General features: G+C 39.8%; 54 protein-coding genes (1 of these 54 running past the window's edge). 19 read left to right on the top strand and 35 right to left on the bottom strand.

Features of this window, described 5'->3' with window-relative positions:
* The 6 genes from NWP17_RS06405 to NWP17_RS06385 all read left to right on the top strand — a co-directional run.
* A protein-coding gene (locus NWP17_RS06405; RefSeq protein WP_280654084.1) for a helicase-related protein crosses the window boundary here: on the top strand, positions 1 to 492 show its final stretch. The gene continues 2,862 nt to the left of window position 1, outside the view; the window shows 492 of its 3,354 coding nt (coding positions 2,863–3,354); its start codon lies off the left edge, out of view; the stop codon is at positions 490 to 492.
* Positions 473 to 5,170 carry an Eco57I restriction-modification methylase domain-containing protein gene (locus NWP17_RS06400; RefSeq protein WP_280654083.1) on the top strand — a complete coding sequence of 1,566 codons (4,698 nt, stop codon included), beginning with the start codon at positions 473 to 475 and terminating at the stop codon, positions 5,168 to 5,170. The genes NWP17_RS06405 and NWP17_RS06400 overlap by 20 nt, the downstream gene beginning before the upstream one ends.
* Positions 5,167 to 5,319: a PIN domain-containing protein gene (locus tag NWP17_RS17520; protein ID WP_342394000.1), complete on the top strand. Its 153-nt coding sequence runs from the start codon at positions 5,167 to 5,169 to the stop codon at positions 5,317 to 5,319. The genes NWP17_RS06400 and NWP17_RS17520 overlap by 4 nt, the downstream gene beginning before the upstream one ends.
* Positions 5,261 to 5,551 (top strand): PIN domain-containing protein, encoded by a 291-nt coding sequence (locus NWP17_RS06395; RefSeq protein ID WP_280654082.1) that lies wholly within the window; start codon positions 5,261 to 5,263, stop codon positions 5,549 to 5,551. Before NWP17_RS17520 ends, NWP17_RS06395 begins: the two co-directional genes overlap by 59 nt.
* Positions 5,548 to 5,781, top strand: coding sequence for a hypothetical protein (locus NWP17_RS06390; protein ID WP_280654081.1), 234 nt, complete (start codon positions 5,548 to 5,550; stop codon positions 5,779 to 5,781). Before NWP17_RS06395 ends, NWP17_RS06390 begins: the two co-directional genes overlap by 4 nt.
* 361 nt (positions 5,782 to 6,142) lie before the next feature.
* The gene (locus NWP17_RS06385; RefSeq protein WP_280654080.1) at positions 6,143 to 6,805 is read left to right on the top strand and encodes a nitroreductase family protein; all 663 of its coding nucleotides are present in this window, start codon (positions 6,143 to 6,145) and stop codon (positions 6,803 to 6,805) included.
* Here NWP17_RS06385 and NWP17_RS06380 read toward each other — a convergent pair.
* On the bottom strand, positions 6,793 to 7,755 hold the full coding sequence (locus NWP17_RS06380; protein WP_280654079.1) for an alpha/beta fold hydrolase: 963 nt from the start codon (positions 7,753 to 7,755) through the stop codon (positions 6,793 to 6,795). The two genes, NWP17_RS06385 and NWP17_RS06380, sit on opposite strands and share 13 nt — an antisense overlap.
* 86 nt (positions 7,756 to 7,841) lie before the next feature.
* Between NWP17_RS06380 and NWP17_RS06375 the strand changes: the two genes are divergently transcribed.
* From NWP17_RS06375 to NWP17_RS06365, 3 genes are all read left to right on the top strand, one after another.
* A complete protein-coding gene (locus NWP17_RS06375) occupies positions 7,842 to 8,735 on the top strand; it encodes a shikimate dehydrogenase (protein ID WP_280654078.1) in 894 nt (297 codons plus the stop codon).
* 41 nt (positions 8,736 to 8,776) lie between these two features.
* Positions 8,777 to 9,235, top strand: a complete 459-nt coding sequence (locus tag NWP17_RS06370) for a biotin carboxylase (protein WP_280654077.1) — start codon at positions 8,777 to 8,779, stop codon at positions 9,233 to 9,235.
* 129 nt (positions 9,236 to 9,364) lie between these two features.
* On the top strand, positions 9,365 to 9,853 hold the full coding sequence (locus NWP17_RS06365; RefSeq protein WP_280654076.1) for a DUF4149 domain-containing protein: 489 nt from the start codon (positions 9,365 to 9,367) through the stop codon (positions 9,851 to 9,853).
* Position 9,854: 1 nt separating this feature from the next.
* Here NWP17_RS06365 and NWP17_RS06360 read toward each other — a convergent pair whose 3' ends face one another.
* The 3 genes from NWP17_RS06360 to NWP17_RS06350 form a co-directional block, all read right to left on the bottom strand.
* Complete coding sequence (locus tag NWP17_RS06360) at positions 9,855 to 10,151, bottom strand: TMEM165/GDT1 family protein (protein ID WP_280654075.1); 297 nt, start codon at positions 10,149 to 10,151, stop codon at positions 9,855 to 9,857.
* A 56-nt stretch (positions 10,152 to 10,207) separates the two neighbouring features.
* Positions 10,208 to 10,639 carry a TMEM165/GDT1 family protein gene (locus NWP17_RS06355; RefSeq protein ID WP_280654099.1) on the bottom strand — a complete coding sequence of 144 codons (432 nt, stop codon included), beginning with the start codon at positions 10,637 to 10,639 and terminating at the stop codon, positions 10,208 to 10,210.
* Positions 10,640 to 10,725: 86 nt separating this feature from the next.
* Positions 10,726 to 11,085, bottom strand: a complete 360-nt coding sequence (locus NWP17_RS06350) for a YkgJ family cysteine cluster protein (RefSeq protein WP_280654074.1) — start codon at positions 11,083 to 11,085, stop codon at positions 10,726 to 10,728.
* A gap of 123 nt (positions 11,086 to 11,208) precedes the next feature.
* Here NWP17_RS06350 and psb30 point away from each other — a divergent pair, with 123 nt between their 5' ends.
* Positions 11,209 to 11,331 carry a photosystem II reaction center protein Ycf12/Psb30 gene (psb30, locus tag NWP17_RS06345; RefSeq protein WP_280654073.1) on the top strand — a complete coding sequence of 41 codons (123 nt, stop codon included), beginning with the start codon at positions 11,209 to 11,211 and terminating at the stop codon, positions 11,329 to 11,331.
* A 101-nt stretch (positions 11,332 to 11,432) separates the two neighbouring features.
* On the opposite strand, the gene NWP17_RS06340 is transcribed toward psb30, so the two are convergent.
* The 4 genes from NWP17_RS06340 to NWP17_RS06325 form a co-directional block, all read right to left on the bottom strand.
* Positions 11,433 to 13,301 carry a single-stranded-DNA-specific exonuclease RecJ gene (locus NWP17_RS06340; RefSeq protein WP_280654072.1) on the bottom strand — a complete coding sequence of 623 codons (1,869 nt, stop codon included), beginning with the start codon at positions 13,299 to 13,301 and terminating at the stop codon, positions 11,433 to 11,435.
* Between the two features lie 59 nt (positions 13,302 to 13,360).
* Positions 13,361 to 13,786, bottom strand: coding sequence for a hypothetical protein (locus tag NWP17_RS06335; RefSeq protein WP_280654071.1), 426 nt, complete (start codon positions 13,784 to 13,786; stop codon positions 13,361 to 13,363).
* A gap of 134 nt (positions 13,787 to 13,920) precedes the next feature.
* Positions 13,921 to 15,144, bottom strand: coding sequence for an exonuclease SbcCD subunit D (locus NWP17_RS06330; RefSeq protein WP_280654070.1), 1,224 nt, complete (start codon positions 15,142 to 15,144; stop codon positions 13,921 to 13,923).
* Positions 15,145 to 15,247: 103 nt separating this feature from the next.
* Positions 15,248 to 15,457, bottom strand: a complete 210-nt coding sequence (locus NWP17_RS06325) for a hypothetical protein (RefSeq protein ID WP_280654069.1) — start codon at positions 15,455 to 15,457, stop codon at positions 15,248 to 15,250.
* 298 nt (positions 15,458 to 15,755) lie between these two features.
* On the opposite strand from NWP17_RS06325, the gene NWP17_RS06320 reads away from it, so the two are divergent.
* Together NWP17_RS06320 and NWP17_RS06315 are read left to right on the top strand one after the other, a co-directional pair.
* Positions 15,756 to 16,043, top strand: a complete 288-nt coding sequence (locus tag NWP17_RS06320; RefSeq protein ID WP_280654068.1) for a glutaredoxin family protein — start codon at positions 15,756 to 15,758, stop codon at positions 16,041 to 16,043.
* Between the two features lie 52 nt (positions 16,044 to 16,095).
* Positions 16,096 to 17,586, top strand: coding sequence for a UDP-N-acetylmuramoyl-L-alanyl-D-glutamate--2,6-diaminopimelate ligase (locus NWP17_RS06315; RefSeq protein ID WP_280654067.1), 1,491 nt, complete (start codon positions 16,096 to 16,098; stop codon positions 17,584 to 17,586).
* Between the two features lie 207 nt (positions 17,587 to 17,793).
* Here NWP17_RS06315 and NWP17_RS06310 read toward each other — a convergent pair whose 3' ends face one another.
* The 14 genes from NWP17_RS06310 to NWP17_RS06245 all read right to left on the bottom strand — a co-directional run bounded on the left by NWP17_RS06310 (position 17,794) and on the right by NWP17_RS06245 (position 34,256).
* The gene (locus NWP17_RS06310; protein WP_280654066.1) at positions 17,794 to 19,263 is read right to left on the bottom strand and encodes a sensor histidine kinase; all 1,470 of its coding nucleotides are present in this window, start codon (positions 19,261 to 19,263) and stop codon (positions 17,794 to 17,796) included.
* A 204-nt stretch (positions 19,264 to 19,467) separates the two neighbouring features.
* Positions 19,468 to 21,000 carry a lipopolysaccharide biosynthesis protein gene (locus NWP17_RS06305; RefSeq protein WP_280654065.1) on the bottom strand — a complete coding sequence of 511 codons (1,533 nt, stop codon included), beginning with the start codon at positions 20,998 to 21,000 and terminating at the stop codon, positions 19,468 to 19,470.
* Between the two features lie 44 nt (positions 21,001 to 21,044).
* A complete protein-coding gene (locus tag NWP17_RS06300; protein WP_280654064.1) occupies positions 21,045 to 21,704 on the bottom strand; it encodes an acyltransferase in 660 nt (219 codons plus the stop codon).
* Positions 21,705 to 21,710: 6 nt separating this feature from the next.
* On the bottom strand, positions 21,711 to 22,379 hold the full coding sequence (locus tag NWP17_RS06295; RefSeq protein ID WP_280654063.1) for a class I SAM-dependent methyltransferase: 669 nt from the start codon (positions 22,377 to 22,379) through the stop codon (positions 21,711 to 21,713).
* A gap of 102 nt (positions 22,380 to 22,481) precedes the next feature.
* Positions 22,482 to 23,606 carry a glycosyltransferase family 4 protein gene (locus NWP17_RS06290; protein WP_280654062.1) on the bottom strand — a complete coding sequence of 375 codons (1,125 nt, stop codon included), beginning with the start codon at positions 23,604 to 23,606 and terminating at the stop codon, positions 22,482 to 22,484.
* A gap of 19 nt (positions 23,607 to 23,625) precedes the next feature.
* Positions 23,626 to 24,753, bottom strand: coding sequence for a polysaccharide pyruvyl transferase family protein (locus NWP17_RS06285; protein WP_280654061.1), 1,128 nt, complete (start codon positions 24,751 to 24,753; stop codon positions 23,626 to 23,628).
* Positions 24,750 to 25,922 (bottom strand): glycosyltransferase family 4 protein, encoded by a 1,173-nt coding sequence (locus tag NWP17_RS06280; protein WP_280654060.1) that lies wholly within the window; start codon positions 25,920 to 25,922, stop codon positions 24,750 to 24,752. The genes NWP17_RS06285 and NWP17_RS06280 overlap by 4 nt, the downstream gene beginning before the upstream one ends.
* Before the next feature lie 55 nt (positions 25,923 to 25,977).
* A complete protein-coding gene (locus NWP17_RS06275; protein ID WP_280654059.1) occupies positions 25,978 to 26,613 on the bottom strand; it encodes a class I SAM-dependent methyltransferase in 636 nt (211 codons plus the stop codon).
* A 22-nt stretch (positions 26,614 to 26,635) separates the two neighbouring features.
* Positions 26,636 to 27,907 carry a glycosyltransferase family 4 protein gene (locus tag NWP17_RS06270; RefSeq protein ID WP_280654058.1) on the bottom strand — a complete coding sequence of 424 codons (1,272 nt, stop codon included), beginning with the start codon at positions 27,905 to 27,907 and terminating at the stop codon, positions 26,636 to 26,638.
* A gap of 25 nt (positions 27,908 to 27,932) precedes the next feature.
* On the bottom strand, positions 27,933 to 29,066 hold the full coding sequence (locus NWP17_RS06265) for a glycosyltransferase family 4 protein (RefSeq protein WP_280654057.1): 1,134 nt from the start codon (positions 29,064 to 29,066) through the stop codon (positions 27,933 to 27,935).
* A complete protein-coding gene (locus tag NWP17_RS06260) occupies positions 29,066 to 30,430 on the bottom strand; it encodes a hypothetical protein (protein WP_280654056.1) in 1,365 nt (454 codons plus the stop codon). The genes NWP17_RS06265 and NWP17_RS06260 overlap by 1 nt, the downstream gene beginning before the upstream one ends.
* 19 nt (positions 30,431 to 30,449) lie before the next feature.
* Positions 30,450 to 30,599 carry a hypothetical protein gene (locus NWP17_RS06255; protein WP_280654055.1) on the bottom strand — a complete coding sequence of 50 codons (150 nt, stop codon included), beginning with the start codon at positions 30,597 to 30,599 and terminating at the stop codon, positions 30,450 to 30,452.
* A complete protein-coding gene (locus NWP17_RS06250) occupies positions 30,596 to 31,807 on the bottom strand; it encodes a glycosyltransferase (protein ID WP_280654054.1) in 1,212 nt (403 codons plus the stop codon). The genes NWP17_RS06255 and NWP17_RS06250 overlap by 4 nt, the downstream gene beginning before the upstream one ends.
* A gap of 865 nt (positions 31,808 to 32,672) precedes the next feature.
* Positions 32,673 to 34,256 carry a cyanoexosortase A system-associated protein gene (locus NWP17_RS06245; protein WP_280654053.1) on the bottom strand — a complete coding sequence of 528 codons (1,584 nt, stop codon included), beginning with the start codon at positions 34,254 to 34,256 and terminating at the stop codon, positions 32,673 to 32,675.
* 487 nt (positions 34,257 to 34,743) lie between these two features.
* Between NWP17_RS06245 and NWP17_RS06240 the strand changes: the two genes are divergently transcribed.
* Positions 34,744 to 36,924 carry a GumC family protein gene (locus NWP17_RS06240; RefSeq protein ID WP_280654052.1) on the top strand — a complete coding sequence of 727 codons (2,181 nt, stop codon included), beginning with the start codon at positions 34,744 to 34,746 and terminating at the stop codon, positions 36,922 to 36,924.
* Positions 36,925 to 37,003: 79 nt separating this feature from the next.
* On the opposite strand, the gene NWP17_RS06235 is transcribed toward NWP17_RS06240, so the two are convergent.
* The 3 genes from NWP17_RS06235 to NWP17_RS06225 form a co-directional block, all read right to left on the bottom strand.
* Positions 37,004 to 38,194, bottom strand: a complete 1,191-nt coding sequence (locus NWP17_RS06235; protein ID WP_280654051.1) for a glycosyltransferase family 4 protein — start codon at positions 38,192 to 38,194, stop codon at positions 37,004 to 37,006.
* 177 nt (positions 38,195 to 38,371) lie between these two features.
* Positions 38,372 to 39,511: a glycosyltransferase gene (locus NWP17_RS06230; protein WP_280654050.1), complete on the bottom strand. Its 1,140-nt coding sequence runs from the start codon at positions 39,509 to 39,511 to the stop codon at positions 38,372 to 38,374.
* A 182-nt stretch (positions 39,512 to 39,693) separates the two neighbouring features.
* Positions 39,694 to 40,830 (bottom strand): glycosyltransferase family 4 protein, encoded by a 1,137-nt coding sequence (locus tag NWP17_RS06225; RefSeq protein WP_280654049.1) that lies wholly within the window; start codon positions 40,828 to 40,830, stop codon positions 39,694 to 39,696.
* 143 nt (positions 40,831 to 40,973) lie between these two features.
* On the opposite strand from NWP17_RS06225, the gene NWP17_RS06220 reads away from it, so the two are divergent.
* Positions 40,974 to 41,906 carry a glycosyltransferase family 2 protein gene (locus NWP17_RS06220; RefSeq protein ID WP_280654048.1) on the top strand — a complete coding sequence of 311 codons (933 nt, stop codon included), beginning with the start codon at positions 40,974 to 40,976 and terminating at the stop codon, positions 41,904 to 41,906.
* Positions 41,907 to 42,160: 254 nt separating this feature from the next.
* Here the strand turns inward: NWP17_RS06220 and tkt are convergent, their stop codons facing one another.
* The 3 genes from tkt to acpP form a co-directional block, all read right to left on the bottom strand.
* Positions 42,161 to 44,173 carry a transketolase gene (tkt, locus tag NWP17_RS06215; RefSeq protein ID WP_280654047.1) on the bottom strand — a complete coding sequence of 671 codons (2,013 nt, stop codon included), beginning with the start codon at positions 44,171 to 44,173 and terminating at the stop codon, positions 42,161 to 42,163.
* Positions 44,174 to 44,490: 317 nt separating this feature from the next.
* Positions 44,491 to 45,741, bottom strand: a complete 1,251-nt coding sequence (gene fabF / locus NWP17_RS06210; protein ID WP_280654046.1) for a beta-ketoacyl-ACP synthase II — start codon at positions 45,739 to 45,741, stop codon at positions 44,491 to 44,493.
* Positions 45,742 to 45,900: 159 nt separating this feature from the next.
* Positions 45,901 to 46,152 (bottom strand): acyl carrier protein, encoded by a 252-nt coding sequence (gene acpP, locus NWP17_RS06205; RefSeq protein WP_280654045.1) that lies wholly within the window; start codon positions 46,150 to 46,152, stop codon positions 45,901 to 45,903.
* A gap of 13 nt (positions 46,153 to 46,165) precedes the next feature.
* Between acpP and NWP17_RS06200 the strand changes: the two genes are divergently transcribed.
* Both NWP17_RS06200 and NWP17_RS06195 read left to right on the top strand, forming a co-directional pair.
* Positions 46,166 to 46,348 (top strand): hypothetical protein, encoded by a 183-nt coding sequence (locus tag NWP17_RS06200; RefSeq protein WP_280654044.1) that lies wholly within the window; start codon positions 46,166 to 46,168, stop codon positions 46,346 to 46,348.
* 173 nt (positions 46,349 to 46,521) lie between these two features.
* Complete coding sequence (locus NWP17_RS06195; protein ID WP_280654043.1) at positions 46,522 to 47,427, top strand: CoB--CoM heterodisulfide reductase iron-sulfur subunit B family protein; 906 nt, start codon at positions 46,522 to 46,524, stop codon at positions 47,425 to 47,427.
* Positions 47,428 to 47,481: 54 nt separating this feature from the next.
* On the opposite strand, the gene lpxD is transcribed toward NWP17_RS06195, so the two are convergent.
* Complete coding sequence (gene lpxD / locus NWP17_RS06190; RefSeq protein WP_280654042.1) at positions 47,482 to 48,528, bottom strand: UDP-3-O-(3-hydroxymyristoyl)glucosamine N-acyltransferase; 1,047 nt, start codon at positions 48,526 to 48,528, stop codon at positions 47,482 to 47,484.
* Between the two features lie 93 nt (positions 48,529 to 48,621).
* On the opposite strand from lpxD, the gene NWP17_RS06185 reads away from it, so the two are divergent.
* On the top strand, positions 48,622 to 49,563 hold the full coding sequence (locus tag NWP17_RS06185; RefSeq protein WP_425332651.1) for an SGNH/GDSL hydrolase family protein: 942 nt from the start codon (positions 48,622 to 48,624) through the stop codon (positions 49,561 to 49,563).
* Positions 49,564 to 49,587: 24 nt separating this feature from the next.
* On the opposite strand, the gene NWP17_RS06180 is transcribed toward NWP17_RS06185, so the two are convergent.
* Complete coding sequence (locus NWP17_RS06180; RefSeq protein ID WP_280654040.1) at positions 49,588 to 50,610, bottom strand: tetratricopeptide repeat protein; 1,023 nt, start codon at positions 50,608 to 50,610, stop codon at positions 49,588 to 49,590.
* Positions 50,611 to 51,122: 512 nt separating this feature from the next.
* Here NWP17_RS06180 and NWP17_RS06175 point away from each other — a divergent pair.
* Entirely contained in the window at positions 51,123 to 51,689 is a 567-nt protein-coding gene (locus NWP17_RS06175) for a pentapeptide repeat-containing protein (RefSeq protein WP_280654039.1), read from the top strand.
* A gap of 108 nt (positions 51,690 to 51,797) precedes the next feature.
* Here NWP17_RS06175 and NWP17_RS06170 read toward each other — a convergent pair whose 3' ends face one another.
* The 4 genes from NWP17_RS06170 to cas6 all read right to left on the bottom strand — a co-directional run bounded on the left by NWP17_RS06170 (position 51,798) and on the right by cas6 (position 55,449).
* Positions 51,798 to 52,157: a hypothetical protein gene (locus NWP17_RS06170; protein ID WP_280654038.1), complete on the bottom strand. Its 360-nt coding sequence runs from the start codon at positions 52,155 to 52,157 to the stop codon at positions 51,798 to 51,800.
* A gap of 308 nt (positions 52,158 to 52,465) precedes the next feature.
* On the bottom strand, positions 52,466 to 53,113 hold the full coding sequence (gene folE / locus NWP17_RS06165) for a GTP cyclohydrolase I FolE (RefSeq protein WP_280654037.1): 648 nt from the start codon (positions 53,111 to 53,113) through the stop codon (positions 52,466 to 52,468).
* A 92-nt stretch (positions 53,114 to 53,205) separates the two neighbouring features.
* Positions 53,206 to 54,198 carry a CobW family GTP-binding protein gene (locus NWP17_RS06160; RefSeq protein ID WP_280654036.1) on the bottom strand — a complete coding sequence of 331 codons (993 nt, stop codon included), beginning with the start codon at positions 54,196 to 54,198 and terminating at the stop codon, positions 53,206 to 53,208.
* Between the two features lie 69 nt (positions 54,199 to 54,267).
* Positions 54,268 to 55,449: a CRISPR-associated endoribonuclease Cas6 gene (cas6, locus tag NWP17_RS06155; protein ID WP_280654035.1), complete on the bottom strand. Its 1,182-nt coding sequence runs from the start codon at positions 55,447 to 55,449 to the stop codon at positions 54,268 to 54,270.
* A gap of 456 nt (positions 55,450 to 55,905) precedes the next feature.
* Here cas6 and NWP17_RS06150 point away from each other — a divergent pair, with 456 nt between their 5' ends.
* Positions 55,906 to 56,370 carry a hypothetical protein gene (locus NWP17_RS06150; protein WP_280654034.1) on the top strand — a complete coding sequence of 155 codons (465 nt, stop codon included), beginning with the start codon at positions 55,906 to 55,908 and terminating at the stop codon, positions 56,368 to 56,370.
* 402 nt (positions 56,371 to 56,772) lie between these two features.
* Here NWP17_RS06150 and NWP17_RS06145 read toward each other — a convergent pair whose 3' ends face one another.
* Positions 56,773 to 57,564 carry a hypothetical protein gene (locus NWP17_RS06145; protein ID WP_280654033.1) on the bottom strand — a complete coding sequence of 264 codons (792 nt, stop codon included), beginning with the start codon at positions 57,562 to 57,564 and terminating at the stop codon, positions 56,773 to 56,775.
* Between the last annotated feature and the right edge of the window lie 107 nt (positions 57,565 to 57,671).

The raw sequence follows: 57,671 nt of genomic DNA, 5'->3' as shown, positions 1-57,671 counted from the left end.
AATAGCCCGTTAGGATTATATGGAATTGTCCCTAGGCCTACCCAGAAGGAGTATGAGGTTATCAAACCTGGGATTATTTTCTGTCTGCAACAGATGGGGAACATATCAGGAAATGAACAAGTTAACCCCTTACAACCTTATTTTTTGGTCTATGTCAGGGATGATGGCAATGTTCGCTATACGTTTACCCAACCTAAACAAATTTTAGAGATATACCGTCTCTTGTGTGCGGGGAAAACCCAGCCATATAAAGATTTGTGTCAGTTATTTAACCAGGGAACCAGTAATGGATCTAGTATGAGTAAAGAAACGGAACTACTGGATAAAGCAGTTCATTCTATCACCCATACATTTACTAACCGTGTGACTAAAAATCTTTTTAATTCAGGGAAAGGGGGTATTATTCCTCCCAAGCAGCAACAAGTGACGAAAACCACAGACTTTGAATTGATAACCTGGTTAATTATTCAAGATGATACAACAAACCCTTAAATGTGCTATTGAACAAGCATTAAAAGAATTTAGTCAGGTTTCCCCCTCTGATGGTATTAAGCATCTGCTGGAAACTTTGGGTTACTCAACTTCACGGGAAGTATTGTTAGATAACCAAACCCTTGATGAGGTGCTAGAAGTATTTGCATGGGAGCATTTTCGGGAAGATAAGGGGTTGTTAGAGGAGTGGGAGTCGGTTAATTGTTTAGTTCAGGTGACAGAAGAAGAAATTACCCAAAATGGACAGGGAAGATTATTTCAGCCTTCTTTTGACACAGGTTATTTAAAATCTTATATATTTCTGGGTTTAACGTTACAAAAACCTGCTTATTCTCGTAGTGATTTGGCAAAAATTACCCGTGAAATTAACCGTCAGTCTGATATTCCCGTGATGGTGTTATTTCGGTATGGGCATTATGTTACTTTATCAATAATTAATCGTCGTCCTAACAAGTTAGATAGGGATAAAGATGTTTTAGAAAAGATTACCTTAATTAAGGATATTAATATTAACTCTCCCCATCGGGCGCATATTGAAATCTTAGCAGATTTAGCTTTACCATGTCTCTCAGATGTCGAGAATTTTGACCAACTACATACAGCTTGGCAAAAAGTTCTCAATACCTCGGAACTGAATAATAAATTTTTTCAGGAAGTATCTAATTGGTATTTTTGGGCTACTCAAACCGTCACATTTCCTGATGGGGGAGAAGCGGATGTGTCTATCCGTAATGCTACTAGTGTGATTAGATTAATTACGCGGTTTATTTTTGTTTGGTTTTTAAAAGAAAAGGGGTTAGTTTCTGATGCTTTATTTGATGAAAACCAGCTAAGAAATTTACTGAAATCTGTATCACCAGAGGAAAGTAATTATTATAAAGCTGTGTTACAAAATCTGTTTTTTGCTACTCTAAATACAGAAATGAACACGGATGAAAAGCCTGACAACCGCAGGTTTAGGGGCAAAACTCAACAAAAGAGTGGGAGAGATGCACATTATGGGATAGCTAATGTTTATCGTTACCAAGATTATTTTACTAATGCTGATGATTTTTTAAGGTTATGTAGTAATATCCCTTTTTTAAACGGGGGATTATTTGAATGTTTAGATAGAGATAAAGATGGTGATTTTGAACATAATCAAAAAGCAAAAGAGAAAACAAAAATTAGAATTGATGGTTTTTCCGATAGAGAAGATAATGTTTTAAATGTTCCTAATGTTCTCTTTTTTGGAGAAATAAAAGATGTTGATTTAAACCAAACCTATGGAACTAGAAATAAAAAGTATAAGGTCCAGGGATTAATTAATATATTTAATCGTTATAAATTTACTATTGATGAAAATACTCCCATTGAGGAAGAAATAGCGTTAGACCCGGAATTGTTAGGTAAAGTATTTGAGAATTTATTGGCAGAATATAACCCAGAAACGGAAACCACAGCTAGGAAACAAACCGGGTCTTTTTATACTCCTAGAGAAATTGTTAATTATATGGTAGATGAGTCTTTAATTGCTTATCTACAGAATGCCCTCCCTGTAACACAAGCTTCTAGCTTGTCTCAATCCAACAATCAAGATGATTGTGTTACCGTAACACAAGCTTCTAGCTTGTCAGAGAAAAACACCGAAGATGGGAGTGTTGCGATATCTGGGAGATTTCTTCCCCATTGGCAACAAAATGGGGCAACATATTTTGTCACATTTCGTTTAGCAGACTCCCTTCCTCAAGTGAAACTGCAATTCTTAGAACAAGAAAAAGAAGACTGGCAAAAAAAACATCCTGAACCTTTATCAGAAACAGAACAAGCCGAATATCATCGTCTTTTTTCCCAAAGAGTTGATCAATGGTTAGATGCTGGTATGGGAGAATGTCATCTCAAAGACCCTCAACTGGCTAAAATTGTAGCTGATACCTTGGCTTATTTTGACGGCGATCGCTATCATTTAGGAGAATGGGTGATCATGCCAAATCATGTTCATGTTATTGTGACACCATTAGGCAACCATAAATTATCAGAAATTACCCATTCTTGGAAATCCTTTACTGCTAATCAAATTAATAAATATCTTAACCGTCGTGGTCAACTATGGCAAAAAGAATCTTATGATCAAATTGTGCGATCGCCTCAACATTTAGAAAGAGTCCAAACATATATAGCTAATCATCCCCCCAACGTAGCACAAGCTTCTAGCTTGTCTCAATCCAACAATCAAGATGATTGTGTTACCGTAGCACAAGCTTCTAGCTTGTCTCAATCCAACAATCAAGATGATTGTGTTACGCGGTTTACTCACTTACTATCTTATGGTGATGACTGTCATCAATTTAATGATGATGAAGTTAACCGTTTAATTAATGCCATTGATCACCTAAAAATTGTTGATATTGCTTGTGGGTCCGGGGCGTTTCCTATGGGAATTTTACAGAAATTGGTGTTTATTTTAGGGAAACTTGACCCTAATAATAGTAAATGGAAACAGCAACAGAAGGAAAAAGCTATAGCACCTGTGTTAAGGGATATTCAGGTGGCGAAACAAATTAGTTATGAAGATGCAAGGGAAGAAGCGATACAGAAGTTACAGGAAAGGTTAGCAGAAATAGAAGATGAGTTTGAGAATAATGAGATGGACTATCCCCGGAAGTTATTCTTGATTGAAAATTGTATTTTTGGGGTTGATATTCAACCGATAGCGGTACAAATTGCTAAGTTACGCTTTTTTATATCGTTAATTGTTGACCAAAGGGTGAATAATAATCAAGCTAATCGGGGGATTTTACCGTTACCTAATCTGGAGACTAAATTTGTTGCTGCTAATTCTTTAATTGGGTTAGAAACTCAGTTAAGTTTAAGAAGTCCAGAGGTGATAAGAAAGGAGGAAGAGTTAAAGCAAGTCCGGAAACAATATTTTCAAGCCAGGACACCGAAAACCAAGAAAAAATGTCGAGAGAAAGATAATATTTTACGGACAGAAATTAGTCAGTTATTGAAGTCAACGGGGTTAGAAACTGCAACTGCTGATACTTTGGCAAGATGGAATCCTTATGATTTGAATACCTGTGCTGATTTTTTTGATCCTAGTTGGATGTTTGGGGTTGATGCTTTTGATATTTGTATTGGTAATCCTCCTTATGTTAGACAAGAGAAAATTAAGGAACTAAAACCAATTTTAAAACAACAATATAGCTGTTTTACAGGAGTAGCTGATTTATATGTTTACTTTTTTGAACAAGGAATCAAACTATTAAACAAGAAAGGAATTTTAACCTATATTACCTCTAATAAATATTTTCGTTCAGGATATGGGGAAAAGTTACGGGAATTTTTAGTTAGGAAAACTCAATTAAAACAACTAATAGACTTTGGAGATGCACCTGTATTTACAGCTATAGCCTATCCTAGCATCATCATCACTGTAACACAGGCTTCTAGCGTGTCACCAAAACAAAATATTGAGAAAGTAACACACGCTTCTAGCGTGTCACCAAAACAAAATATTGAGAAAGTAACACAGGCTTCTAGCGTGTCACCAAAACAAAATATTGAGAAAGTAACACAGGCTTCTAGCGTGTCACCAAAACAAAATATTGAGAAAGTAACACAGGCTTCTAGCGTGTCACCAAAACAAAATATTGAGAAAGTAACACACGCTTCTAGCGTGTCACCAAAACAAAATATTGATACTAAAATAAAAGTATTAAACTGGCAAATAGGTAAACCCTTTGATAATTTTATCGAAGTCTTGAATACAGACAGTTTTTACATTGAACAAAAAGCCTTAAAATCTCAAGGATGGCAATTAGAAGATAATACTGTTTTACAGTTATTGGAAAAGTTAAGAAAAACAGGAACGCCATTAGGAGAATATGTTAATGGCCGGTTTTATCGTGGTGTTCTAACCGGTTTTAATGAAGCATTTATTGTTGATAGAGAAACTAGAGATAGATTAATTAATGAACATCCTTCATCAGAGGAAGTTTTGAAACCATTTTTACGGGGTAGGGATGTTAAAAGATGGGTGGTTAATAATCCTGATTTATGGCTTTTATTTATTCCTTGGCATTTTCCTTTACATGAAGATAGTACAATAGTTGGTGTTTCAGTTAAAGCAGAAGAAGAATTTAGGAAACAATATCCTGCTATTTTAAATCATTTAAGTCAATATAAAGAACAATTATTATCTAGGAATAAAGCAGAAACAGGAATTAGATATGAATGGTATGCTTTACAAAGATGTGCGGCTACTTACTATAAAGAGTTTGAAGAAACTAAAATTGTTTGGGGTAATTTAGCAACAGAACCACAATTTACTTTTGCAGAACCTAATTATTATATTAATGCACCTGCTAATTTAATTGTTTCTGACAGTTTGTATTTATTAGCAGTTTTAAATTCTCCTGTAACACAATATCTAGTTTCTCAAAGTGCAGCCACAAGACAAGGTGGATTTCTAGAATATAAACCAATGTATATTTCACCGTTATCTATCCCCAAGCCTACAGACACGCAGGATGCGTGTGTTACAAGAATTGTAGAAAAAATCCTGGAAATAAAACGGCAAAACCCGAAAGCAGACACGACAAAATTAGAAAGAGAAATAGATGAGATAGTGTATAAATTGTATGGGTTAACAGAGAAAGAAATTAGAATAATTGAAGAAAGTGTTAAGCAAAAATGAGAATCTATCAATTAGTTATTGATACTAACATAATGTTATCAGGATTACGCTCAAAAAAAGGCGCATCTTATAAACTCTTGACCTTACTCAATGATCAACGAATTAAAACGAGAACATCAAGAACTACAATTAACATTAGAAGATATTGATAATGTTATTAATGGAATTTGTGCCATGGGTAATCAACAGAAAATTTTTTATCTTTGGCGACCCCTTGCTAAAGACTCTAATGATGACTTTTTAATAGATTTAGCCATTGAAGCACAAGCAGACTTCATCATTAGCTATAATAGAAAAGACCTTAAACCTGTGGAAAAATTTGGAATTTTGATTTTAACCCCTAAAGAATTTTTACAACTTATAGGAGAAATAAAACTATGAACCTAAACACACAAATCCCTGATGCTTTATACCAACAACTAGAAACCTTAGCCAATAGAGAAAATATCTCAGTCGAGCAACTCATTACCATTGCTTTATCGGCTCAAATTTCCGCTTGGATGACTAAAGATTATATAGAAGATAAAGCAAAAAAAGGCAATTGGGATAAATTTAAACAAGTTTTAAATAAAGTCTCCGATAACGAACCTGAAGACTATGATAAGCTTTGATTTTAAACACTAAAAGCAGGAAATAGACGCAAAAGAATTAGAAAGGAAAATAGATGAGATAGTGTATAAATTGTATGGGTTAACAGAGAAAGAAATTAGAATAATTGAAGAAATATGCTAGCATCGTCACTGTAACACACGCTTCCAGTGTGTCACCAAAAGAAAATATTGTAACCGAATTAGTTGAAGAATGGGGAAGGCGATTAAAGTCGCTAACGGCTAACCCCCGTGTCTGAAGCTAGGGGCTTGCTCGCCGTTGATATTTCGGTCAAAGATGGGGTACGCCAAAAATTGCTGAGTAATACCCCATAATAAAAACTACGGCTGAAAAGTTAACTATTGTGATTATCAGGAGAATCTCATGAATCCGACCACTCAAATTCAACCTTTAGATGTGCCTCAAGCCATTATCCAACGTCGTTCTATCAAAACTTTTAAAACTGACCCCATTGGGCCGGAACTGCTGAAGCAACTAGTAGAATTAACGGTGGCTGCGCCTAGCAGTTACAATATCCAGGACTGGCAAATTATTCTTGTCCAGGATGAGGCGCAAAAGGCAGCATTAGCAGCAGCGGCTTGGAATCAAAAGCAAATTATTCAAGCACCAGTGACGTTTGTTTTTGCAGCTGACCCCAGGGTTGGAGAAAAAGATTTAACCGCAGTTTATGAACTGGCCATGGCAGCTGGAGCCTGGAATGAAGGAACAGTAAACTATTTTAAAGGCGCTATTCCCAAATTTCAAGCTGCACTGGGAGACAAACGCCGAGAATACGCTGTCAAAGATGCCATGATTGCTGCTACTCATTTAGTATTAGCCGCAGAAAGTTTAGGTTTATCTACCTGCTTTATGAATGGCTGGATTGAGGATCAGGTGAAAGAGGTAATTGGTGCAGATGACCCTGATTTAGCGATCGCTGTTTTAGTTCCTGTCGGTTATGCAGCAGAACCACGCTTAAACCCTGGTCGCTTGCCATTGTCTCATAACGTTTCTGTTGATAAGATGGGTAATTCCTATAAAGGGTAATTGAATTTTGGATTTTGGATTTTGGACAATACCCAATCACGTAAAAGAGAGTTCACCTGTTCTGGTGCTTCGTCATGAGGACAATGACCGGCGGTGATAAAATATTCTGTGAGTTGGGGATAGTATTGACGAAACTTTTGGGAACGTTCTCTGGTATTCATCCAAGGATCAGCCTCTCCCCATAACAGTAAGAGAGAACAACTTAATTGTTTTAACAGCACATCAACTTTTTCTCCTTGTGGAGTGCTAAAAACAGAAATAAATACATCTAAAGCGCCGGAATCATAGGCAGGACGAGCAATTTCGTCTATTAGTTGCTCTGTGATTGCACTTTTATTTAGATAAACCTTTTCTAGAGTTTGGCGAATTACCCAACGTTGTCGCACGTATTGAAATAAAAGAAACTGGCTTAAAGGTTGTTGCAAGATCCATTTAACAGCATCACCCAGTAGTTTTTGTAAACCAGAGAGTTGTTTGGGGGGTTGAATTTGTGCTTGTAAAGCTTCTGGTTCAGAGGAGGTGGGGTTTTGGCTAAAGGGTCCAGCACTATTGAGTAGCACTAAACCACTTGCAATGTCAGGACATTGTGCGGCTACACATAAACAAGCATAGCCACCGAGGGAGTTACCTGCTAATATTGTTTTTTGTCCAATTACTTCACTGATAAAATCAGCCAGCTGGTCACGCCACAAATCACCACCATATTCCAAGTTGGGTTTTGCTGAACGACCAAATCCTAAAAGGTCGATGGCAAATACTTCAAAATCCTGGCATAGTCCTGTGATGTTCTTACGCCAGTGGTCTGTGGATGCGCCAAAACCATGCACTAACAACAGGGGGGGGCGTGGTGGTTGTTTTTCTCCCGCATGAACGTAATAGATGTTGTGACCCCTCCACTGCCAATAAAGTCCAGGAATTGGAGTTGTGGAGGAATTTGTGGTTACTTGCATGATATAAAGGGTTGTTAAGTGAGTTCTAATAATTGTAATTTTATCCCCCACTAGTCTTAAACTGTTTTGCAATTGACTAATGACTAATGAATAATTTATCTATCACGGGTAAAACCCAACTTTTGGGCGTAATTGGGCATCCAGTGGAACATTCTTTATCGCCTGTGATGCACAATGCGGCTATGGCCGCATTAGGATTAGATTATGTTTATCTGCCTTTCCCCATCAAACCAGAAAATTTAGAAGTAGCCATGGCTGGTTTGGCTGCTATCAATGTTGTGGGTTTTAATGTGACAATTCCCCACAAACAAGCAATTATGCCCTTTTTGTCAGAAATTACCCCCATCGCCCAAGCCATAGGGGCAGTGAATACTGTTAGTTACCAACATGAGCAGTGGGTGGGTACAAATACAGATATAGAAGGTTTTATTGCTCCCTTACAGACAACATATCGGCAAGATTGGAATCAAAAGATGGCCGTAATTTTAGGCAATGGAGGCGCTGCTAGGGCGGTGGTGGCTGGTTGTCAGCAGTTGGGAGTGGCTCAAATTCATGTGGTGGGGCGCAGTTGGCAAAAGTTACAAGAATTTCGCAATAGTTGGGCTAATTTACCCGAGTGGGAAAAATTGCAAATTAATATATGGGATGATTTAGGAGAACTCATCCCCCAAGCTAATTTGTTAGTGAATACAACTCCTGTGGGTATGTATCCCCTAATGAATGAATCACCTGTGAGTATGGGAGATATGCAGAAATTATCTCCAGGTGCGATCGCTTACGATCTGATATATATTCCTCACACTAGCCAATTTCTCCAGCAAGCTAAAAAACAAGGAGCAATTGCCATTAATGGTTTAGAAATGTTACTTCAACAAGGAGTAGCGGCTTTAAAAATTTGGTTACAACGGGAAACTTTACCTGTAGATGTAATGCGCCAAGCATTGCGAAATCACCTGAAAGCCGATTGCAAGGCTGTTTGAATGTCATCTGGAGTCATAACTTGATCGCAACTGAGGGTTTTATGGGAAACTATTCGAGAGGCATCGCTAACTATACAAAAACAATCACTGTAATTGTTGTATCTTGCCTAATTACAGTTTTGTCATGGTTGTACACTCCACAAGCCATAGCACTGACGCAAATTAAACTATTTGACCTCTCCTATGGAGATTGTCCACCAGAACTGGCAGAAGGATCTGTGATTAGTGGTGGTAGCGCCCGGGCTAATTGCTTTATTGTCACAGGTAAGGCACAAAATAGCACTTACAAAACGGTCTATGATGCGGATATCTTTGGACGCATTTATGATGTCAACAATAACCCAGTGCTGCAAAACCGTACTCGGCTCGGTTCAATTCCGAAAGTTCCTCCGGGTGTGAGTGATTTTAACTTGAGAATTTCTGTCCCGGCAAATCAGCCAGGACCTTTAAAGCTGAAGCAGTTTAAAGCGTCTGGGTTTAGCGCTCAAGTGCGGAGGTAAACTACCTACCTGGAGTGAAGTGTGTTTTTGAAGTTATGAGTATATTTGTAAAAAAGAATTTATATGTGCTGTAAAAACTATTCTTTCAGTTAAACTCGAAACATAGAACACAAGCCATTATTCTTTTCTATGAATACTACTTCTACAGTTGAATTCAAGCGCCCAGCTTGGCAAACAGCTACTATGCTCACTTTGTGGTTTTGGTTGAGTGGGAGCCTAGTTTTAGATTGGGTAATTATGCCTAGTCTTTACTTTTCTGGCATGATGAGTCAGACGGATTTTACTACAGCAGGCTATGCGATGTTTTGGAACTTTAACCGCGTTGAATTATTATCTGCTGCTGTGGTATTAACTGGTGTATTGGCTGGGAGTAAAACTAAATCTCGCTGGGGTGGTAGCAGTATTGTTGTTTCGGTGATTTTGCTGGTTATCACTCTAGTGAATACCTATTTTCTCACTCCACAAATGTGTGCTGTGGGAATTCATTTGAACTTGTTTGAAACAGTGTTGGCAACTCCAACCCAGATGAATTTACTGCATGGTGGTTATTTTGTCCTAGAAGCAATCAAACTATTGCTAGGAGGAACACTTTTAAGCTGGTGCTGGCGACAAGTGTAGTTTATGGTTCAGAATCGGGTGATGCGTCATTGTTAAATAACAGCAAACGAGCTGCTAAAATAGCAAAACCTACAGCTGCTATGGTTTTTAATAACCGTGTAGGTAACAATTCCGCCACAGCCCCACCTGCTAATGCTCCCGCAAAGCTGGTGAGCAATAGTGCGCCAGCAGTACCAAAAAATACTGCCCGTCGAGACTGAGAACGCCCTGAAAGTGCGATCGCTGCTAATTGGCTTTTATCACCTAATTCTGAGAGAAAAACTGTAATAAAGCTGATTCCTAAAAGATTCCAGTCCATAAGTCCATATATTTTGTAAGTAGAGAGTAGGTGGGGTGAAGTGGGGATTTGAGCAATTAAGAATTACTAATTACATCCCAAAACAGCATCAGAGAAATAAGTAATAACATCATCCCTGCTGATTTTTCTATGGTTTTTGGACTGAGACGACTGGCGAGCCAACCACCTAAAAGCACGCCTAATAAGCTAGTAGTAATGAGGGCTACCCCAGATCCCAGAAACACTACCCAGGGTGAATGAGATTCCGCGCTCATTAATAAAGTAGATAGCTGAGTTTTGTCACCAATTTCCGCCAGAAATATGGTTAGGAAGGTAGTACTGAAAACAGCCGCTACTGATTCCTGATGGTTTTGACTATGGGTAACTACGGGCTGTAGGGGTGCAGTGGTTGCAGCATTCAAGTTAGATTCGTTGCTGTCTTTTATTTCGGGCTGGTTTTCTGTCTGGGAGGAGACAGAAAAACTTGCAGGTACAGAGTCAAGTTTCACAGGCAGTAGTTGTAATTGCGAGGTTGCTTTCATATTGTTCTCATTTTCTCAGATGATGGTGAGAAATTGCAACCCCACGCCACAAATTAAGTTGATGAAAAACCAATAATTTGATTAAAGCGGAGGATTTCTAAACTGCGTTCTCCATAAATTCCCTCGATATGCTGGTGACAGCAGTCAATAGCAAAATCATTGAGTTCTGCTGGCTCAATTCCATACATATCTTCAAATATTTCTGGTTCTACCCGGCAAAAACGAGGGCGGTTGGGGTAAATCCGGCATTCTCTGGTACTATGGTCAAAGTTAATGCACCATCCGTCTTTTCCTACCATACTCAGGTATAGTTCTAATTCTGCTGGTGTGAGGTAATCTTCTAGGTCGGGACGCTCTACTGGGTCTAGGTTACAGCAAGCCCCACATTGTTTAACACATTGCCAATTTGCCATTTTATTGATTTTCCTATAATTTTGTTAAGTAAATTAAATTTAACAGTCCTTTGCCATATATGATTAATGGCGAGTTTTGTTAATTACTGTATTTTTCAAGCCAAAAAAGAGGACAAGGGAAAAATGTTTGACACTTTAAGCAATCTCAACTGGGAAGTTATTTTTCAACTGGTTTCCGTTGGATTAATCGTTATTGCTGGACCTGTGGTAATATTTTTACTGGCACTTCGCAACGGCAATATGTAAGATTGCCACATTTAGAGTACTGATAGAGTACTGAGTGCTGAGGTGAAGAAATTTTTTGAATATCTAGGATTGATCACCCAGGACTCAGTGCTGATCATACCTTAACAGGAGCTTTGATAATTTTGTCTTACTGTGGTATCACCGCTAAGATCATTTGCCGGTCTGATCCCAAGTAACTCTAATTCAATGGTCGTACTACCATTAAAGTTATTTTCTCGCAATTTGTAGGCGATATCCATCAGGCTGGGTAGGGGGAAATATTCTCGCCAACGCCAGGCGATGGCTTTGATTTGATACTGTTGGTCATTAACAGTTTGACTAAGTGTCAGTTTGATGTGACCTTTACCAACTATTCTTTGCTCTAGGACTCGGACATGAGATGTGTAAAATAAGGGGTCTCGGTTTTCTACACCGCAGGGATGAAGTGAATTGAGTTGTTGATAAAGTTGGTGGTTGATTTGATGAAAATGAATTTGAGCATCAATTTTTAGCAGTGGCTTGAGGTGTTGGGGTTGTAAACACTGATTAGCAAACTCACATAAACGCGATCGCCATGTTAGCAAATTTTTGGCGGGTAAAGAAAAACCCCCTGCGGCTTTGTGTCCCCCAAATTTACCCAGTAAATCATGAGAATATTGCAATGCTGCAAATACGTTAAACTCTGGTATACCACGGGCAGAACCGCGAATTTGTTCTTCGCCTTCATAAGTGCCAATAAACACGGGTACACCGTAGCGTTCTACTAAGCGAGAAGCAACAATACCAATTACCCCATGATGCCAATTCGGTTGGACAATTACTAATACCCGGTCTTGTAGGAGAGAAGATACAAATTCTTTTTCTGCATAAGCAATGGCTTCTTGCTCAATTTGTTCGCACATTTGCTGACGGTTAGTGTTTGTTAATTCACACTGCACAGCATTTTCTAGGGCTACCGCCATATTATCTGTAGTCAATAGTGAAATCACTATCTCAGGGTCACCAATGCGACCAATGGCATTAATGCGCGGACCTAAGCGAAAGCCGATATCTTCTGGCTTTAAAGATTGGGGAGGGGGAGGAGATGGGGGAGAGATTTGTTCTATAATTTCTTGTTGTCTATATTCTGTGGTTTGCAAGCCGGCGACTTGAATTAACGCTTTAATTCCTGGTAATTGGGAATGGGGTAAATACTTTAAACCCCGTTTGACCCAGCGACGGTTCACACCCGTTAACGGGGCTAAGTCGGCAATTGTCCCCAGTGTGAATAAAGCCAACATTGGCTGTACTAAGCCTTTAATTTTATCTAACTGTTGAGCTAAAGATATTGCCAAAATATAGGCTACACCAACACCGGCTAAACCGCGATAAGGTGAAGACTCTGGAATTAATTTGGGATTGAGAATGGCGTTAGCTGGGGGGAGTTTGGGGGGGAGGTCGTGGTGGTCGGTGACAATGACATTTACACCAAGTTCTCTAGCTCTGGCGATGGGTTCATAGGCAGAAATACCATTATCCACGGTGATAATTAGTTCTACACCGACCGTGTGGCATTCTTCAACAATGCGGTTGTTAATACCATAACCATCGTGCATCCGACTGGGGATAGCATAATCTACTTGACCGCCTAAACTGCGGAGACTACGTAACAGTAAAGCGGTGCTAGTCATGCCATCAGCATCATAGTCTCCACAAATGGATATTTTAGCTTGGCTGGCGATCGCCTGTTGCAATAATTCTAGACTCACTGCCAAATCTGGAAATTCTTCTAGGGGTGGAGGTAAGATTAGAGACTCTGGATCTAAAAATTCTTGTGCTGTTTCTGGGCTGGTGATGCCACGATTGATTAATAATTGGGCGATAATGGGGGATATACTGATAGTTTTTACTAGATTTTGGGCAATTTCCGGTTGTTGCTGATAAAATTCCCAGCGTTGGTGAGGCAAGCGCTTGTTCTGTGCTGTTGGTTTGGGGAAGGCTTGATGGAGCATGAGTATTGCTCTCAAAAATTTTGGCTCAATTTACTACTAATAACATTATTTTGGTTTTTTTAAAACACTTCTACCCGACCATTGTTGAGAATATACACCGAGCGATGGCCCGGAAAATCCCAATTAGGCAGGAGTTCAACATACAAAGTGCCAAAATTAGGTTTTGAAATCTTAGCTTTTAGGGAAAGACCTGTATCATCCCAAAAAATGAGAGAAATATTTGGTGTTGTACCATATCCGTGTTCTAATGTTATTTCCTGTTTTGGTTGCAGAGAAATAGTCCCAGTGGCGGTAATTTTTTGTAATTTAAGTAAGCGAGGGGTGCGATTAACTACTTTAACTCTGATCAATTGACCGGGCTTAAACTCGATGGGACGGGGTCCGCAGTCAGAAGCACAAGTTCCAGCTAATGTAAGTGTAGACTGATGATTTGATATCAACAGCCAGGCTGTAGCTAAGAAGATTGTAGGTATGATTTTCACCATAAACTCTGTTTGATTAATAGTATTGGGTTATACAGGATATGTTACATACAGTCGGGTACATCGGTAGGGGGTAAGATGCCGGCACTACAAAAATTGTATGATTGAAATGTATGATTGAAATGTATGATTGAAATTTATACTTCATCCGCGAGTAACTTTTCTGCTGCTGCTAACATGGATGCGGCAATATCTTTTAGGTCTTCACGATTGTTTAAGTAAGTTTGCAAAGCTGACCGGGGGTCAATACTGCTACTGGCGGTTAATTCTGGTATTCTGGGGCGAGCTAGTTGGCTGACTAATTCTGCTTGAATGGTGTAGTTGTGGGCTGGAGTTAAAGCAGCATGGATAGACGAGGTATCAATTAACTCTATTTGTTCAGAACGGAGTTTATAAATTAACCGCACTACTGCATCTTGTATATTATGTTTAGCGATGGCTTTGATTAAAGCATTTTGAGGATCATCTGCTTTGGATATATCTATTTCTATTGTCCGGAAAGTCCGCACTGGTAAGGGGCAAAACTCCCATTTGGCCATTCCTCGCTCTAGTTCTATAATTACATAGCCCTTATCTTCTTTTTCTTCACTAAAATCTACCCTTTCAATACTTCCGGGATAAATTACTGGGGGGTTATTGGATTTATTTAAATTTTGGTGACAATGGACGTGTCCTAATGCCACATAATCAAAACAAGGTCGTGTGAGTAGGGAGAGAGGTAAAGTAAAACCTTTACCCACTGCTAAAAAACGCTCTGCTCCTAATGTAGCGTTATCTGCCATTAAATGAGCTAATAGCACCGTGGGAACATGAGGGTCAAGACGACGAATTTCTCCTTCTAAAACTACTTCTAGGCGTTGTGTTAACATTTCGTTAACTTCAGCTAGAGAGGCGTTTCTGGTTTCTTGGCGAGTCATCAAAGTAGAACGAGTTAGCCAAGGTAAGGTAATTACTTGTATTTTGCCGTTGCGGGTGTTGATATGATGAGTGGTTAAAGTATCACCCACCACAAACCCCCGCACTCCTAAAGTGCGGTAAATATTTAAACTCGCTCCTCCGTTCCCTTGGGAATGTTGGTCATGGTTCCCCACTAATAGCACTGTGGGAATATCTGCATCCACTAAACGGCGAAACTGACCGGCAAAAGCTTCTTGCACATAGGGGGCTGGGGTAGAATCTGGGAAAGCATCACCGCCAAACAAAACCAAATCTATTTGATCTTCTATGGCTCGGTCAATACATCGAGATAATGTCTTGACAAAATCTTCCAGTCGTGTATTTAATCCTGTAGCTGGATTCATGCGTCCGTGGGAAAAACCGCTTCCCATGTGGATGTCGGAGAGGTGCAGAATTTTAATCATTAGTCCTCAAATTGCATACTATGAGTAAGCTGTTAAGCAGCTAAATTCCATCATTTCTATTATTTGTGATTTCATAGTCTGATTCAGCAAGGCAATTTTAGTTTTATTCGTCTAATAAAGTCATTAATGCGTGGATTTCTGGGTCTTGTGACTCTGAGAGTTGATGCTTTAGTTCTAGTATTTGATTTTGTAATACTTGTGATGTGTAAACCATGTTATGTGTTTGGGCAAGTTTTAATTGAGTTTCTTTTATTCTAATTTTTCTTAACAATTGATTAACAATATCAATTGAGTTGTTTTCTGGGTAAATCATAATTTTATACCTACTTTTGGGGGGATTATACAAGTTGTTGCTGTTTATTTAATATCAGACAATAGGGTTTACTAGGGCTAGCATACCTGATGCTGTATAAAAAATCAAGTTTTCACATAAAATCTACAAATTTTTGAAGATGATAATCAGGGCGATCGCTTATGGAATTCCTGCCCGACTGTTACAGTTTTTGCCCTAGCATTCACAACTCAAACTCTGATCACATCGGCATGAAGATTTTGCTAAAGTTGAATGATTCAAAAACTTTGATGTGTGTGTAATTAAATCTGTTAGGAAAATGCGATTAATTTTATACAGCAAGCCGGGATGTCATTTGTGTGAGGGTTTACAGGAAAAGTTAGAACAAGTGGCAAATCTCAGTTTTGAGTTGGAGGTGCGGGATATTACCACCCGTCAAGATTGGTTTTTAGCTTATCAATATGAAATTCCTGTACTGTGTGTAGAGAAGTATAAATATGTTGAAAACAGCGATAAAAACTTGGTAGAAGAGCGTTTACCACGTGTTTCTCCTCGTGGTAGTGTGCGTCAGTTAGAGCAAATGTTGGTTAAGTATTTATCCAATTAGGAAAAAATAATGCAAAATAAGCCAAAGAGATTTGTGTGACGAGGTTCACTAAATGAAACTGCGGGAATTATTAGCGGTCTTAGATGGCGTTGATTCTTCAACTGTGGCTGATGTGGAAGTTAAGGGTTTGAAGACAAATTCTCATGCTTGTGGTGTGGGTGATTTGTTTATTGGTATGCCGGGAACCCGGGTAGATGGTGGAGATTTTTGGACAAGTGCCATAGCATCGGGTGCTGTCGCGGCCATTGTTTCACCACAGGCTTTACAAAAAAATCCCCCGACGGGTGAGGCTATTGTTCTAACTGCACCGGATATGACTCAAGCCTGCGCCCAATTGGCGGCCACTTTTTACGATTATCCAGGGCAAAAACTGAAGCTGGTGGGTGTGACTGGCACTAATGGGAAAACGACAACTACTCATTTAATTGAATTTTTCCTCACTACAGCCAATCTGTCTACGGCTTTGATGGGAACTCTCTACACTCGTTGGCCTGGTTTTGAGCAAACTGCTGTCCACACTACCCCCTTTGCTGTGGAATTACAACAACAGCTTGGTGAAGCTGTAAATGCAGGTTGTGAGTTTGGGGTGATGGAAGTGAGTTCCCACGCTTTAGCCCAAGGTCGAGTTTTGGGGTGTGAGTTTGAGGTGGGGGTGTTTAGTAATCTCACTCAGGACCATCTGGACTATCACCGGGATATGGAAGATTATTTTGCCGCCAAAGCTTTGTTATTTACTCCTGATTATCTCAAAGGACGAGCCATTGTTAATGCTGATGATTCCTATGGCCAGCGTTTAATTGCTGGTTTAAGTTCTGAACGTGTCTGGAGTTACAGCGTTAATAATCACAAGGCTGATTTGTGGATGAGTGATTTAAGTTATGGGCCCAATGGTGTAAGCGGGATGTTGCATACACCAAGGGGTGATGTGGCTTTTGGTTCTCCTCTGGTTGGGCAGTATAATTTAGAGAATCTTTTGGCATCTGTGGGGGCGGTTTTACATTTAGGACTTGATTTACAGTTGCTGGCTGGGGCAATATCTGAGTTTCCTGGGGTTCCTGGAAGGATGGAACGGGTACAAATTAGTTCTGAGCAAAATATTAGTGTAATTGTGGATTATGCCCATACTCCTGATAGTTTGGAGAATTTGCTCAAGGCTGCTCGGCCGTTTATTCCGGGAAAAATGATTTGTGTTTTTGGCTGCGGAGGCGATCGCGATCGCACCAAGCGCCCAATAATGGGTAAAATTGCGGCTGAGTTGGCTGATGTGGCAGTGGTGACTTCAGATAATCCCCGTACTGAAGATCCAGAAAGGATTTTACAAGATGTTTTGGCGGGAATTCCTGATACTGTTCAACCAATAGTAATATGCGATCGCGCCTCTGCCATTCGTACTGCTATTTTACAAGCAGAACCCGGTGATGGGGTATTACTGGCTGGTAAGGGTCACGAAGATTACCAAATTCTCGGCACTGAAAAAATTCATTTTGACGACCGAGAGCAAGCCAGAAGTGTTTTAGCGGAAAAACTCAACCTGTCAATTTAAATCTCTCAGGCTTGAATTTTTCGCCCCAATCTCCCCTTTAGGGAGGTTGGTATATTTTAAGATGTTAGCCGTGTGTCTCACGTGTTTAACAAATGCTATAGTTTCTAAGCTGTTACGTTATGTATTGAGTTTGTATAACCCTAGGGTAACGGGATACCAGCACTACTGAATGTTGAGGACATAGGGATGATTGGATTTAGCAGGGATTTAGCTGTATTTTATGTCTTTTAACTGTTCTTTACTCCTCACTTCCAGAGGTAAGAAAATAGTTAAGACTTCGCCATACTCTTGGCGTTGACGCACAATCAGCTTACCACCAATAGCTTGAAATAAATGCTTGGTTGCGGCAATATTTAAACTAATAGTACCTGTTTCTGGTTGAAACATTAGCAATTGACCCAGGGCTTTACGAATTGGTGGGGTGATGGTTTCCCTAGCTGGGTTTGTACCTTGGCAATGGAATTGAGGGGATAATTGTAACTTGAGTTGATGGCCTGCTGGAATCACCTGTACTTGGATATGACTCCCTGGGGGTAAGCTGCGGGTGAAATTCTCCATCAAGCCTGTGAGGACTTGATCGAGCATATTGGGGTTACTGACTACTGTTGGTAATTGCTGGGGTAATACTACGTCTAGGGTCAAGTTTCGCCGATGGGCGGCTTGTTGCCAACGGGGAACGCTCTGACGCAATACGTGATCTAATGATGTGGGTGTAAGTTGAGCATGGGGATATTTAACGGAGGAAGAAGTTTCTAATTCTGCTGCTGTAAATAGTAACTCCATCCGGTCAATTTGATCAGTACACTCGTGATCAATAATTTCTAAGCGACTGGTGACGTTAGCAGGTAAATCTCGCCGTTTGAGCAGTAGGCGAGTTAGGGTGCGAATTGTTGTTAAGGGTGTGCGTACTTCGTGGGCAAAAGCTTGGAGTAATTCTACATCAGGAACGGGGGCTTGGTGGTTAGGAGTTGGGGAAGGAATTTGAGGACGGGTGTTGTGTCCGCCATTTGCTGTGTTTTCTAATGCCTCTTTATTTACTTCTGGTTCTGTCAGTTCTTGAAGTAACAATTGGCTAAAGTGAATTATAGTGCGGTAATTTGGTGTTACTGTTGAATATTTTTGTACCAAAATATCAAGTTCTGCGAAAAAATCTGGATTAGTTAACATGACCCTAGCACCAAGCGATCGCCAAGCTTGCTGTACTAATTCAGGTTCAAAGGAAAATGAAAATGCTTTATCGCCGTTTTTTTCTTCCTTTAATACCAGGACTAATGTAAATTTATCTGTAAAAACTAAGCAAAACCGTTCTGTTGCCAGTGGGTCTGCTGGTAATAAAGGTAGCACTGATTCTTGGGAAACAGTTTCTTTATTTGCTACCGCCATGGGACTGGGCAGATAAAATGGCATCAGAGCCAAGGGGTTAAATGGCTTGGCGGTAAAAGTGACGGTTTGCAGGTTTTGATTTAATGTTGGTTGACTAAATAGAGGTGCGGGTGCTGCTAATACTAAGGCTTGGGTGGTATCAGGTGCAGTTGCTAAAGTTTTGATCAGCAATTGTTCTGTTGCTGCTAAACTGATGCGCCACTGTTGCTCTGCTTTGCTTGGTGAGCATTGAGCCACTGTTGCTTGGGTCTCGGCTAAAATTTCACTCAGACTTGGCAATATCCATTGATACACAGGTTTTCACCCCTTGACTGAAGAGCTACTGGCAGCCTTTGATTTAGGCATTTTAGTACTGCTATCTATGAGGTTATATTTTTTTGCTCACTGGCAACAGTGGTATAACCGAACAATACAGGTGCAATTTCCCCTGTTAAGAGTTGAAATTGACCATAACACAGGTAAATGTAAAAAAAAGCGAAATCAGTACATCTGGTAGGATTAACGAGTGCGCTGTCTCAGTTGTGAATATAGCATTTGTATGCGATCGCTCCACTGTTGGCGCTCGGAATGACTCAAGACAAACAACCAAGCGATGACAAAGTAGATGAGTGCAGTCAAAGCCATTTCCACAGCTAGTCCCAACCATCCCCCAGGACTATGGCTTTTGGCCAGCCACCACACCGCCAAACCATAGGGAAGGCCAACTGCTAGGGGTTGAGCAACGGCTAAAAAAAGTTGTTTGACAGATGTACCAAAAACTTCCCCCATGAGTAATGGTAACTGCCATAAACTAACGGTAGTAAATCCAATAAAAGTACCCAACAACGGACCGATCATGCCTAAAAACTGAGTGCTGATGATGCTGACTAAAAAATTGATGGTAGCAGAGAGAGTGGCAGGACGCACTAATTTAGGTTGGTTACCAGTCCCACCAAAACACCAAGACCACAGGGACAAAAGCCCTAAAAAAAATACGTTACAAGCGGCTAATAGAGTTACTCCATCCCCAGCAAAGCGGTCTTCTCCTACCCATAGTTTAATAAAGTGATGGTTATAGGGTGCGATCGCCACCATGAAAGTTACTCCCATCACAGCCACTAACCGCGTCAGTTCAATCAGACGAGCATTGAATGTTTCTATTTCTCCCTTAGCATGAAGATCAGCAAGAGCCGCCCAGGTAGCGTTGGCAATACCTTGTATTTGTCCTTGTGCCAGGGCTGCTAACCGTTGGGTGACGAAAAATGGCACAACTGATGCAGGACTAAGGCTGTAGGAAATAATAATGTTATCAGTAAATAAGCTTAGTTGACCTGAAAGCCTGAGAGTAAATGTTGACCTATTAAGTCGCCAAAGTTGTCTTTCAATAGGAATTTGGGGTTTATGATCTTGAATAGCAGAAAAAACATCTGGATAACGACGCAACCCGTCCCAGCACATCAAAATTTGAAACCCAATATTGCCAGCGAGTAAAGCTAGGAATTGTCCAGTAATGCCAAATCCTCCCCGCGCCAGCAGCAGAGCCAAACCTGTGATGATCAGGCTTTGAAACATGATCAAGACGTTGGCAAAATAGCCACGTTGGCTGGCATCTGCTAAGAGGCGAAAGGGGGTTAACGGTAATAAAAAAATCGTCAGGAGTCCCAACCAGTAACCTGTTTGCAGATCCGCCAGTAAAGTTTTTTCAACTGGTACAACACGAGTGATCAACAAACCTAACGCCCCTCCCACCAGTACCATGATTGCCATGATTTTCAGGTAGGCTTTAATTCCTGTAGCCAATGTGAGGCGGATTTGTTGACCATCTCCAGTGCCCACTGCTTTTGCCAACAGTGCCATTAATGAGCCACTAATACCCAATTCTAAGAGATTAAGATAATTACCCCAATCATTAGCAGCCCGAAATGCTCCGTAGCGTTCATCACCAAGCCAACTCAGTAACAAGGGTGTACTGAATATACCTATGCTCAGTGTGATAACCTGTAATATAAGTCCAGTGGAAAAGTTAACTACTGAGCTTCCAGTACGTTGCATTTGATTATTAAGGAGGGTAGAATAAAAAAATATTGGTGAAATGTTTATATTATCAATTGATCAAGTCTAGATTTATCAGTCCAACTCACTCCTTCTTTGATAACTCTTGCAGGAACTCCAGCTATTAAAGAATGAGGTTGACAAGATTTAGTCACAACTGCTCCGGCAGCAACAACTGAACCCTCACCAATTGTGACACCTTTTAAGATAGTTACATTACATCCAATCCATACATTGTCTTCAATGACTATTGGGGCTGAATAGGGAGGTAATCCAAATCCATGCCCATCATCATCAATGATTGTGACTCCAAAGGAGATAGCACAATTTTGACCAATTGTAATTGACTTTTGAGCAGAAATTCGGCTACCATCAGTAATATAAGAATTATCGGCTATACTTAGGTTAGCAGAGGAACCAACGCTTAATTTTACACCTCTCCCTATAGTGCATCCATTTAAGCTAAGTATAGCATTATAGCTAACAGCTATTACAGTAATGTCACTTCTTGGTGTCGATTTTCCCAACAACGGAATGCCGATGTAACAAATTTTATTATTTTTGTTAATAGTAATATCTGAGCATAAGCTAAGTTGAATTTTACCGCGACAAACAAACGCATCATTTCTTCCTGCATAAAGATTTAGATGCAACTGGGCAAGCCAGTTAATATCTAAAACTCTACCAATTAAACCATTTAACATAGATATTTATTTGAGAATGTTCTGTTTATAGGCAATCACAACTATATTATCAGCGTAATCAAGACCAAGTATACGAGTAATAATATACTTCCTTATATTTTGTGTTATTTTATACAAAATATTTTTATACTCTCCTTCAAAAACAACTCTATATCCATCTACGTGTAACCCCAAAGAAGTTAGATAAGCCCATAAATCAGGTAAGTTATAACAATGCAAATGGCTCATATCTGAAATTAATGGACTTCTGATACACCTAGCATTAGGAGTTTGGATAATTATTAAACCATTAGGTGCTAATAAATTAACCATTTTATGAATCAGAGCTAAACCTTCGGAAATTTGTAAATGTTCAATCACATCTAAACATAAGATACTAGCATATTGATGATTGATTTCATCTAAACTTGTGTAATCGTATGGGAATTCTGTTCCTATATCTTGTGTATCATATTTTCCTGAGTAACCAAATTTCTTAAACTTCTGCATTATCTTTAGATCACCCGCTCCTACATCAAGCAAAGTATCTCGATTTTTAACTTTATTAAAAATCACTTGCTCGACTTCACAAAGTTCAGATGACACCCACCACCTCAGCAAAGGAAAGTTCGGAGTTCCTGATTTTAATAAGTCTTTTCTTTGCCAATAATTCAAATAAACTAGATTTGGTTGCATAACTTGTACAATGATAGTGCTTAGTATTCTTAGGATATCATGATGATAGCATAGGGGTATCTAGTTGTATCACTAACATAAGCAATTGTGGAGAAAATACTTTTACATCATTGCCGAATATAGTTTCTGCGTAGCAACAGCAGTATCTTTCCACCCATAAGATTTAGATTTTTGGTAACCCCGCTGTTTTAAATCTTCTTGAAAATTTTTGTTCTCACATAACTGCGACAACAATGTTGACAGTTCCTTCAAATCATCTAATCTAAAAGTTTCACCTCCATCACCTAAAACCTCTGGTAAACAACTACTTCTAGCCGCTAATACTGGACAACCAACCGCCATTGCTTCACATAATTGTAAACCAAAACCTTCATATTCACTGGGATAAACAAAACAAACAGCCTCAGCATAAAGTGCTGGTAATTCTGTATCATCTACCCAACCTAATAACCGCAAACGATTGTTAATTTTTAATGACTCTCCTAGTTGTAGGAGTTGACTAAGCTGTTGATCTTTACCACCAGCCAATACCAACTCTACACCATTTAAACCAGATTCGGCAAAAGCCTTCACCAAGAAAGAAATATTCTTGCGTTTTTCCCAGCCACCAACATAAAAAATATAAGGAAGTTGCAATTTATATTTACTGCGGACTTCCCGGCGTTGTGCTTCTGTTACTGCGTTATGAAACCTGGGATCAGCCCCTTCATAAATAACTGTAATTTTCTCTTCTGGAATATGCAAATGTTTGATAATATCCTGTTTTGAGTATTGGCTAACAGTAATAATATGCTCTGCCCTGTGTCTAGCAATCCAATGATAAAATTCACTTTGTATATTAGGCAAAGTTAACCGTTGATACCAAGGTTGATAGTGAGAGTAATAAATTTGGTCTATTGCGTCATGTAAAGTCAGCACTCGAGGACATGGGCTAGACCAAGGGAGACCAAAATTCATGGGACAGTGTAGAATATCTACTTGATCTTTTTTGCATTGTTTTGGTAGCCAATATTGTTCCCATGTGAGATATCGCATAGGAGGAGAAATACGTACTTGATAACTATTTTTTGATAATTTGGCGAGATGACTTTCATGTAATGGACTGTCAGAATATAAAAAAACCTCTATACCCAATAAGGATAACTCTACCAAAAGATTGATAGTATAACGGTTCCAACCTCTGAGTGTGGGCGACTTTAATAGTCGAGCGTTAAAGGCGATTTTCACAAAATATTATGACCTTGTTTTAATTTTTAATAAACACAGACAAATTCTCCAAAGCCAGTTGATGAGCTTTAACTCCAGTTTCTAATTGGGAATAATCAGGCTGAAAGTTTCCTTTTAAAGCTACTTGAATCATTTCATATAGTATGGAGTTACAATCAATGTTATGAGATGCTCTCGTAGGATCTACTATCCAATCATCTAATTTTAAAAATTGGAACAGTCGCTGAAGTTTTGCCCCATAAGGTAAAGCTATTGTTGGTACACCAGAAGCAATACTAAAAATTGCTCCGTGAAATCGCGTAGCAACACAAACAGACGACTCAGCAATTTTACTTTCTCCATTTACTCCATAAATGATTTCCATAGGATGGTGTGGATATGTCTTGGAAAATTCTGCAAACAATTGTTGACATATAAACATATCCTGACTATCACACAGTGAAATCCAGAGAATTTTCAAACCTAGCCTAATAGCTGAAACTGCTGCTGCTCGCCAAACTGGAATATATATTTCTGATCGATATTGACAGACAACAATCGCTACAGCACCTACATCTTTTTTCTGGCGAATAAATGGAATACCCCATTGTATACAGCGCTGAAATAGAGCCGCATCAAGACCGACAAAAACTTTTGAAGTTAACCCAGCATTTATGAATAAATCTGCGGCTTCAGTAGACCTAACACCAATCCATGAAGGAAAATTATTAATTCTGCTAATTAGTTGTTTAGCTACTGCCAAATTTTGGAAACCTGGGTGAACATCTCCAAAATAATAAATTAGTTTATTACAAAACCAGGAAGCCCATTTTAGCTCTTGATAACGTGATTTGACATGATAAAAACTTTCTCCGAACAAGCCCCCCAACCAAATGTAGTTTCGTCTAGCATCTGGTATTTGCTCATTGATTTTTTGTTGTGTCTCTAATCGTTGTTTGTAGCCGTACCAAAAACGATACCCAATAGCCAAAGGCGGTGGAGAAATTATACTCTCTTTTAGAGAAAGTAAATCTTCATTGGCTTTACCTAATATAGTCAACTTTTGGTAATTTTCTCTTTCCTGATTAATAAACGCTTTCACTAGGGCATGATCGCCCATATTGGCATTATTTAAGCTACCTGCTATTATTCCATGACTACTGCTCATGCTAATATCTTCCTATAAATCTGCTCAATTTGTCCCACCGTTACTTGTGGACTGCAATGTTTCTCAAGTAATTGTCTAGCTTTTAGCCTCCTTTGCTGTCGCAGATTAGGATGTTTTAATAATTCTACGGTCCGATCAATTAAACCTTGATCATCGTCACAAATACCAGCGTGAATACCATCGATCGCCGGAATACCTTCTACACCATTAGAGTTAGTCACAACTGCTGTACCTAAAGCAAAGGCTTCCATAACTTTAACTTTCATACCACTACCAGCTACAGGTGCATACAACATAACATCCATATTAGCAAAGTAAGGTAATGTATCTGGTACATCTTGATGAATTTCTAGGTCTTCTATATGGGTAAATTTGGCTAGTACATCTTTAGCACACCGTCCCACTATTTGCAATTTAGCATTAGGGAGACGATGTTTGATTTCCGGCCATAATTTAGTCACGAGTCTAACTGCAGCCGAATAAGATGGTTTCCAATTAAAACCACCAATGAGTCCGACTATTGGTTTTTGATTGATATGCTTTTGTTCAACAAAGGGATATAGTGAAATATCTATCCCCAGAGGAACGGTATAAACACAAGCATGGGGATTAATTTGCTGAATATTTTTAGCTAAAACATCTGATAATGCAATGATTGTGGGAAAGGCCTTCAACAATTTCTGTTGTGCGTGGTAAGTGAAAAACCTTCTAAACCGTGTTTCCCAAGATTTGTTATCCTCAAAAGTGCGATCTAAGGAAAACAGGTAATGGATATTAATTACTACTTTTTCCTGATGTTCAATTCCTAGCCAACCACTCCACAGCTGTTCAAGATGCAAGATGTCGTAAGGTTGAGTAAGTTCTACAGCTAAATCTTGACGTAATTCTGGACTGAATACATAGGAATAAGGTTGCTGTATGGTTTTTATCTTGGCCATGAGTCCCCTTTTTGGGTGGGAAATGAGATAACAGCGTAAGTCATATTCTGGTGAAGGAAAAAGAACTTGAGCCTGAGAAATATCTTCTGGTTTTCCACAAGCGGTAAACACTGTTACACGATGACCTTTGGCAACTAAACCTTTAATCAAAACATAGTACCATCTAGCATCGGCATTGCCGAATGGTAGAGGTGGTGAACTTAGTACCAGTATAATTCTTAGCAATTTCATTGATTACCTACTGAGTGATTAAGCCAAATAACTAAAACCTTTTTATACCGGGGGACTAAGATTTTTGTGCAACTAAAATCATACTATTCCATAAATAAGGAAGATGACCAAGTCCTATGTTACCTACTCCATAAAAACTACATACTTTAAAACCTTCCTGTTCTAGTAAATAAGTCAGAGTTTTACGCGAAAAAAACTTTATATGGGCACCATCATTTAAAGACTGGTGGTGAACATCCCATTTATTAACTAGAGAAATAGCCAGGTTTTTGAGATAGCCATGATAAGGGGTACTGATAATTAAATATCCCGAATCTTTCAATACAGCTTTGGCAAATTTGGGCAAGTACCCAGGTAAAAATAAATGTTCTATAACTTCAGTTGATACTACTGCATCAAAATCACTGTTTCTCAATAAAACTGGGTCATCATAAACTCCTATTACTTGAAAATTGACACCAGCAACTGATTGTTTTGCAATTTCAATACCTTTTTCATCAGCATCACAGCCAGTTACATCAAAACCACTGTTAGCCAATCTTCCAGATATTACACCATTTCCACAACCAATATCAATAATTCTATGCACACCTAACTCACTACAAATCTGAATAATTTTAGGTGAAATAAAATCATTACAAGATGAGGAATTGCTTGATGTCCAACCATAATTTTTTACATTTTTAACCATTGTGTAACTCCTTGAGTTTAGTTTAAGATTTATCTGAATTATTATATCTTTTGATTGCTTCTGCAAAAATATTTTCCAGCTTGTCTACAACTTTGACAATACTAAATTCTCTTTCGGCTGTTATTCTTGCTTCCGAAGTTATTTTTTCTCTGTTTTTATCTATATCCTCTATGGCGACTTTCATAGTTTCTTTCAGTGATTCTACAGAATATTCTTTAAATACCCATGAATAATCACTAATAAAATCCTTTGTCCCATTGGTAGTTCCTACTATCACAGGTACACCACAACATAGTGCTTCTGCTACTGAAGAACCAAAATTTTCACTTTCACTAGGTTGAATTAAAATATCTACTGAATTCATTAATTGTGGTACATCCAGCCTGGAAATATTTTCCCGATACTGTAAATGTTTTGGAAATGGAAATTCTTCAATCAATTTCTTGTGTCCTTTCGCATAAGAAAATTGTCCAATAATAATTAAATCAATATCATAATTTTCGTTTAAAAGTTCCTGGAATGCTGCTAAGAGTAAATCTAATCTTTTTCTGGGAACTATTCTTCCTAACCATAAGAAGATTTTTTTGTTATCTTCATTTTTTTTCGATAGATGTTGGGGTTGAAAAAAATTAATATCTATAGGATAAGGTAAGATTTTAATATTTTTATGATCTAATCCCCATAGATACAGATTTTCTTGAGACCATTGACTACCACAAATAAAAATATCCGTAAATTTGTATATTCTTCTACTTACTAACGCGGAATATGTATAAAAAGCTTTTAAAATCAAATATTCTTTAATGCCAGATAAAGAAATTATAGATTTTTTTAGTTTTTTGATAGATTCCCATTCAGTATGGAAAGTACCTTGCAACCAACTTATACTAGGAATATTTTTAATTCTAAAATAACTTGGTAGACCTAAGAATAAAGTTAATGTATATCGTATATTATTATGATTCTCATTGGCTTTTTTAGCAATTGATTGGAAATATATTACAGAGCTTATTCTAGCCCATATTGCATATAAAATACCTCCATTTTTAGGTAGTTGCTCCAAAAATTTCCAAATATATTGAACCACTGGAATTGATAGAGGTATGTAATGAAGATTTTGATAATCAGAAAGTTCTTCTGGATTATTAAAATTACCCATGCTATATAAATCAATTTCATAACCTCTTTTCAGGAGTTCTTCAACAATTAAAAAGTTGGCCGAGGCTAAACTACCAGCATTTTTAGAAATTAATGTGTAGCAAGCAATTCTTTTTTTAGATGTTGGATTATCCATAAATAAATACTCTCCTGGAATTTAATTAATTGTTATCTATCAGGTTAATAATATTTTGTGCCATATCATCCCAAGTATAAGTTCGCAATTGTTCGGAAACAGAAGATAGCAAGTTATTGTAATATTGTCTATCACTGCGCCATTTCTGCAACCTGGTAGCTAAATTCACTGCATCCTCACAATTAGGAATTAATAGGTCTTTTAACTCCTGGGGATAGCGTTCTGCCACTCCTGCATTAGCACTTACTAAAGCTGGTATAGCACAACACAAGGCTTCATTGACACCCAAACCATAAGGTTCATACCGAGTCGGAGCCACCAAACAATCAGCAGCACGTAAAAATTTCGGCACATCATCCCGAAAACCCAAGAAATCAATATTGGAAATACCAGCAACAGCAGCACGACTCTGCCACTGTGTTAATTCTGCACCAACCCCAATTACTACCAAGTGAGCATCCCAATCAGGGGATTGACATAAATGTTGCCATGCTGTGAACAGCGTATCAAATCCTTTGCGGCGATCGCCCAAAGCGCCAATAAATATGACAACTATTTGATCCTCAGCCCATCCTAGCTGCTGACGCAGTGCTATTCTTTCTTGAGGTGTGGCTGGGTAAAAAACTTGGGGATCTATGCCACAGTATACTGTGTGGATTTTTGGCTCAGGAATTGCCAACTTCTCGATCAAGTCTTGTTTAGTACGGTTTGAATTGACAATAATTACCCGGGCAGAGTTTAATACTTGTTTTTCTGCACCTAAAAACATCTGACGAGAAACAGTTCCCTTAAACTGATGTAATAAGCCAGTTTGATTATGAGGTTGATAAGCCGCATGAACATAATGCACCCAGTTTACATCGTCCCATTGACAGTTACCACCATTGACCAAAACTCTACCGCCATCCCTAGCGAAATCCCGGGCTAAATTACGTCCCATTCGATTTAGCAAAGGACTACTGAGTAAATAAGAGTTTCCTAATTTTGGTACTCGATGAAACTTGACACATGGATACTTTAACAACTCAGTAGCTACGCGATGAGCTACTAAATGTACTTCTTCTCCTTGCCTAGCTAAATAGTCAGCCAAGGCAAAATTTGCTCTGTCCATGGCACCAGTTTTGACAAAATCACCCGTCACCAGCAAATAAGATTTCATCACCGCACATTTAAAGGTTTGTTATCCTTAATATTGCCAGCAGCTACGAACAGTGCTGTGTTGATTAACCAGAACTCCATACCACCCTGACCAATAAAAATGGGGTAGTTAAAAGTCAGTGCCACTACCCCAACATCATATGCGAAAATTAACCCGCCCCACAGGGCAAAATCTCCCAAGTTGGAGTTGGTAGCAATTTTCCAGGCAATATGACAAGCCCAATAAATCGTCAAAACGTAGGCACATATGAGTGGTACTCCGCCATCTAGTAACCATGCTGTCCACTGGATTTCTACCCAAATTGGCCGGGATACCAAGTAGATATTTTCTCCAAAATAGTCGTTGATCATCCCCCAACGCCCCAAACCAGCCCCCAAAGGATATTCAGGTAAAAGCTTTTCAATAGTATCCTGCAAAAAAGTTCCCCGGTTTTTGTGGTAAATTTCTTGGGGAGAAGCAGCAAATAGACTCATTATGCGTTCCGTGGTTGATTGTCCGCCAACGGCGATCGCCCAGGTAAACGTACCAATAAACAAAGTTGTCACACTTGATACCATAGTTGTTGCACGGAATAATTGACCCGTGATCAGCAAAAGCACTGCCAAAACCACCATAGAAATAGCAGCCAATACCAATGTGGAACGAACCTGAGTCAAGTAGATGCAAAACAAACCTATCCCAGCACTACTAATACCAGCAATCCTTAAAATCGGGTGTTTGTATTTGAGAGCAATAACAACACCAAATAAAAGAGCATATAAACCAGAGTTAGCTGCACCCCCCGGTACGTCAGTTAAGCCCATTGGTCTATACACCTCTGCCCCATTAGCCAGGGTGATTATTAAATTTTCCCCTCCCCAAGTGCTATTTTGAACCGCAGTAGAAAGAGAATACTCAAATTGACCAGGATAGTAAACCTGTAACACCCCAACAATGGCACTTAAGCTATTAATCCCCCACATCATGAATATTAAACTCTCAAAGGCTCTAGGTGTAATCTTTAACCTTGTTACCCAAAATATGGGACTGAGAATAGCAAGATACATCCCGCATTGAGCAATCCCAGATATGATGGAATTAATAAAAGGATTCAGGGATAACTGTAACAGCATAATTCCCATAACAATCATTGCTGGCAAAGTTGCCGGATGTTTCTGTTTTGATGGTGACCGTACTGACACCAATAAAAATAAACCTAGGGAAAATGCGCCACTCCGTACTAGCACTCGTAAAACCCCAAAGGAGGGAAATAAAAGCAATACTTGCAAACCAAACTGTAACAATATCAAAGTGTGCGCCCATGTCCAGTTTAACTTTTCCCAGATAGAAGAATCTGGGAATTTATAAGCTGTTTTTGTAATCACTACAGATTAACCCTTGTAACTAAACTTCGCTATTAGCCAATCTAGCTTTAAAGTATAAAGCCCAGTGATGCTGCATTAGTGGACATAGATTTTGTTTCTTTGCCAGGGTCACCAGCAGAGTTTCTATCCCGCCAAATAAATTTCCTGGATGGATGTGCATAACTTTCATAACGAATCTAGTCTGGTTGGTATGCTGGGGTAATTCAATTCTGGACTTAAAACTTGGGAATAAAATTCAAAACTTCTGACAGCCATATTTATGTGATTGAAATATTGGGCACGTCTACTGCTTGCTCTCACCAGTCTGTTACGCAAACCAGGTTCTAGGAGTAGACGTTTTGCAGCCTCAGCTAAAGCCATAGGGTCATTAATCGGTACTGTTAAACCTTCTATTTCATGTCTGTTTACCCAAGGAACTCCACTACAAGGAATATTGGCATTAATCACTGGACAACGGCTAGCCATTGCTTCCACTTGAACTAACCCGAAACCCTCACTACGGACATTAGAGGGAAACCAAAGAGCCGTTGCTGCATGATAAGCTCCAACTAGCTCATCCTCATTCAGACGACCTAACCAGACAATGCGGTTCTCAACTCCTAATTTTTGAACTAAGGCTTTTAATTCTGTTTCTAAAGGTCCAACTCCTACTACCAGGAGTTTTCCTGGTACTCGTGTCAAGGCTTGAATAGCTATATGTAATGCTTTGTAGTAGACAAGCCTACCTATAGATAACCAGATGATGTCCCCGTGTTGTTTCTTTAACCTACGGCTGTAAGCTAGTGCTTGTTGACTAGGATGAGTGTATGTTGTGGTGTCTAGGCCTAGTGGGAGCGCGTCTGTTTTTGAAGGATATTGTTGCAGAAATTTTGACCCTTCAATATATTGATGACTTGTAGTTAAAATTTGTGCGCTTTGACTGTAAACCAAATATTCAAAAGGCCGCAATGCGTATTTTAATATTTTTTGTTTAATTACATCGCTGTGGTGCGTAATTACTAAAGGTACTTTTCTGTCCAACATGGTTAAGGCTAAGAGCATGGTTGGATTAGGAGTATGTAGATGAAAGATAGTATTTGGCTGGTTGAGAAATTTGGTAATTGTTTGGCACAGTCCTAAACAAACATCAAAACCTGCTAATGATAGCACCCGACCAATACGGGTAACTTTAACATCTCCATCTTCATCGTCAACAGTCTTGGTTTTGTTCGATAACTTTCCTTGTTGATCCAATCTATTAACACAAATCACGTCAACTTCAGCACCCATAGCCGCTTGGGTTCTGGCTAGGGTCTGAACGTGAGTTTCTATCCCTCCTCTATCGGGGGGATAATACTTAGATAGATGAACGATATGGATATTAGTTGTTCTTTTCATCTTGGTAATTTACTGGTAGACACATTCCCGTCACTAACAAACAGTCTCCAAATCAATCAGATTTTCCCAAAGCAGTCATAGCCCTATCGATCACCAGGACAAACTGTCATCGCCCACAAGTTCTATGGGTGATTTAACTTAGTTATGGCTCTGTTAGGGTTACTGCATTTGATGTTTACCCTCTAAGTAAATAAGTATATTAGAATCATGCCAAATTAAGGTTAAGAACTGGTTAAGGTTTATTTAAAAACCGGTGATTGGTTTTTTGAGGGAGATTTGAACCCTGAAGACAGGTTGAAATGACATAGCATAGGAGTTACGCATTGACAGAATAACAAAATAGTGCATTAATCTAGGGGGACTTTGATTCTGGGTTATTGCATCGGGTTGTAATGTGGTATCAGTAGCACTGGCTTCTAGCGGGTATTGGTGACAAGCAGGATGCTTGTGTTACAGGCGCTCGCGCATTCCGTAAGAGTCCGTTTTAACGGACTTGAGCTTTGAGACGGGGAATTTATTCCCCGGCTTCTTGTGTTACAGGCGATTGGCGAAGCCAATCGCATGATATAGAGCTTATAGATCATGTTTTTTGTCAATGCGTAAGTCCCATAGCATTTAATGATGTATTTCTACTCTGTATGTAAAATCAGGTTTGCGGTCGTGGGGCGATCGCTTGGTTTTTGCGGCTGTTTATGATACTGTAGAATGGCACAATTTCCACCACCTCTAACCCTCTCAGCATAAGCAACTCTGAGAGAAATATATACTTAGTATCTAGATATCTCTCCCTCTACCACTCTGCGCCTGGAGCGTGGGATATGAAAATGTGGTTAATTTAGCTGAGAATCGCTGTATATTTCAGATTTCATTTATTTAGCAGTAAAGACTGCCATTTCCAGTAGTTTTCTAACCAAATTGACTCTAAAACTGAATAGATATCATCTGGTTGTCTTCCCTTTACAGGGACAGATAACTGCGTCCATAAACAGCGATCATCTCGCAGGACATCTTGACCAAAAATCCAAGGTAAAAACCGATTAAAACTCAAATCATATTGATAGCGGTTTTGCATAAATTGTTGAGAGTTAACCGTACCACCTCCGCGAGGATTAACACAAGATAATAGGAAACCCTTGTTACCATCAGAATATAAATTTGAGTAACCAATTTTCGGCGAGAATATAACTTTTTTTGGTAAGTTTTTTATTTTCAAAAAATCTGGATTTTTAGCATCTAAAAATGGGTTGTTATTGCCTCTAGTATTAATCATATACCGCATTTCTACGTCTAACTGCTGATTATTATTTATATAACTATAATTCTTACCAGATTTAACTATGAAAAACTTTTGTGTATCTAAGTATATTTTTTGCTCTTGTAGAGATGAGACGTTAATTTGCTGCCAATTAGTGAGAGACAATTGGTCTGGCAAATTTATGGAATTATTGATATTTATTTTAGTTGCAATTAAAAAAATAGCCGTTAAGATAATTCCCACCCAAGTACCTAATAAAAAGAAGCGACGTTCAGGGGTTATGATTTGTGTATGTATTGGTTGAATATTTTCTGCCGATAAATTTTCTAACGATAATATCCAATTACATAAAAAAGCATAGGTAATGGTTGAAAAAACCATAAACATACTTCCGCCTGTATAGCTGTGCCAATAATCAAACAAATCCTTGTTATTTACGACAACAACTAATAAAGCTACTCGAATACAGCCTGTTAAAAAGCCGACACTAATAGCAGATATCACCAATGTCCATCTTTGCCGCCAAGTTAAGGGGGAGACAACTACTAAAATTAAGAGTGTGAGCTTCAGTAGCCAAAGTATTAATAATCCACCTGTGCAGTAATAAAGGACCCTTACCTGTCCTGTGGGTAATTTTACTAAATCGCCGTAGTAAGTAGCTTTAAACCCGATGTAGTGGAGTGAAAAAGCGGAGATGCTGGCTGTTAATTCGCTAAAGTGCAAACGAGAATCAAAAATTTCATTGATCAAGCCGAAGGGAAAAAGCATTAAGCACAACAATAAAAACAAGCGCCAATGGTGCTTAAATCCTAAGAAACCAAAGGAAAGTAGACCTAAGCCTAAACCAGCCACAATGGGCGCATAGCGAAACAGCATTAAATCTAAATGCCAGAAATGAAGGGGTCTAACTATAACCAGGAATAATAATCCCAAGCCTAACCAGCTAGAAAACCAACTAGGGTTATGTTCTTGATGGCGATTTTGCCAAAGTAAGTATAAAATACCTCCCCAATACAGAGTATAGAAGGTTATTTCTTCACTAGCGATAGGGTGATTTCTAATTATGTCTAAATGCCAAATCGCTAAGGTGGTAAAAATACCTAATAAGTAAAACCACTGTTTTTGCAATAATGGACTTAGTTTAGCTAATAATAGTTTTTTAGTGGCAGTTATTTTAGGCTTATTGATTAACATATAGCATTTCTGAAACACATTGGATACAAATATAAATGATCGTCTTGATCGTCTTGTATTGAGACCATACCTCGACTACGCTCAGTACAAGTCCTGCTCGCTGCTCAATCCATCCGGTTCCCCATCTGCTAAGGCAGTGTTAGTTAACATACACCTAATTTGATATTTGTAATTTTAAAATGAAAATGAGAAATAAATGGGGTATTATTATCATAATTTACATAAAAAACACATTTCAATGGAAATACGTAAGAGTAAAATCTGAAAGCCTAAACTAATGTATTAATAAATGTAATTATATCTAACAGTATTTATGTATAAATACATATAAAATCCCAACATCAAGCAAAACTACCCGGCATAAAACCAAGGTAGTTCCCCTCCACTTTAGCTAAGTTTTCGGTTTAGGGCTAGGCAATTACGGTCATTGGAAGAGAAATGAATTTAAATTTTATTTGTGATCATTAAGGTTATAAGTGGTATATATATGTTATGTGTTTGTGTAGTAGCATCTTGCAATACTTATTACATTACCATTAGACTAAATAACCCTAACCAAATAATTGACATGGAAGAATACTTACAGCTTTGGATTATCCTCAGACGGCGGTGGTTGCCTGTTTCCATAGTTTTCTTTACCCTTGTGGTTTTAAGTATAGTGAAAACTATAGTAGAAACACCTACTTATCGAGCATCAGGTCAGTTAGTGCTGAAAAAGAACCCTACCTCATCACTGACAGGAGTAGGTCGCCAATTAGGGGCACTAGAAAGTTCAGTAACAGGCAGACCAATCGCTACTGAGGCTGCTATTCTCAGTTCTCTACCTTTAGCTGAAAAAACTATCAATGCTTTGAAACTCAACATGAACCCGTTGGTGTTTTTAAAAGACTTAGAGGTAAGTAACATTGAAAATACAGATATATTACAAGTTTACTATACAAGTATAGATCCTAGGTTAGCGGCCAAGGTTGTCAATTCTTTAATGGATGTCTACATAGAGAATGATATCAGTGCCAACCGGGCGCAAACTAAGTCTGCTAGGGATTTTATCGCTCAAGAGTTGCCGAAAAGAAGAGCTGCGTTACAATTTGCTGAAAAACGATTGCAAAATTTTAAACAGCAGAATCAAGTATTAGACCTGAAAACAGAAGCAGGCTCGATTGTTAGTACCATTACTGATTTAAATAGACAAATCGAGGCAACCCAGTCAGAACTAAGGGTACAAAAGGCAAGGATAGAATCAATTCAGCAACTATTTGGCATAACTCCACAACAGGCTGTAATTGCCGGTTTTGTCGCTGAGTCTCCATCTGTGGTTCCAGTTATGCAAAAGCTACAAGAAACACAAATAAGACTGGAAACATTAAGATTGGAGTTAACTGATTCTCACCCGACAATAATTAACCTGAAGGAACAGGAAATAGTTCTCAAACAAGACCTTGAAAGTCGCATCCAAACAAGTTTTCTTGGTCAGGTAGGACGCTTAAATGAAATAAATCAAGCCAAAGATGTAGTTCAACTCAATGGTCCGGGTTTACAACAAAATCTTTTAAGTAGTTACGCTAATGCTGAAGCAGAGCGTCTCACTTTCCAGGTACGGCTGACAGCTTTGGGGGAAGTCATTCAATCTTATAGGCAAAGGGCTGACTCATTACCCCAGCTAGAATTGCAGCAAAGGGAGTTAGAACGGGAAATAAATGCCACTGAGTTCAGCTACCAAGAACTGCTGGCTAAAAATCAAGAACTAGAAATAGCAGAAAATATGCAAATCAGTAATGCCAGGGTGATCACACCCGCATTAATTCCGGCAGTGCCTCTGAGGAGCAGACAGTATATTAACTTACTCCAAGGCGTGCTTGGCGGGTTTGTAGTGGGTGGGGCTACAGCCTTTATTTTGGAAAAAATGGACAAAACTATCAAAACCAGTCAATCTGCTCAAGAATTATTGCCGTATAATCTATTGGCTTATATTCCGTTCTTTACTAGTAGTGGCAAAGAAGCTCCAGATGTGGTTGTTAGAAATGAACCAGAATCTTCTGTTAGTGAATCGTTTCGGATATTGCAAACCAATTTGAGATATTTCAATTCTGAAAAATCTACCAAAGTGATTGTCGTATCCAGTGCTGTCCCCAAAGAAGGTAAATCGACGGTTGCGGCTAACTTAGCTTTTTCAATGTCGCAAATAGGAGCTAGAGTATTGTTAGTTGATGGAGATTTGCGGAATCCTAGTCAATATAAAATCTGGGAGGTTGACAATGAACTTGGTTTAAGCCATGTAATCCGAGATCAGTTGAGTTTAGAAAGCACTGTCAAAGAAATTTCGCCTAATTTCCAACTTTTGACTGCTGGTGAAAGAATAAATAACCCAAATACACTCATTGTTTCTAGTCAAATGGCTGCATTTGTAGCACAAGCCGCCCGAACATATGATTTTGTAGTCATAGATACGCCCCCATTGATAGCTGCTGCTGATGCAACAATTTTAGGCAAACTGGCTAATGGAATTTTGTTTGTGATCCGTCCGGGAATAGCTGATGTTAACAGTGTTGCTATTGTTAAGGACTTGTTAGAAAAAGCCGAGCAAAATGTTTTAGGTATAGCTATGAATGGTATTAGTGCCCAACAAAGGTATTATGATTACTATTACTATGCTAGTAGTAAGGTATAATGTTACCCATATCCGATTAATGAGTTATGTTGATATACGCCATCTTAGGCAATCAGAATGGGAGACAAAGTATAGGGATTTAATTGGTTCCTAAAACTAAATTATAAATTGCAATAATTTGTTGTGGTAAAGCCTGGTAGTTGAAACGTTTGCTCACTGTATTCCTGGCGTTTGCTGATAGAAATTGCCGTTTTTTGGGGTTGTCGATTAAATCCAGCATGGCTGCTGCTAGGGCTGTAGAATCGTTGGGAGGAACACCAATGGCATCATAGTTATGAGTAAATAACTCAGCAGCACCACCAGCTTGAGATACTATGACTGGTTTTCCACAAGCCATTGCTTCTACTATGACTAAACCAAATGGTTCTGGTTGGGTACTAGCATGAATAACTATATCTAACTGATGGTAAATTTTGACTATATCTTGCTGGAAACCAATAAAATCAAGCTTTTCTGCTATGTCTAGATTTAAGGCTGTGTCTTTTAACTCCTGTAGGGAAAATTGTGAACCACGAGTTTTATATATAGGTTCGCCAACAATAGAGAAACGAACATTTAAATCTGGACGCGCTTTGACAACATGGGCTGCTGCTGCGAGGAAAACATCATGACCCTTCCAACGTGCAAAGGTAGCAACTAACCCTATTCGCATAGGAAGATGGGAATTTAAAGATGAGGTTAAACTAGCATTGAAGTAATTAATATCAATGCCATTGTAGATTACTTCTATAGGTAAATTAGGTAATGTAGTTTTTGCATCTTCGGCAACAGCTTGGGAAATTGCAATTCCTAATTTGGCGCTTGGACTCATCCATTTTAATATTTTTCCTATTAATGGTCTAGAACCGTAGAAATCATGGATGTGCCAAATAATAGGTGTGATCCTGACTCCGGCTAATGCTAACAGTAAATGAGTTTTAATGCCGTTAGAATGTATTAAGTCCGGTTTGATCTGGTGCAGTAATTGGTGAATTTGCCAAAGATATTTACCAATGCTAGGTAATATTATTATTATTTTTAATAATGTTGATATAATTTTATCTTTCTCTTTCAATGCACTATTCCCTAATTGATTGATTGAGTCTGGAAGTGGTAGTATTTGTACCTGCACTCCTAAATTCTTAGCCTGTTCTATCAATGGTCCATTTGTACCGACAATTAGGTGTATTTCTAGATCAGTTTTTTGGTGGTAAATGGCAGCAAAGATAGTTAATAAGGCTCTTTCTGCACCACCAATTACTCCTACTGGATTAACAAATAGAATTTTCATAAGTATAATCTCTATAATTGGCTCGTAGTTGCGCTTTAGAAAGGCTATGTCTGGGATCGGTTAACCATAGGCTGATTCTTGGTTGAGGGCGATCGCCTTTCTGATCATCAATATACTATATGGATATTGAGAGGGCATTTCATCGGCAAGATGCAAGTACTACAACAGTTTGATGATTCATCTTTGTAATTCATTGAAATGTAACTTCCTGTAAGATTTGGCAATAATCCGGGCGTGATTCGACCAAGAATATTTTTCTGCTTGAGCTAGACGCTGATTTATATCAGGGGCTAAATTTGGGTTTACCAATACTTGCTCTATTTTTTGCACCCAAGTTGATATATCTCCCATTGGACAATATATAACAGCTTGTCCTCCCACTTCACGCAATACGGGAATATCACTGGTAACTACTATACCTCCACAAGCTAAAGCTTCAATCACAGGTAAGCCAAAACCTTCTGCTTCACTGGTTAGTAACACTGCTGAGGCTTGTTGGTAAAGAGCGGCGATGCTTGAGCGTGGTAAACCTTGGAAATAAATGATAGACTCACTTATATTCAACTGCTGAATTTGCTGTTGCTGGCTTGTTGTCCATTCACCGCTAACTTTGACAAGTCGTAACTTTGGATGAATAATTCTCACTTGAGCAAAAACTTCTAGTAAAACATCTATACGCTTGCGGGGAATGCAGCTACCAACATGAAGTAAAAAAGGTGCTTTTGGTATTTGTGCCAATATGTGATCAGGTTGAGAAATGGGCTGAAACTCTGTGGCGATACCATAGGGAGCATGAACTAGTCTTGATGATTCAACAAGTTGGTAATGTTCAATTTCTTTTCTGACTGCTGCGGTAGAATAAAAAATCACTGAGCATGATCGCAAACCACGCAGAATTCTCCGAGACATAGCCTGATACCAGCCTGGGCGAGGCTCTCTTTCTGGTTCTAGAAGAGCGCGAAAGGCGTCAATATCATGACAATATACTCCTGTACGGTCTGCTGGTAATACATGGGCTAACTGGGCATAGGAATGATCAGCAATGTGATAAAAATCACAATTCTTCACTCTGGTTTTGAGATACTGGGGATAATCCCAAAAGCGGTTAATGAGGCGATCTGCATTATAGGCAAAGCGCTTTTTACCAATCCAGGGAAGTTGCTGACAACGGCTGTTAAATGTTGGACAAACTTGAATAGATGTGATATCTTGATCAGGCAGATGCTGGAGTAGCATCTGAGCGCATAAGTCCATGCTAGGCCAGTTCTCCTCTGGATAATCGCAGATAACAGCAAGACGCAATTTATTTTTATCCAAATTTCTGTTTGTTGATGATTATCTATATACGGCAAGTTCAAACAACTACGCTGCTAAGAAATTACCCTAGTTAACTAAGCACAATATAACATGATGTTCGCTATTTCTTGAAAAAATGTTATTTTTTGGTTACAAAGACCAAAAGCAATGATCTCTCATCATTAAATTGATCAATTACTGGACTACAAAAGCTCTGTAAAAAATTGTAAATGCTGTTGAGCAACAACTGGCCAAGCGTAATGTTTACGCACTCTTTCTAATCCTTGGGCGGAAATTTCTTGCCTTTGGGATGGACTATTGAGCAAGTTGGAAATGGCTTTTATCCATCCCTGATGATCTTTTTCGCCAACCACTACCCCCGCATCTTGAATGACATAAGGAATTTCGCCACTGTCGCTACCAATTACAGGAACACCACAGGCAAAGGCTTCAATTAGCATACGTCCAAACTGTTCTTGCCAGTTGGAGACTGTTTGACTAGGAGCAACTAGGATATCCATAGCGTTGAGGTATTGAGGAACTTGATGATGTTTAACATCTGTGCAAATTCTTACCCTTTCAGGATAACGCTTTGCCCAAGTTTGTAATGATGATTCCATGACTCCAGTACCCACCAACAAAGCTCGCCACGGAGTGGCTAAACTATCTAAAACGGTCATTAGTAAATCTAATCCCTTTTCGGGAACAAAGCGCCCTAAATAGCCGATAACAGGTGTTCCCTGTGCTTCCCAACCCAGCATCTGACGAGTTTGATCTTTGGTATGAACACAAGGGTAAAAATAGTTAATGTCTACACCCAGGGGAATTAGTCGCATGGGGAGCGAATACCCCGGACGAGGCTTTAAAGTATTGGCAACAATTTGTCCGCAACATATCCATCCTTTAGCCCGGCTCATGGCATAGTTTTCAATCCAATTAAAGGGCGGTGGATATAATTTCAACTTACTTTGAGCTGTTGTGTAAACTAATGGGGCATTTTGAGATAGCCACCAAGCAACTTGTCCGCCTGCAAATATGTATGGTTCTTCCCAACAATGCACTAAGTCCCAGTTTTGCTGCATAATTTCCCGCAGTCGCCAACCATAAGTCATGATGTGAATGCGATCGCTGTTATATACTCGCACTCCTTCTAAGTGGGAAAGTTCCTCAGAGTCGGTTTCTAGTTTGATAGGTCGTAAGTCTCCCCGCATCAACAGGGGAGCAACAGATGTGACTTCCCATTCCTCTTTTCCCAAACGGGCTATTTCATTAACTAATCGTCGGTTGAGGTTGACCACATAGGAGTGACCGATGGACAGAAGTTTTCGAGTCCTAGCCATACATAGTTTGTTACTTTGCAAATCAATTGATGGAATTTATACTACTATACTGTTACACTGCTATCAAATATTATTAATGATGTTTTTATATGCAAGAGATTTTGGGGCTTGAAACAGATCGTCAGGTACAACTAACTACTAGTGTGCTTATTCCCAGCTGGCAAAGAGTTGACAAGCTGACTCGTTGTTTACAAAGTTTGGCGATGCAAACAGTGTTACCTAATGAGGTAATTGTGGTATGGCAGGCTAACGACATCAGAACAAGGGATGCTGTTCAAGAGCTACAGCCTACTATTCCTTATTGTCTAAAACTTTTACATTCCATCGAAGCTGGTATTGTCATTGCGGAAAACACCGCACTAGCAGCAGCCACAGGCGAAATAATCTTGCTATGTGATGATGATGTGGTGACACCAGCTGGCTGGATTGCTAGACATCTTTCTTTTTACTCAGATCCAATCATTGGGGCTGTAGGTGGTTCAGCTAATAATTATTTTTCTGATGGTTCTGCATTTCCAAAACGCCAGAAACAACCCATAGGTAAGCTCACCTGGTACGGCAAAAGTTATGGTAATATGTACGACCACCCAGAGGAGTGGACTTCTCGCCATCCAATTCGGGTTGATCATCTTGTTGGTTATAACTTAAGTTTGAGGCGCTGTGCGTTGAATTGTTTTGAAAGTAGCTTTAAACGCTATTGGCAAATGTTTGAACTTGATGTTTGTTTACAAGTAAAACAACGAGGATATGAAGTAATATTTGATTTTAACAATGTTGTAGATCATTATCCTAGTAAGACAGTTTATACTGATGGTAGAGATGGTGATTTAGAGTCTAAGGTTTTCAATGGAAGTTATAATCATGCACTCGTATTGGCTAAACATAGTCCTATAAATCTATACATCCCCCGCATATTGTATATACTCTTAGTTGGTTCTGTTGCTTCTCCTGGACTTTTGGGGAGTTTGTTGGCCATGAAGCGTTACGGTAATTTACGTAGAGAACAGCAGATTTTAGTTAAATCATGGCTATACAAAATAGCAGGATGGCAAAAAGGGCTTCAATTACGTAAATAGATCTGTATTATTAAAGGTGACTAGAAAGAAAAACAACGCTCCAGTTGGTAGGAAACCCTCCTAGACATAAAAAAAAGGGGGGAGCTTTTTCCCCTCCCCAGAAAAATTTAACAAATATCCGCGAAATTCCCCATCCCTCTATAAAGTCGTCAACAATCACCTAACTACTAAAAAAACAGAAATCTTGTAGAAGGTAGAAAGCCCAGCATCAACGAACTAGGCTGGGGTAGTTCATGAGAATATTTCGTTGCTAATTAACCCAACAAAGCCTTAGCTTTAGCCAAAACATTATCAACACTAAAGCCAAACTTCTCCATACAAACACCACCAGGAGCGGAAGCGCCAAAAGTATCTATGCTCACAGTGTCGCCTTCAATACCAACATACTTGTGCCAGCCAAAACTGCTACCAGCTTCTACAGACAAACGCTTAGTAACAGATGCCGGGAGAACAGAGTCTTTATAAGCTGCATCTTGGGCATCAAACAAGTCTGTGGAAGGCATAGAAACAACACGCACTTTGTTCCCTTCGGCTGTTAGTTTCTCAGCTGCGGTGACACAAAGGTTGACTTCTGAACCAGTACCGATCAAGATAATATCTGGAGTACCTTGGCAATCCACCAATACGTAAGCACCCTTAGCGACGTTTTCAGCTGATGTACCTGCCAAGTTGGGGACAGCTTGACGAGTAAAAGCTAACAAGGTGGGAGCGTTTTGTTTTGCCTTGGTAATTGCGACTTTGTAAGCGCCGGAACATTCGTTACCATCTGCGGGACGAATCACAGTCAGGTTGGGAATAGCCCGCAAGGAAGCCAAGGTTTCCACGGGTTGGTGTGTGGGTCCGTCTTCACCTTGTCCAATGGAATCGTGAGTCATTACCCAAATTACCCCAGCTTCAGACAAAGCAGATAGGCGGATGGCTGCACGCATATAATCTGTGAAAATCAGGAAGGTTGCACCGTAGGGAATTAATCCTGAACCATGCAGGGCCATACCGTTACAAATTGCACCCATACCGTGTTCCCGCACTCCAAAGTGGACGTTGCGGTTTTGGTATTGATTTTTTTGAAAGTCACCGAAGCCTTTAATTTCAGTCAGGTTGGAGTGTGTCAAGTCAGCTGAACCACCGATTAACTCTAAGATCACTGGGGCTAACTTGTTCAAGCAATTTTCTGAGTGTTTGCGTGTGGGGCTGGCTTTGTCTGCGGGAGTGTAGCTAGGTAGTACCTGATCCCAACCGTCGGGGAGTTTACCGCTAATGTAACGTTCAAATTCTGCTGCTTCTTGGGGATATTTGGCTTTGTAGTCGGCAAATGCCTGGTTCCATTCTGCTTCGTAGCTTGCACCGCGCTCAACTGCTTTACGCATGTGGTTGAGGGCATCTTCAGGTAGTACGAAGGGTTCGTATTCCCAGTTTAATTGTTTCCGAGTTAAGGCAACTTCTTCAGTACCCAAAGCGGCACCGTGAATACCGGCTGTGTTTTGTTTGTTGGGAGAACCATAACCGATGATGGTTGTCACCTTAATCATGCTCGGCTTGTCGGTGACAGCTTTTGCTGCTTCAATTGCTTTGGCAAGAGAATCTAAATCGGTGTTGCCATTTTCAACGTGCAGGACGTGCCAGCCATAAGCTTCAAAGCGCTTAGAAACATCTTCGGTGAATGCTACATCTGTAGAACCATCAATAGAGATGTGGTTGTCGTCGTACAAAGCGATTAGTTTACCTAATCCTTGGTGTCCTGCAAAAGAACAAGCTTCGGCGGAAACGCCTTCCATGTTACAACCATCGCCCAGAATTACATAGGTGTAGTGGTCAACGATCTTGGCATCGGGTTTGTTAAATTTGGCGGCGAGGTGGGCTTCAGCCATGGCTAAACCAACTGCATTAGCAATGCCTTGTCCCAATGGACCAGTAGTAACTTCTACACCAGCTGTTTCAAAGTTTTCTGGGTGTCCTGGGGTTTTAGATTGCCACTGACGGAATTGTTTAATATCATCAATGGTGACGCTGTCGTAGCCTGTCAGGTACAGTAGTGCATATTGCAACATACAGCCATGACCAGCAGACAAAATAAAGCGATCGCGGTTAAACCACTTGGGATTTTTAGGATTAAACCGCATAAAGCGATCCCAGAGTACAAAACCCATAGGAGCAGCGCCCATTGGCAGTCCTGGGTGTCCTGATTTGGCTTTTTCTATGGCATCAATGGCCAAAAAGCGAATCGAGTTAATACAAAGTTCTTCGAGGGATTGGGTTGCAACAGCCATAATCTCTGATTCTTAACGACGGGTTAGCACTCTTGGAGCTTGTCTTTTAACTGGGGTTGTTTTTGGCAGTTACCAGCTAACAATTACAGGTTATCAGTTTTATTCGTTCAACTTGATAACTGATCAAAATTTCCCACAGTATCTTTATCATCCCACTCCCCATTGTTGATGGACAAGCGAGATATCCTGAGATTCTAGTGATAAATCAGGCCAATAATTAGGTTATGCTGAACGCTTGTTTTAGCAATGAAGGATATTTGTGATACTTTTCACATAATTATCTCAGAATAGGGGACAAATGGCTGAGGGGAAATTTTTTAAATGTACTTCTTAAAGGCTAGTGTGACGTTGTGTCCACCAAAACCAAAAGAATTGGATAATGCCATGGCCACTGTTTGCGTTCGGCTGTGATTAGCTACGTAATCTAAGTCACACTCTGGATCAGGATCTGCTAAATTTATGGTTGGGGGAATTTGATCATTAGCGATGGCTAACACTGTTGCCACTGCTTCAATACCTCCCGAACCACCCAAAAGATGACCTGTCATGGATTTGGTGGAACTGACAGCGATTTTATGGGCATGGTCACCCAGAGCCGTTTTTATGGCAGCAGTTTCATTGACATCATTGGCTGGGGTACTGGTACCATGAGCATTGACGTAGCTCACCATTTCTGGGGTAATGCCCCCATCTTTGAGCGCCTGCTGCATGGCTCTGGCTGCTCCTTCTCCACCGGGTACTGGGGCTGTCATGTGATAGGCATCACAAGTCATCCCATAGCCGATCATTTCTGCATAAATGCGAGCGCCACGACTGAGAGCGTGTTCTAATTCTTCTAATATGAGAACTCCTCCACCCTCACCCATAACAAACCCATCCCGGTGGCGATCGAAAGGACGGCAAGCATGAGCCGGGTCATCATTGCGAGTGGAAAGCGCTCTGGCTGCGGCAAATCCAGCTAAACCTAGGGGGGTAATTGCTGCCTCACACCCACCGCAAATCATGGCTTGAGCATAACCATTTTGAATTAAGCGAAAAGCATCCCCAATGGCATTGGAACCTGCGGCACAGGCGGTAACGGGACAGGAATTGGGACCTTTAGCACCGGTGTGAATTGCTGTTAGTCCTGCGGCCATATTGGCGATCATCATGGGAATCATGAAGGGACTACAGCGATCTGGCCCACGGTTGAGATAGATTGTTTGCTGGTCTTCCAGCACCTTTAGCCCACCAATGCCTGAACCAATTATTACCCCCACCTGTTGGGCGTTGAGTTCATTAATCACTAAGTTGGCATCGTTTATGGCTTGTTTGGCAGCCGATACGCCAAATTGGCAAAACCGGTCCATGCGCTTGGCTTCTTTGCGATCCATGTAAGCCAGTGGATCAAAGTTTTTCACTTCACCAGCTATGCGGCAATCATGGCGAGAGGCATCAAATAATGTGATGTTGTCAATGCCATTGCGTCCGCTTAACAAGCCCTCCCAATATTCATCTGCTGTGTTACCAATAGGTGTAATTGCGCCTACACCAGTTACAACAACTCGTTTACGTTTATGGTCTGTCATTTCTCAGTTAAATTTGGCGATGAACCTGCAAGAATGGGGAATGGGGACTGGGAACCACCAAACCATGATAATAGTTTCTGATTTAGCAGATTTTGGTCTATATTGAATTATTATCAGTAGTTAACACTCAGTACCGAGTACCCAATCCCCAATGGCAGTTTAGGCGGAAGCGGCAACTTGCTTTTGGATGTAATCCACCGCCTCTTGAACCGTGGTAATTTTTTCTGCGGCATCGTCGGGAATTTCAATATCAAATTCTTCTTCCAATGCCATCACTAATTCAACAGTATCTAGGGAATCAGCCTGTAAATCGTTGGCAAAATGAGATACAGGTTTGATTTCCTGGTCTTCCTTACTTAGTTGCTCGGCAACAATTTTCTTGACTCTTTCAAAAATTTCTACTTCACTCATACGATAAACTTCCTTGACCAGTTGGTATTATGCGCTCTTTAGGGGCGATGTGGTTTTAAGCATATACATCTTATCGGAAAGCGCGATCGCCCGTATACTATCAACGGCTTTTCCTGGAGAAAAATTTGTCCTCCAAGAGAAACTTAGGCTGTGTCAGGGACAGAACAAGTTAACTACTTTACCAGCCCTGGTATAGGAGGAAAACGCACCCCATGGCCTACCATGAGAATTAATCTAATTACCTTTAACTGCTAATTATGACTAAATTTTTCCTGAAATTCCAATTAATACATACACTTTTACCATTGTCCCCTGCCAGAATTAAACAGTTATCATCAGGGGTAACTAACCTGATTGAAAAATAATCTTATGCTATCTCCTACGCTGAAATACGCTTATTACCCAGGCTGTGTTGCTCAAGGGGCTTGCCGAGAGCTATATTTATCAACTCAAGCCTTAACTCAAGCATTGGGTATTGAACTAATTGAACTGAAAAAAGCTGCTTGCTGCGGTTCTGGCACATTTAAAGAGGACTCCCAATTACTAGAAGATACCGTCAATGCTCGCAATATAGCTTTAGCAGAAGAATTAAATCTGCCCTTGCTCACCCATTGCAGTACTTGTCAAGGTGTAATTGGTCATGTCAATGAAAACTTGAAACAATGTCAAACAGACAATCCCAGCTACATCGAGCAGGTAAACGGTTTGCTGCAAAAAGAAGGATGTTCTCCTTATCGTGGTACCAGCGAAGTTAAACATCTCCTCTATGCCCTGCTGACGGATTATGGTTTAGAGGAAATTAGCAACCGTGTGACTCGCAAGTTAACAGGATTAAAGTGTGCTGCTTTTTATGGCTGCTATCTCCTCCGCGCTCAAAAACATATGCCCTATGATGACCCATTCCACCCGGAAGGTATGGAAAATATGTTTCGGGCGGTGGGCGCAACGCCAATTTATTACCGTGGTCGTACCCAATGTTGCGGTTGGCCTCTTGCTAGCTACGCCACTAACCAATCTTTCCAAATGGCTGGGATGCACATTCAAGAAGCCTTGGCTCTGGGTGCTGATTGTATGGTTACTCCTTGTCCTTTGTGTCATTTAAATTTAGATTCTCGTCAGCCAGAAGTGGAAAAGGTGATTGAAAAGCGGCTTGGTTTACCAGTGCTGCATTTACCGCAGTTAATAGCTTTGGCTTTAGGAGTTAGCCCCACAAAACTAGGTTTAGACCGTCACATTGTTTCTACTCAGCCAGTGTTAGAAAAACTGGGACTGTAATGGTCGGGGGTGAAATTGTGTCCAACAGGAAAACTCACAGTTACCATAAAACCCTCATTTTTTGCCTAAATGGCGTTGTAACTGCTTGAAGGATTGATATATTTCCGGCAAGCGGTTATAAATGGCAGATGCTTTTAGATATAGTTTGTGAGGAACTGCTGGTATTCCGGAGACAATTTCCCCTGGTGGGACATCATGATGAATCCCAGCTTTAGCAGATGCGATCGCTCCATCACCAATTTTTACTTGATTGGCTACTCCTGATTGTCCCGCCAAAATCACACGATCGCCTACTTTTACTCCTCCAGCGAGTCCCGCTTGACCTGCGATGGCACAACCAAAGCCTATTTGGCAACCGTGTCCTATTTGCACCAAGTTGTCAATTACTGTATTAGGCCCTATGCGTGTTTCTCCTACGGACGGGCGGTCAATGGCTGTGTTACAGCCAACTTCTACCCCATTTTCCAGGACGGTATAACCTGATTGTTCCATTTTCACCCAACCGGTGGGGGTAGGTACAAAACCAAAGCCTTCTGCACCAATGACAGCACCACTGTTAATTAGGCAATCACTACCGATGCGGGTACGTTCATGGATAGTACAGTTAGCGTGTAAGGTGGTGCGATCGCCGATGTGAGCATGGGGATAAATCACTACATTAGGATGAATAATTACCCCGTTGCCAATTTCCACATTTTGCTGAATCACAGCATGAGGGCCAATATAAACATCTTGACCGATTTTGGCTGTGGGATCAATGACTGCCGTGGGGTGAATTTCTGGGACGGGGCGGTATGGTTGATAAAAAAGTGCGATCGCTCCGGCGAATAACAATCGTGGGTCTGGCGTAGCTATCCAGGCTATACCCCGTTCTTGTGCTTGTGATTGTAATGTTGGATTTTGGGGCAAGATTAAAGCACTAGCTTTTGTTTGGCTGACATAAGAGGCAAATTTTGCTCCTTCTATGTAGCTAATATCACCAATTTTTGCTTGGTCTAAAGCCGCTAAACCTGTAATTTCTGGGTCTTGGTCTTGGTTGCGGCTGAGGCTGGTATCTGTGACACCTTCTCCTAGTTTGCAGATAATTTCACTGAATTTCATGTTTAGGTTGCAATATATTATCAACTATTCTAAACTTTCGGGACACCTGTATTTTGATTCCAAGGGCGTTTACAAGTGAAATTAGCACTAATCATGATTGTGGGGGTTGTGGGTTTATGTGTGGTGGTGGAAGTGGTGTTGCGATGGCTGTTTGGTTTTGGTAATCCATTGATTTATGTTGCTGATCCCCACATTGGTTATTTGTTAGCGCCTAATCAGCGCACCCGGCGCTTTGGTAACCGGATTGAAATTAATCAATATTCCATGCGAAGCCCCCCTGTAGAAAAAATACCCCTACCCGGTACGCTAAGAGTATTAATTATTGGAGATTCTATTGCTAATGGTGGTTGGTGGACTGATCAGGATAATACCATATCTAGCCTGATCACCCGTTCTCTACTATCAAATATTAGTAATTACCAGGAAATACAAGTATTAAATGCTTCTGCTAATTCTTGGAGTCCCAGAAACGAGTTAGCGTATTTACAAAAATTTGGTAATTTTCAAGCTCAATTTGTGGTATTGTTAATTAACACTGATGATTTATTTGGCACTGCACCTACATCTTTACCAGTGGGACGCGATCGCAATTACCCAGATCAAAAACCTCCCCTAGCATTGGCGGAAGTGTGGGAGAGGTACATGATCAAACCAAAGCCCAGCCAGGAAATCAAAGCAGTTCAAAAGGAAACAGGGGATATAGTAGGGATTAATTTAGAAGCCATTGGACAAATTCAAGCATTCACTGGTGGAAACAATAGCCAATTTTTACTGGTGATGACTCCTCTACTGCGAGAAATTGGTGAACCAGGACCACGGGACTATGAGGTTAAAACCCGTCAAAGATTGATTGACTTTACCCAAACCAAGCAAATTAGCTATATAGATTTTTTACCATTACTCAACGCACACCCACAGGCAAAAGCCCTGTATCAAGATCACATACATCTGAATTTACTAGGTAATCAGTTTGTTAGTGGGGTGATTGAGCAATGGCTGCTAGAAAATCTCAGCCCTAACTCCTCTCTTGAGTGAATTTAGGGGATGGGGTATGATTTTTCAAAGAGTGTCTATACAATGCTGTATCTTTTGCAAGAGTGGCTGAGATTCTATGGCTTTAGCTAAATTTCGCGCCTCTTCGTAGTAGGATAGGGCTAATTTTTTGCGTTTACTCTTGGCATAAACATTACCCATATTCAACAGGGTGGAAACTTCTCCCAGAGAATCACCAATTTCTTGATAAATGGGGATGGCTTGCTGGTAATGTTTCAAGGCCTGACGGTGATTTCCTAGGAGGTGGTAGGTAAAACCAATATTATGTAGGGTTGTACCTTCACCACCACGATCATTTATTGCTCGACGTGTCCACAAAACTTGATGGTAAAGTAAAAGTGCTTTTTTAGGCTGTCCTAAATCACCATAGACAGAAGCAATATTATTTAAGGTAGTGGCTTCCCCCATGAGGTTCTTAACGGCCCGTTGAATGGGTAGCGCTGCTTGCAAAAATTCCAAAGCTTGCTCATACTGACCTAAAGTGCTGTAGGCATGACCAATACCATTGAGGGTGGTTGCTTCACCAGAAAAATCTCCTAATGAGCGACGAATGGCCAAAATTTGGTACTGTAGTAATAGCGATCGCTTTGGTTGACCTAATTTGCTGTAAATTATGGCTACATCATTGAGGGTAGAAACTTCCCCTTGAGTGTCTTGCAGGTGTCTAAAGATTACTACTGCTTGATTAAAATACTCTAGCGATCGCGATAGTCGCCCTAAACGGCTGTAGGTGGAACCTAGATTGCTGAGTGCGATGGCTTCAGCTTGCTGATTACCAATTTCCACAGCTACCAAATGTGCTTGCTGAAAACACTCTAATGCTTGTACAGGTTGACAACAACTCAGATGAGCTAAACCGATATCATTTAATGTGTGGCCTTCCCTAGCTCGGTCTGGAATTGCTCTGGCTAACTCTAAATTCTCACTGGCAAAACTGAGATATTTTTGAAACTGGCCTTGTTTGTAGTAACGGCTGGCTTCCTCGCGGCGTTGTTCCCACTCTTGGACTTGATTAAAAGCTTGCGTCATCTGACCCCGGTTAAACTCTGCGATGAATTGGCAAGTTATGTTTGGGAATCAACCCTTTGGAGGTTTCCCAAATTTGAGTTAACCGTTATTCTCTCTCTTGAGTGATAAAAAGTAAATAGAGTTGAAACAAAAAAATACAATAGTGTTTTTACTTAAGTACAATACAAATATAAATAATATCAACCTTGTATTCAGGGCATTTTGCCAGCTAATAACGTACCTCACTACCAACAGAAAGGCTATATTAACAAAGCTTTGACAATTGTTTCCGCAGGGGGATGTGGGCTTCCTCGGCCATATGTAGCCACTGCTTCAGATAGGGTAGATATGAAATCAGCCATTAAGTTAAGTTAAGTATATTTCTATTAAGGATTTTTGAAAACAGCTTGTAATTATAGCACAATGAAGAAACAAGTTTCCCTAAAAAAAATTAGTTACTGGCAAACTGTGGTTTGGGTGGAGTGTAACTGATAACTCAACTTGATAACTTGTAGACACCGGGAGGTGACAACATGGATAGTCAAAAAATCCTCAATCTTTATGCAGCAGGACAACGCACATTTAATCGAGCTAATTTACATCAAATGAATTTGAGTGCTACTAATTTGAGTGGTGCTGATTTTACTGAGGCAGATTTAAGTGGAGCTAACTTAACTCAAGCTAATTTAAGTGGATGTAACTTTAGTCAGGCAAATTTAACAGATGCTGACCTGAGTGGAGCAAATTTAAAGGGTGCAAACTTAAGTGAGGTTAACTTGATTGGTGCTGAGTTGATTAAAGTGAACTTAGAAGACTCTAACCTAAGTCGTGCAGATTTACGCGCTGCCAATTTAGAAATTGCCAACTTGGTGGGCGCAAACCTCAGTGAAGCAGAAATGAGTGGGGCGAATTTCAGAAATGCTAATCTCAGCAGGGCTAATTTAACTGCTTGCAATATCAGTGAAGCAGAACTCAATGGCGCTGACCTAACAGGAGCAATGCTCACTGAACCGGAAAAAACCGGGGAAGTATTGCATATGGGACTATCTCATAAATGGGTGACTTGGGCTAGTAGTTATAGCCAAGTGGTTTTTTCCTGAGTTAAAGCAAAAATATCGGCAGTTTCTTGAGAAACTGCCGTAGGATGATCAGAGTTTGAAAACCACCAGGGATACAACAAAGCTTGTGTCCCTATTTAAACATCTTAACTAATAAACTAAAGGTTCAATGCCACGCATCTGCCGTAAGGCGTTTATACAAGCTGGACAGTCACAATTAAATAACTCAACTGCCATATCACTTTCCTCAATGTTAAAGGCTAGCAAGGGAACTTCATTTTCAGTGGCGGAAAACTCGATTCCCGGCTGATATTTAGGGACTTTAGCTAATACCGAGGCTCTAGCACATACGGGACGGACTATGTGTTCATTGCGGATACAGGTTAATTTATCTGTGTTTTCTGTTTCCAGTTCGGCTGCTCGTGCTTGATTTGCCATTGCTCCCATAGCAAGAATGGAACTAACTAGCATGGGGGTTGAAAGCAAACTAAGTATAGTTTTTTTATTCATTAGGTTACCTTTCAAAACAATCCTGACTGCTTACATTAACCGATTAAATCTTACGATTCAAGTAAATGTCGGTCAGGAATGCCAATAAGTTGTACTATTTGGTAGATTGATTCAAGTAATGTTAAGTTCCTCTGAGGTACATTCCGGGGATAACTATAACCTGGCCTGCTAACTTGACAGGGTATGGGTAAAAGAGTGTATTCCTGCACCAATGGTTAATTCCTGGTTTTCAGATAAATGTAGAGATAATATTTTTTTATCTCCACACTTACAGCAGGAGCTAATAGATTTAGCTCTATGATAACTATTTAATGAAAGTTGGCATTATGGCGGATTAAATTCATAAATTCTGCGCGACTTCGGGAATCTTCGGCAAAAACTCCACGCATGGCACTAGTAACAGTCCAAGAACCGGGTTTTTGTACACCGCGCATCACCATACACATATGGGTAGCTTCTATGACTACTGCCACACCTTGGGGTTTGAGTAATCCCTGCAATGCGTCGGCAATTTGGCTGGTGAGACGTTCTTGTACTTGTAAGCGTCGGGCGTACATTTCGCAAATTCGGGCAATTTTGGACAAGCCGATGACTTTACCATTGGGTATATAGGCAACGTGAGCGCGACCAATGATGGGCAGGATATGATGCTCACAGGAACTAAAAATATCGATGTCCCGAACTAACACCATTTCATTGGCATCTTCTGTAAATACTGCTCCATTTAGTAGTTCGTCCAAGGATTGAGTATATCCTTTTGTGAGAAACTGCAAGGCTTTCATTACTCTTTTGGGAGTGTCTTTGAGTCCTTCGCGGTCTGGATCTTCACCTAATCCAATCAATAAGGTCCGTACAGCCTGCATCATTTCTGCTTCTGTTACTTTTCGCTTTTGAGCAGGCAAAGACGATAGTACCTGATCGGCAGAAGTTAGATCGGGACGAATCGATAGAGTCATTTTTTGAGTTTCGTTAGGAATGTTTTACTGAATTTAGTCAGTTGTCAAGCCCTGACTAGTGAATGATTGTAACATAACTTTACACTTTCTCATCATACCAAACATTTTTGTAACTGGGAATCGATTTCATTGTTGTTCAAGTTTCTGCCAATGAACACTAGCTGATTTTTTCGTTGAGAATACCAATCGTCAGCGTGTAAATTGTAGCGTGGTCCGCTCAGTTGAAAGATGTGCCGTAAATCACTATCATTAAACCAGAGTATGCCTTTGGCACGAAATACACCTGATGGCATTGCTTCAGTGAGGAAGGTTTCAAATTTGTGAACATCAAAGGGGCGATCGCTTTGGAAGGAAATGGAAATAAAGCCATCATTATCTAGGTGATCTGAGTGATGATGATCATGTTTATGATGATGCTTTTGGTGGGCATCCTGTTCCGCAATGGATATATACTGTTGTTTGGGTGTTAAGTCTGTGCCGAGAATCAATGGTAATGGTACTTGTGCATATTGGGTGCGTAAAATTTTTGCCCCTACTTTGACTTGATAAATGTAGTTTTCCAGTGCTTGTAGTTTTTCTGGGGTTACTAGGTCAACTTTATTCAGGAGAATAATATCGCCATAGGTGATTTGTTTTAAGGCTGATTCACTTTGAAAATGTTGATTATCAAAGGTTTCTGCATCTACTAAGGTGAGAATAGAGTCGAGATTGGTTAGGTCTCTCAGTTCTGTGCCTAAAAATGTGAGGATGATTGGTAAGGGGTCGGCTACCCCGGTGGTTTCAATTACTAAATAATCAATGGGGTCTTCTCTTTCTAAGACTCGATAAACAGCATCAACTAACCCATCATTGATGGTACAGCAAATACAACCATTACTGAGTTCCATCATGTCTTGGTCTATGGAAACCAGTAATTGGCTATCAATGTTAATGTCGCCAAATTCGTTAACTAGGACGGCAATTTTTAAGTTTTGTTTGTTTTTCAGAATTTGATTGAGGAGTGTGGTTTTACCACTACCTAAAAATCCAGTAATGATGGTAACCGGCATTCCTCGTTTGGGAATTTCTGGCGTGAGAGTAGTCATGTATGGTCAAGTTGACTGGTTGAGATAATGATAATGGTTATCATAACCTATAAATCAAAGTGGGCAATATTAAAAATCGGCAAAATCGGCAAAATCGGCAAAATTGGCAAAATTGGCTTGTTTGAGCGATCGCCTAGCCAATTTGGTGTAAGTTTTGACAGTGGAAATAGGCATTTCTAAATCTTCTGCTATCACTTTCATAGATTCCCCAGCTTCCCGGCGTGCGAGGATAGTTGCCCAGGTAGCTGCTATTCTATCAGTGCGATCGCCTCCTTGGCGTTTGCGTTGTGCGGTGAAGATGGCAGTTAATTCCTCAATGCGTTCTGCTAAAAGATTTGTGATCACCTGGGTAGAAGTTGTGGGTTGTGGTTCGACCCAATCTAAACAAGTTTGTCCCAGTCCAAAAGTGGTTTTGTGTCCTGTTCCACAGTAGGGGGCGAGTTTAACCAAGGCATAAAATAACTGAGTAAATTCAGTATGAGCTAAACCTGCTTTACTCAAACCGCAGGAAATAGCTCCCGTAAAGCCTGTCACTGAACCCCGTTTACCAGCTGCTACTTTAATTGATTCTAAGCGGTGTCCATGAATAATCACATTTTCGTCGATCCAATCGAGAAAAGATGTTTGGGATATGGGTATTTGGGAAAAGTCATTCCAGCGTCGCAGGTAACTATGAAACAGGTTAACAGGTACGGGGAGAGGGAAATGATGACCTTTGCGGCGAAAGCTAGTAGGTGAGATGAAGCTGAGGTTAACGTTAGAGTATTGTGCTGGTAGTTCCAATAGTTGGGGGTAGGTAGTTGGTGGATGAGAGATTGTCACCTGTTTGATTTTTAGGGAAGCATCTCTTAATTTTAGGGTTTGTGGCAGTTTAGTTAACCACTTTTGCAGAAACTGTACTACTTTGGCGGATAAAGCATGAACTTGCCAGCGTAAAATTTGGTTAGCTTCTAATTGTAATTGCTTGCCTGCGGGAAGTAGTTGACTTTCCAGGGCTGAGATATTGAATGGTTTTTCTGACTCCCCATCATGGAGATAAGCTGAGAGGTCTGGGTCAAATTGTCGCACTTGGTCAAGAAACCAAGCATGGAGGGCAATAGTATATTGGGAGTAGAGAGAACTGGTGGTAAGTGCTTCTAGTTCAAACTCTAATCCTACCAATTCCGTCTCATCTGGCCACATAGGGGGAGTAGGGGTAGATGGTGATTTGGGCTGGAGTTTACGACTGCTGGGTTTAGCTGTTCTTGGCATTATCCATATGCTGCATAGGTGTTGTTATTTATTGTAGTTAATATTAGTCCCCTTGCGGGGATGATGTGACTAGGAAAATTTAAAAGCATAGTGATTCTTCAGTATGCTACATAGTTGAGTTAGTTGATATTTCGGTCAAAGAACAAGTTCTGGGATTTGATTATTTCTGCTCTTTTTTGCTAACGTACTGATTCCACGGTCATTCCTGTGAGTCTGGACATTTTGTAAAGATTTTATTCTTATTTTGTATAAAACTTGCAAAACTTGACGACATGAGTTATAATGTTGACGTAAATTTCAATTCAAGTCGAGGTAAAAATTATGAGTGAAAGTCCAAAATCGATTTGGAGAAGATGAAGAATCATCATCAACCATAAATCCAATCAATTTTGCACTCACTAAACAACACGCAGCATTTTTAAAAGACAGATTAGATGAATTTCTCAAGGGAACAACATGATTTCAAGTATACAGTCAACACCAACCCATTCAGTTTCAAATTGGAGTAATCGGAGTTCATCTAAAGCTGAACTGTATTTATTAGAACCGGAAAATCCAGGATTTTATATTCGTGAAATACGAAAGTTGGTGAATCAATTAAATTCAGTAGAAGGAATCAAAAGGGTGATGGCTGTCGCTATTCATTTTCCTGATATTCATTGGATTGATTTTCAGATGGAGTTGAGAGGAAATACCGAGTTGTCAGATGAAACCTGGGAGAAGATTCAAGATTTGGTAATTGACTATGAATGGAAATTAATAGATGACTCTAATGAAGAATGGTATTTTCGTCCTCAGATAGTAGATAGATTCTACTCACTTAAAGACCAGGTGATGGTTGATTCTGATGACCAACAATACACACAGACAAGTAGACGAAAAACCTGGGCAAGTCATCCCCTTAAGTTCAGTGTGGTTTAATTCACTCTCCTGGCTACGGATGTACCTCATTTGGGCAAGATTAGCTATATAATATATAAAGTTTATAAAATTTATAAAATTTCTCGCAAGGGAATGGAAACAATCATGCGTCATATGCTGAATAGGAGTCAACTCCATCTAACAAGTTGATTTAATTCAGAGGCGAAGATATAACTCCGTGAGATGCTGGATGATTGAATTAATTAGTCTCCCATCTTTCTTCCCCGCAAGGGGACTAAGATTAAAAAAGGCACAACTATTTTCTCTGTAGCTGGGTTAAACTATAGTGAGTTGCTCTATGCTTTTTTAGGTGTTCAGGGTTGTTGGTTTTAATGACTGGTAATTTCCATGGCAATAGATTAGCATCTATTGCCCCTAATTTATGACGGGTAAATTACTGTTCTAAGCAGCAATGGCTAAGTTTTCAGTCAACTTTGCCAGCGATGTATTTAGTTCTGTGATTTCAGTTAATACATCAGGGTCACTAAAGGAGTTAAGAGCATCGGCGTACTCTTTGACATTCCCAAATTTCTGTGTTGCCAGGTTAATGCGTTTTTCTAACTGATCAGACAATTTGGATATTTTATTGGTTAACACTACTAACCTAGGTACATAATGTAGTTTTATACTTTGCTCATAAAAACTTAAACGTTGGATTGTATTAGCATTGTCCCAAATGTTTTGTGGTAGATTAGGCGGTGCTGTCGATTGACTAGTTACTCGCTCGACTATTTGCAAGTACTTTCTGCGTTGATCTCGTCGGGGAAATAAATTGAAATTTATGATAAATTTGTAGTCTTCCAATTCTTGATCATTCAAATTAATTGGCAGCGTTTCTGCCACAGTATTCGGATTTGTTTGGTATTCTAGCTGTAATTGATCACTTAATTTCTGGAAATATGCAGCATCTTGGCCGGCATCGTTTTTAATTTTTTCTAATTTATTGTCTATGTCTGCCAGTGCATTTTTACCATTGTCGTAAGACAGACTGGGTAGTTTTTGAATTGATGTCACTACCCCATCTAATTCTACTTTAACCTTAGATACATAGGACTGTAGTGTGCCATTATAGTCCAATGCCCATGCTGGGGTGGGAGCAATTAGCAGTAGGGACAGAATTAAAATTATTAAGGTTTTGCACGCAACCTGGATTGAACTTAGTATGTTCTTCTGGGTAAAAGGTTTGGTGTTCATGTTCTATGTGTTGGTTTTAATGACTGGTAATTTCCATGGCAATAGATTAGCATCTATTGCCCCTAATTTATGACGGGTAAATTACTGTTCTAAGCAGCAATGGCTAA

It is taken from the genome of Chrysosporum bergii ANA360D, from assembly GCF_029891735.1.
GTDB lineage: Bacteria > Cyanobacteriota > Cyanobacteriia > Cyanobacteriales > Nostocaceae > Umezakia > Umezakia bergii.
Note: the sequence above shows the minus strand (reverse complement) of the source record. Positions and strands in the feature narration are given on the sequence as shown.

Bases quoted from the DNA above. Each gene is read 5' to 3' on its own strand.
- NWP17_RS06400 (WP_280654083.1), top strand. From the start codon at position 473: ATGATACAACAAACCCTTAAATGTGCTATTGAACAAGCATTAAAAGAA.
- NWP17_RS17520 (WP_342394000.1), top strand. From the start codon at position 5,167: ATGAGAATCTATCAATTAGTTATTGATACTAACATAATGTTATCAGGA.
- NWP17_RS06395 (WP_280654082.1), top strand. From the start codon at position 5,261: ATGATCAACGAATTAAAACGAGAACATCAAGAACTACAATTAACATTA.
- NWP17_RS06390 (WP_280654081.1), top strand. From the start codon at position 5,548: ATGAACCTAAACACACAAATCCCTGATGCTTTATACCAACAACTAGAA.
- NWP17_RS06385 (WP_280654080.1), top strand. From the start codon at position 6,143: ATGAATCCGACCACTCAAATTCAACCTTTAGATGTGCCTCAAGCCATT.
- NWP17_RS06380 (WP_280654079.1), bottom strand. From the start codon at position 7,755: ATGCAAGTAACCACAAATTCCTCCACAACTCCAATTCCTGGACTTTAT.
- NWP17_RS06375 (WP_280654078.1), top strand. From the start codon at position 7,842: ATGAATAATTTATCTATCACGGGTAAAACCCAACTTTTGGGCGTAATT.
- NWP17_RS06370 (WP_280654077.1), top strand. From the start codon at position 8,777: ATGGGAAACTATTCGAGAGGCATCGCTAACTATACAAAAACAATCACT.
- NWP17_RS06365 (WP_280654076.1), top strand. From the start codon at position 9,365: ATGAATACTACTTCTACAGTTGAATTCAAGCGCCCAGCTTGGCAAACA.
- NWP17_RS06360 (WP_280654075.1), bottom strand. From the start codon at position 10,151: ATGGACTGGAATCTTTTAGGAATCAGCTTTATTACAGTTTTTCTCTCA.
- NWP17_RS06350 (WP_280654074.1), bottom strand. From the start codon at position 11,085: ATGGCAAATTGGCAATGTGTTAAACAATGTGGGGCTTGCTGTAACCTA.
- psb30 (WP_280654073.1), top strand. From the start codon at position 11,209: ATGTTTGACACTTTAAGCAATCTCAACTGGGAAGTTATTTTTCAACTG.
- NWP17_RS06340 (WP_280654072.1), bottom strand. From the start codon at position 13,301: ATGCTCCATCAAGCCTTCCCCAAACCAACAGCACAGAACAAGCGCTTG.
- NWP17_RS06335 (WP_280654071.1), bottom strand. From the start codon at position 13,786: ATGGTGAAAATCATACCTACAATCTTCTTAGCTACAGCCTGGCTGTTG.
- NWP17_RS06330 (WP_280654070.1), bottom strand. From the start codon at position 15,144: ATGATTAAAATTCTGCACCTCTCCGACATCCACATGGGAAGCGGTTTT.
- NWP17_RS06325 (WP_280654069.1), bottom strand. From the start codon at position 15,457: ATGATTTACCCAGAAAACAACTCAATTGATATTGTTAATCAATTGTTA.
- NWP17_RS06320 (WP_280654068.1), top strand. From the start codon at position 15,756: ATGCGATTAATTTTATACAGCAAGCCGGGATGTCATTTGTGTGAGGGT.
- NWP17_RS06315 (WP_280654067.1), top strand. From the start codon at position 16,096: ATGAAACTGCGGGAATTATTAGCGGTCTTAGATGGCGTTGATTCTTCA.
- NWP17_RS06305 (WP_280654065.1), bottom strand. From the start codon at position 21,000: ATGCAACGTACTGGAAGCTCAGTAGTTAACTTTTCCACTGGACTTATA.
- NWP17_RS06300 (WP_280654064.1), bottom strand. From the start codon at position 21,704: ATGTTAAATGGTTTAATTGGTAGAGTTTTAGATATTAACTGGCTTGCC.
- NWP17_RS06295 (WP_280654063.1), bottom strand. From the start codon at position 22,379: ATGCAACCAAATCTAGTTTATTTGAATTATTGGCAAAGAAAAGACTTA.
- NWP17_RS06285 (WP_280654061.1), bottom strand. From the start codon at position 24,753: ATGAGCAGTAGTCATGGAATAATAGCAGGTAGCTTAAATAATGCCAAT.
- NWP17_RS06280 (WP_280654060.1), bottom strand. From the start codon at position 25,922: ATGAAATTGCTAAGAATTATACTGGTACTAAGTTCACCACCTCTACCA.
- NWP17_RS06275 (WP_280654059.1), bottom strand. From the start codon at position 26,613: ATGGTTAAAAATGTAAAAAATTATGGTTGGACATCAAGCAATTCCTCA.
- NWP17_RS06270 (WP_280654058.1), bottom strand. From the start codon at position 27,907: ATGGATAATCCAACATCTAAAAAAAGAATTGCTTGCTACACATTAATT.
- NWP17_RS06265 (WP_280654057.1), bottom strand. From the start codon at position 29,066: ATGAAATCTTATTTGCTGGTGACGGGTGATTTTGTCAAAACTGGTGCC.
- NWP17_RS06255 (WP_280654055.1), bottom strand. From the start codon at position 30,599: ATGAAAGTTATGCACATCCATCCAGGAAATTTATTTGGCGGGATAGAA.
- NWP17_RS06250 (WP_280654054.1), bottom strand. From the start codon at position 31,807: ATGAAAAGAACAACTAATATCCATATCGTTCATCTATCTAAGTATTAT.
- NWP17_RS06245 (WP_280654053.1), bottom strand. From the start codon at position 34,256: ATGTTAATCAATAAGCCTAAAATAACTGCCACTAAAAAACTATTATTA.
- NWP17_RS06240 (WP_280654052.1), top strand. From the start codon at position 34,744: ATGTTATGTGTTTGTGTAGTAGCATCTTGCAATACTTATTACATTACC.
- NWP17_RS06235 (WP_280654051.1), bottom strand. From the start codon at position 38,194: ATGAAAATTCTATTTGTTAATCCAGTAGGAGTAATTGGTGGTGCAGAA.
- NWP17_RS06225 (WP_280654049.1), bottom strand. From the start codon at position 40,830: ATGGCTAGGACTCGAAAACTTCTGTCCATCGGTCACTCCTATGTGGTC.
- tkt (WP_280654047.1), bottom strand. From the start codon at position 44,173: ATGGCTGTTGCAACCCAATCCCTCGAAGAACTTTGTATTAACTCGATT.
- fabF (WP_280654046.1), bottom strand. From the start codon at position 45,741: ATGACAGACCATAAACGTAAACGAGTTGTTGTAACTGGTGTAGGCGCA.
- acpP (WP_280654045.1), bottom strand. From the start codon at position 46,152: ATGAGTGAAGTAGAAATTTTTGAAAGAGTCAAGAAAATTGTTGCCGAG.
- NWP17_RS06195 (WP_280654043.1), top strand. From the start codon at position 46,522: ATGCTATCTCCTACGCTGAAATACGCTTATTACCCAGGCTGTGTTGCT.
- lpxD (WP_280654042.1), bottom strand. From the start codon at position 48,528: ATGAAATTCAGTGAAATTATCTGCAAACTAGGAGAAGGTGTCACAGAT.
- NWP17_RS06185 (WP_425332651.1), top strand. From the start codon at position 48,622: ATGATTGTGGGGGTTGTGGGTTTATGTGTGGTGGTGGAAGTGGTGTTG.
- NWP17_RS06180 (WP_280654040.1), bottom strand. From the start codon at position 50,610: ATGACGCAAGCTTTTAATCAAGTCCAAGAGTGGGAACAACGCCGCGAG.
- NWP17_RS06175 (WP_280654039.1), top strand. From the start codon at position 51,123: ATGGATAGTCAAAAAATCCTCAATCTTTATGCAGCAGGACAACGCACA.
- NWP17_RS06170 (WP_280654038.1), bottom strand. From the start codon at position 52,157: ATGAATAAAAAAACTATACTTAGTTTGCTTTCAACCCCCATGCTAGTT.
- folE (WP_280654037.1), bottom strand. From the start codon at position 53,113: ATGACTCTATCGATTCGTCCCGATCTAACTTCTGCCGATCAGGTACTA.
- NWP17_RS06160 (WP_280654036.1), bottom strand. From the start codon at position 54,198: ATGACTACTCTCACGCCAGAAATTCCCAAACGAGGAATGCCGGTTACC.
- cas6 (WP_280654035.1), bottom strand. From the start codon at position 55,449: ATGCCAAGAACAGCTAAACCCAGCAGTCGTAAACTCCAGCCCAAATCA.
- NWP17_RS06150 (WP_280654034.1), top strand. From the start codon at position 55,906: ATGATTTCAAGTATACAGTCAACACCAACCCATTCAGTTTCAAATTGG.
- NWP17_RS06145 (WP_280654033.1), bottom strand. From the start codon at position 57,564: ATGAACACCAAACCTTTTACCCAGAAGAACATACTAAGTTCAATCCAG.